At 61.2% G+C, this 57,671-nt stretch carries 45 protein-coding genes, 1 pseudogene and 1 riboswitch (2 of these 47 running past the window's edge); of the genes and pseudogenes, 36 read left to right on the top strand and 10 right to left on the bottom strand.

The window, feature by feature from the left end; genetic code table 11:
* Window positions 1–564, top strand: partial view of a HipA domain-containing protein gene (locus G1C94_RS01880; protein ID WP_172144101.1) — the 3' portion only. It extends 372 nt beyond the left edge of the window; only the last 564 of its 936 coding nucleotides appear in the window; its start codon lies beyond the left edge, outside the window; the stop codon is at window positions 562–564.
* A 136-nt stretch (window positions 565–700) separates the two neighbouring features.
* Here G1C94_RS01880 and G1C94_RS01875 read toward each other — a convergent pair whose 3' ends face one another.
* Both G1C94_RS01875 and G1C94_RS01870 read right to left on the bottom strand, forming a co-directional pair.
* Complete coding sequence (locus tag G1C94_RS01875) at window positions 701–3,091, bottom strand: energy-coupling factor transporter ATPase (protein ID WP_172144100.1); 2,391 nt, start codon at window positions 3,089–3,091, stop codon at window positions 701–703.
* The gene (locus tag G1C94_RS01870) at window positions 3,088–3,687 is read right to left on the bottom strand and encodes an ECF transporter S component (protein WP_253902267.1); all 600 of its coding nucleotides are present in this window, start codon (window positions 3,685–3,687) and stop codon (window positions 3,088–3,090) included. Before G1C94_RS01870 ends, G1C94_RS01875 begins: the two co-directional genes overlap by 4 nt.
* A 5-nt stretch (window positions 3,688–3,692) precedes the next feature.
* Window positions 3,693–3,846, bottom strand: a riboswitch (FMN riboswitch).
* 217 nt (window positions 3,847–4,063) lie between these two features.
* Here G1C94_RS01870 and ppgK point away from each other — a divergent pair.
* Window positions 4,064–4,831 carry a polyphosphate--glucose phosphotransferase gene (gene ppgK, locus G1C94_RS01865; protein WP_172144209.1) on the top strand — a complete coding sequence of 256 codons (768 nt, stop codon included), beginning with the start codon at window positions 4,064–4,066 and terminating at the stop codon, window positions 4,829–4,831.
* 125 nt (window positions 4,832–4,956) lie between these two features.
* The gene (locus G1C94_RS01860) at window positions 4,957–6,114 is read left to right on the top strand and encodes a pyridoxal phosphate-dependent aminotransferase (protein ID WP_172144098.1); all 1,158 of its coding nucleotides are present in this window, start codon (window positions 4,957–4,959) and stop codon (window positions 6,112–6,114) included.
* 72 nt (window positions 6,115–6,186) lie between these two features.
* On the opposite strand, the gene G1C94_RS01855 is transcribed toward G1C94_RS01860, so the two are convergent.
* Complete coding sequence (locus G1C94_RS01855) at window positions 6,187–7,851, bottom strand: aryl-sulfate sulfotransferase (RefSeq protein WP_172144097.1); 1,665 nt, start codon at window positions 7,849–7,851, stop codon at window positions 6,187–6,189.
* Between the two features lie 142 nt (window positions 7,852–7,993).
* Window positions 7,994–10,144, bottom strand: coding sequence for a hypothetical protein (locus G1C94_RS01850; RefSeq protein ID WP_335341196.1), 2,151 nt, complete (start codon window positions 10,142–10,144; stop codon window positions 7,994–7,996).
* Window positions 10,145–10,482: 338 nt separating this feature from the next.
* Between G1C94_RS01850 and G1C94_RS01845 the strand changes: the two genes are divergently transcribed.
* From G1C94_RS01845 to G1C94_RS01785, 13 genes are all read left to right on the top strand, one after another.
* Window positions 10,483–13,659, top strand: a complete 3,177-nt coding sequence (locus G1C94_RS01845; protein ID WP_172144096.1) for a tetratricopeptide repeat protein — start codon at window positions 10,483–10,485, stop codon at window positions 13,657–13,659.
* 57 nt (window positions 13,660–13,716) lie between these two features.
* Window positions 13,717–16,398, top strand: a complete 2,682-nt coding sequence (gene ligA / locus G1C94_RS01840) for an NAD-dependent DNA ligase LigA (protein WP_172144095.1) — start codon at window positions 13,717–13,719, stop codon at window positions 16,396–16,398.
* A 262-nt stretch (window positions 16,399–16,660) separates the two neighbouring features.
* Window positions 16,661–17,755, top strand: a complete 1,095-nt coding sequence (gene argC / locus G1C94_RS01835; RefSeq protein WP_172144094.1) for an N-acetyl-gamma-glutamyl-phosphate reductase — start codon at window positions 16,661–16,663, stop codon at window positions 17,753–17,755.
* Window positions 17,752–18,921 carry a bifunctional glutamate N-acetyltransferase/amino-acid acetyltransferase ArgJ gene (argJ, locus tag G1C94_RS01830; protein WP_172144093.1) on the top strand — a complete coding sequence of 390 codons (1,170 nt, stop codon included), beginning with the start codon at window positions 17,752–17,754 and terminating at the stop codon, window positions 18,919–18,921. The genes argC and argJ overlap by 4 nt, the downstream gene beginning before the upstream one ends.
* A gap of 309 nt (window positions 18,922–19,230) precedes the next feature.
* The gene (gene argB, locus G1C94_RS01825; RefSeq protein WP_172144091.1) at window positions 19,231–20,184 is read left to right on the top strand and encodes an acetylglutamate kinase; all 954 of its coding nucleotides are present in this window, start codon (window positions 19,231–19,233) and stop codon (window positions 20,182–20,184) included.
* On the top strand, window positions 20,174–21,457 hold the full coding sequence (locus G1C94_RS01820; RefSeq protein ID WP_172144089.1) for an acetylornithine transaminase: 1,284 nt from the start codon (window positions 20,174–20,176) through the stop codon (window positions 21,455–21,457). The genes argB and G1C94_RS01820 overlap by 11 nt, the downstream gene beginning before the upstream one ends.
* Before the next feature lie 42 nt (window positions 21,458–21,499).
* The gene (argF, locus tag G1C94_RS01815; RefSeq protein WP_172144087.1) at window positions 21,500–22,468 is read left to right on the top strand and encodes an ornithine carbamoyltransferase; all 969 of its coding nucleotides are present in this window, start codon (window positions 21,500–21,502) and stop codon (window positions 22,466–22,468) included.
* Entirely contained in the window at window positions 22,465–22,968 is a 504-nt protein-coding gene (gene argR, locus G1C94_RS01810) for an arginine repressor (RefSeq protein WP_172144085.1), read from the top strand. Before argF ends, argR begins: the two co-directional genes overlap by 4 nt.
* A gap of 272 nt (window positions 22,969–23,240) precedes the next feature.
* Entirely contained in the window at window positions 23,241–23,615 is a 375-nt protein-coding gene (locus G1C94_RS01805) for a hypothetical protein (protein WP_172144083.1), read from the top strand.
* 333 nt (window positions 23,616–23,948) lie between these two features.
* Window positions 23,949–25,187: an argininosuccinate synthase gene (locus tag G1C94_RS01800; protein ID WP_172144082.1), complete on the top strand. Its 1,239-nt coding sequence runs from the start codon at window positions 23,949–23,951 to the stop codon at window positions 25,185–25,187.
* Window positions 25,188–25,358: 171 nt separating this feature from the next.
* A complete protein-coding gene (gene argH, locus G1C94_RS01795) occupies window positions 25,359–26,831 on the top strand; it encodes an argininosuccinate lyase (protein ID WP_172144080.1) in 1,473 nt (490 codons plus the stop codon).
* A gap of 110 nt (window positions 26,832–26,941) precedes the next feature.
* Window positions 26,942–27,433, top strand: coding sequence for an HD domain-containing protein (locus G1C94_RS01790; protein WP_172144187.1), 492 nt, complete (start codon window positions 26,942–26,944; stop codon window positions 27,431–27,433).
* Between the two features lie 6 nt (window positions 27,434–27,439).
* Window positions 27,440–28,216 carry a putative ABC transporter permease gene (locus G1C94_RS01785; protein ID WP_172144078.1) on the top strand — a complete coding sequence of 259 codons (777 nt, stop codon included), beginning with the start codon at window positions 27,440–27,442 and terminating at the stop codon, window positions 28,214–28,216.
* Between the two features lie 46 nt (window positions 28,217–28,262).
* On the opposite strand, the gene G1C94_RS01780 is transcribed toward G1C94_RS01785, so the two are convergent.
* Window positions 28,263–30,083: a DUF975 family protein gene (locus tag G1C94_RS01780; RefSeq protein WP_172144076.1), complete on the bottom strand. Its 1,821-nt coding sequence runs from the start codon at window positions 30,081–30,083 to the stop codon at window positions 28,263–28,265.
* A 154-nt stretch (window positions 30,084–30,237) separates the two neighbouring features.
* Here G1C94_RS01780 and tyrS point away from each other — a divergent pair, with 154 nt between their 5' ends.
* From tyrS to G1C94_RS01755, 5 genes and pseudogenes are all read left to right on the top strand, one after another.
* Window positions 30,238–31,560, top strand: coding sequence for a tyrosine--tRNA ligase (tyrS, locus tag G1C94_RS01775; RefSeq protein WP_172144074.1), 1,323 nt, complete (start codon window positions 30,238–30,240; stop codon window positions 31,558–31,560).
* A gap of 185 nt (window positions 31,561–31,745) precedes the next feature.
* A pseudogene (locus G1C94_RS01770) lies at window positions 31,746–32,750 on the top strand (hypothetical protein); the annotation flags it as partial.
* Between the two features lie 24 nt (window positions 32,751–32,774).
* Window positions 32,775–33,818 (top strand): HAD-IIA family hydrolase, encoded by a 1,044-nt coding sequence (locus tag G1C94_RS01765; protein ID WP_172144072.1) that lies wholly within the window; start codon window positions 32,775–32,777, stop codon window positions 33,816–33,818.
* A gap of 36 nt (window positions 33,819–33,854) precedes the next feature.
* The gene (locus G1C94_RS01760) at window positions 33,855–33,992 is read left to right on the top strand and encodes a hypothetical protein (protein ID WP_172144070.1); all 138 of its coding nucleotides are present in this window, start codon (window positions 33,855–33,857) and stop codon (window positions 33,990–33,992) included.
* Window positions 33,993–34,006: 14 nt separating this feature from the next.
* Window positions 34,007–34,753: a TlyA family RNA methyltransferase gene (locus G1C94_RS01755; protein ID WP_172144186.1), complete on the top strand. Its 747-nt coding sequence runs from the start codon at window positions 34,007–34,009 to the stop codon at window positions 34,751–34,753.
* A gap of 11 nt (window positions 34,754–34,764) precedes the next feature.
* Here the strand turns inward: G1C94_RS01755 and G1C94_RS01750 are convergent, their stop codons facing one another.
* Both G1C94_RS01750 and G1C94_RS01745 read right to left on the bottom strand, forming a co-directional pair.
* Window positions 34,765–35,424, bottom strand: coding sequence for a potassium channel family protein (locus tag G1C94_RS01750; protein ID WP_172144068.1), 660 nt, complete (start codon window positions 35,422–35,424; stop codon window positions 34,765–34,767).
* A 65-nt stretch (window positions 35,425–35,489) separates the two neighbouring features.
* Complete coding sequence (locus G1C94_RS01745) at window positions 35,490–36,962, bottom strand: TrkH family potassium uptake protein (protein WP_172144067.1); 1,473 nt, start codon at window positions 36,960–36,962, stop codon at window positions 35,490–35,492.
* Window positions 36,963–37,182: 220 nt separating this feature from the next.
* On the opposite strand from G1C94_RS01745, the gene G1C94_RS01740 reads away from it, so the two are divergent.
* The 6 genes from G1C94_RS01740 to G1C94_RS01715 all read left to right on the top strand — a co-directional run bounded on the left by G1C94_RS01740 (window position 37,183) and on the right by G1C94_RS01715 (window position 44,545).
* Window positions 37,183–38,052: a PIG-L family deacetylase gene (locus G1C94_RS01740; RefSeq protein WP_335341199.1), complete on the top strand. Its 870-nt coding sequence runs from the start codon at window positions 37,183–37,185 to the stop codon at window positions 38,050–38,052.
* A gap of 669 nt (window positions 38,053–38,721) precedes the next feature.
* On the top strand, window positions 38,722–39,969 hold the full coding sequence (locus G1C94_RS01735; protein WP_172144065.1) for an HAD-IIIC family phosphatase: 1,248 nt from the start codon (window positions 38,722–38,724) through the stop codon (window positions 39,967–39,969).
* 183 nt (window positions 39,970–40,152) lie between these two features.
* Window positions 40,153–41,052 (top strand): NAD kinase, encoded by a 900-nt coding sequence (locus tag G1C94_RS01730; RefSeq protein WP_172144064.1) that lies wholly within the window; start codon window positions 40,153–40,155, stop codon window positions 41,050–41,052.
* On the top strand, window positions 41,052–42,725 hold the full coding sequence (gene recN, locus G1C94_RS01725; RefSeq protein ID WP_172144063.1) for a DNA repair protein RecN: 1,674 nt from the start codon (window positions 41,052–41,054) through the stop codon (window positions 42,723–42,725). Before G1C94_RS01730 ends, recN begins: the two co-directional genes overlap by 1 nt.
* A 6-nt stretch (window positions 42,726–42,731) precedes the next feature.
* A complete protein-coding gene (locus G1C94_RS01720; protein ID WP_172144062.1) occupies window positions 42,732–43,454 on the top strand; it encodes an HAD family hydrolase in 723 nt (240 codons plus the stop codon).
* Window positions 43,455–43,573: 119 nt separating this feature from the next.
* Window positions 43,574–44,545 (top strand): CBS domain-containing protein, encoded by a 972-nt coding sequence (locus tag G1C94_RS01715; protein ID WP_172144061.1) that lies wholly within the window; start codon window positions 43,574–43,576, stop codon window positions 44,543–44,545.
* Here the strand turns inward: G1C94_RS01715 and G1C94_RS01710 are convergent.
* Window positions 44,542–45,741: an MFS transporter gene (locus G1C94_RS01710; RefSeq protein ID WP_253902266.1), complete on the bottom strand. Its 1,200-nt coding sequence runs from the start codon at window positions 45,739–45,741 to the stop codon at window positions 44,542–44,544. The genes G1C94_RS01715 and G1C94_RS01710 overlap by 4 nt on opposite strands.
* A gap of 148 nt (window positions 45,742–45,889) precedes the next feature.
* Here G1C94_RS01710 and hisD point away from each other — a divergent pair, with 148 nt between their 5' ends.
* From hisD to G1C94_RS01670, 8 genes are all read left to right on the top strand, one after another.
* On the top strand, window positions 45,890–47,287 hold the full coding sequence (gene hisD, locus G1C94_RS01705) for a histidinol dehydrogenase (protein ID WP_172144059.1): 1,398 nt from the start codon (window positions 45,890–45,892) through the stop codon (window positions 47,285–47,287).
* Window positions 47,284–48,444 (top strand): histidinol-phosphate transaminase, encoded by a 1,161-nt coding sequence (locus G1C94_RS01700; RefSeq protein ID WP_172144057.1) that lies wholly within the window; start codon window positions 47,284–47,286, stop codon window positions 48,442–48,444. Before hisD ends, G1C94_RS01700 begins: the two co-directional genes overlap by 4 nt.
* A gap of 9 nt (window positions 48,445–48,453) precedes the next feature.
* Complete coding sequence (hisB, locus tag G1C94_RS01695; protein ID WP_172144055.1) at window positions 48,454–49,053, top strand: imidazoleglycerol-phosphate dehydratase HisB; 600 nt, start codon at window positions 48,454–48,456, stop codon at window positions 49,051–49,053.
* Window positions 49,053–49,772 carry a hypothetical protein gene (locus tag G1C94_RS01690; protein ID WP_172144053.1) on the top strand — a complete coding sequence of 240 codons (720 nt, stop codon included), beginning with the start codon at window positions 49,053–49,055 and terminating at the stop codon, window positions 49,770–49,772. Before hisB ends, G1C94_RS01690 begins: the two co-directional genes overlap by 1 nt.
* A gap of 35 nt (window positions 49,773–49,807) precedes the next feature.
* Window positions 49,808–50,452 carry an imidazole glycerol phosphate synthase subunit HisH gene (gene hisH, locus G1C94_RS01685; protein ID WP_172144051.1) on the top strand — a complete coding sequence of 215 codons (645 nt, stop codon included), beginning with the start codon at window positions 49,808–49,810 and terminating at the stop codon, window positions 50,450–50,452.
* Window positions 50,453–50,520: 68 nt separating this feature from the next.
* Window positions 50,521–51,246, top strand: coding sequence for a bifunctional 1-(5-phosphoribosyl)-5-((5-phosphoribosylamino)methylideneamino)imidazole-4-carboxamide isomerase/phosphoribosylanthranilate isomerase PriA (priA, locus tag G1C94_RS01680; RefSeq protein WP_172144050.1), 726 nt, complete (start codon window positions 50,521–50,523; stop codon window positions 51,244–51,246).
* A gap of 62 nt (window positions 51,247–51,308) precedes the next feature.
* A complete protein-coding gene (gene glnA, locus G1C94_RS01675) occupies window positions 51,309–52,646 on the top strand; it encodes a type I glutamate--ammonia ligase (protein ID WP_172144048.1) in 1,338 nt (445 codons plus the stop codon).
* Between the two features lie 23 nt (window positions 52,647–52,669).
* Window positions 52,670–53,557, top strand: a complete 888-nt coding sequence (locus G1C94_RS01670; protein WP_253902265.1) for a hemagglutinin — start codon at window positions 52,670–52,672, stop codon at window positions 53,555–53,557.
* A 14-nt stretch (window positions 53,558–53,571) separates the two neighbouring features.
* Here G1C94_RS01670 and serA read toward each other — a convergent pair whose 3' ends face one another.
* Both serA and G1C94_RS01660 read right to left on the bottom strand, forming a co-directional pair.
* The gene (gene serA / locus G1C94_RS01665) at window positions 53,572–54,771 is read right to left on the bottom strand and encodes a phosphoglycerate dehydrogenase (protein WP_172144045.1); all 1,200 of its coding nucleotides are present in this window, start codon (window positions 54,769–54,771) and stop codon (window positions 53,572–53,574) included.
* Between the two features lie 11 nt (window positions 54,772–54,782).
* Complete coding sequence (locus G1C94_RS01660; protein ID WP_172144043.1) at window positions 54,783–57,062, bottom strand: HelD family protein; 2,280 nt, start codon at window positions 57,060–57,062, stop codon at window positions 54,783–54,785.
* A gap of 306 nt (window positions 57,063–57,368) precedes the next feature.
* On the opposite strand from G1C94_RS01660, the gene mraZ reads away from it, so the two are divergent.
* Window positions 57,369–57,671, top strand: partial view of a division/cell wall cluster transcriptional repressor MraZ gene (mraZ, locus tag G1C94_RS01655; RefSeq protein ID WP_417852142.1) — the 5' portion only. The gene runs 150 nt beyond the window's last position; the window shows 303 of its 453 coding nt (coding positions 1–303); its start codon is at window positions 57,369–57,371; its stop codon lies beyond the right edge, outside the window.

Raw genomic sequence — 57,671 nt, 5'->3', positions numbered from 1 at the left:
GGAGTCGTGCTTGCCGATGTGCGCGCGGCGATCCATCGCATCCCCGAACTCGCCGGCATCACCGGTGTGGAGGATCGCTTCTGGGATATGTTCGTGACGGATGCCTTCATTCGCAACATAGATCGCAACAATTCGAATTGGGGAGTGCTTTCCGATGGGCAAGGACATTACGAGCTTGCGCCTGTGTATGCTAATGGCAATTCGTTCAATAACAAGCGCACGGAATCCAGTATCGGAAAACGTCTGCTCGATGACGATCTGATCAGGCAGGACGCCTTTGACGTGCGCTCCTGTTATGTGACGGATTCAGGCAAGCCCATTGCGCCATTGAAATACATTGCGTCAGGTCATGATATCGAATGCAACAAAGCGCTGGAGCGTTTTATGGGACGCTATGAGCCGTCCGGGTTCGTTGAACTCATCGACTCGATTCCCGAACAGTCCCTCGGCCTGACGGTGCTTCCCACAGGGTTTCGCGATTACCACAAGCAAGTCATGTCCTATCGATACGAGCAGGTATTCTTGCCGGCTTGGAAGGAGATATCGTCCAGCGAAGGCTTATGATCTTTCCGTTTCGATCGAGCCGTTTATCGTATGCGGAGCAAGGCTCCTTTTCGCAGAGTTTTGATTTATAACCTATTTCGGTGCTTCCCGCGCTCGCGGAGATGGGTACGAGGCGGCACATCGAGTGTCTGATTTGTTACGGGAGGAGGCCGAGGAGGAGGATGGCGGCGATGGCCGCTAGGGTGAAGAGGGCGAATAGGCAGTCGTTGAAGCCTAGCCGGAGCAGGTGCCAGTGGGTGCGGGTCAGGCCTTGTTCGTAGCAGCGGGCGTCGAGGGCGAGGCTCAGGTTGTCGGCGTGACGCAGGGCGCCGGCGAATACCGGCACGATGATCGCGCCCATTGCGCGTATGCGCTGAAACGCGGAACCTGTCTCAATGGAGCCGCCGCGAGCCGATTGCGCATCGAAGATGGAGCGCACCTCGCCGACCAGCGTGGGGATGAAACGCAGGGCGAGACTTAAGACCAGCGCGGTTTCCTGCGTGTGCAATCCCAATCGCCGCAAGGGGGAGAGCAGCGAGGCGAGCGCGTCTGTAATGGCCGTGGGTGTGGTGGTTTCCAAAAACACCGCACCCAGAATGATCACCATTGCGAAACGGCAGATATATAAGCCCGCTGTCGCCAGTCCCTCATCGGTGACGGAGAACGAGCCGAAAGTGAACAGCGCTGTGCCGGTGCGCACAAAGAAAACGTTCAGCAAGCCCATCAGCACGAATAGAACGAGAAAACCATGAATGGAACGCAGCAAGCGGCCGGGCTTGATGCGTGAGGCGATAACTATGGCCAGCACGGCCAACGCCCCCACTGCAAGCTGCGTGGCGTTGCCGATGGCGAACGCACACAGCATCAGCGCCAACAGGGCGGGCAGTTTCACGCGCGGGTCGAGGCGGGCGATGGGGGATTCCTCGACTCGCTTCGCTCGCTCGGAATGACAGCGTGATGGCTGGTCTTGCTCGGAATGACGAGAAGTATTGTCTTGCTTGAGACGGCGGTGTGAGGACTTATCTTGTTCGGATTCCCCTCCAAGCTCGATGACGCGGTCGGCGAGTTGGCGCGCCTCGTCCGAATCGTGCGTGATTAGCAATACGGCCACACCACTGTCGTGCAGTGAGTCGATCAGCTCGCGCACGTAAGCGCGTGCCCGCGCATCCAACCCGGCGGTCGGCTCGTCCATTACCAACAGACGTGGGCGACAGGCGATAACCCCGGCGATGGCTGCAAGCCGCTGCTGGCCGACCGACAACGCGAACGGCGAGCGTTCGGCCAAGTGCTCGATATGCAACAAACGCAACGCCTGCCCGACTCGTTCGGTCGCTTGCTTGTCGCCAAGCCCCTGATTGCGCGGGCCATAGGCCACATCTTCGGCCACAGTTTGCGCGAACAGTTGGCGTTCCGGGTGCTGCATGACATAGCCGACTGCCCCGCGCAAGGCCTTGAGTTGGCGGCGGTTGGCGTATCTCATGTGTCGGCCGTCTCGACGGGCCACAGCGATGCCGGCCACGGTGATATCGCCCGAGGAGGGCTTGCCCAACGCGCATACCAGCTTCGCCAGCGTGGATTTGCCCGAGCCGTTCGCGCCCATCAGCGCCACGGTTTCGCCGGCGTTGATATGCAGCGACACGTCCGCGAGCACAGGGGAGACGGCATCGGGGTAGGCGAACGTCACGTGGTCGAGCGAGACGAGGGGAGTGGTCGGCTCCTGCAATGCCATCTTGGGTGCGGGTGGGGTTTGTTCCTTCGCTTTGGACATGGACGGGCTGTGTTCCGTCGCTCCGGGCGCAGGTGACTGTTGTTCCGTCATCCTGTGTGAAGGCCTGATCGCAGCCGCAGATTTTCCCGGCGATACATCGGCAATCCGTCCGTCCTCCAACTGCAGCACCCGGTCGGCGTGAAGCGTTTCCTCCGTGCGGTGAGTGACGTGCACGATGGTGGTGCCGGATGCGTGCAACGTGTCCAACACCGCCATCACTTCGGCGCGCGAAGCGGCGTCGAGCATGGCGGTCGGCTCGTCCAACACCAGCAGGCGCGGATGCATGGCGAGCATGCCGGCAATGGCGGCGCGTTGCTGCTGCCCACCGCTGAAACGCGTCGGGTCTGCCATGCGCAAATCCGTCAGGTCAACACACTGCAAGGCGCTGTCGATGCGCCGCCCGATTTCGTCCCGCTCAACCGCCAGATTTTCCGGGCCGAATGCCACGTCATCTTCCAGAACAGTAGTCACGATTTGATCTTCGGGATTTTGGAACACCGCGCCGATGCCGCGCCGCGCGGTGCGATAGGACTCGGCGTGCGGCCCATCGTCCCCAAACACAGCACAGCCCAGCAATCGCACCGAACCCGAATCAGGTGCGGCCAATCCCGCAACCAGCCGCGCGAGCGTCGATTTGCCCGCGCCGTTGGGTCCGATCAGACACACACATTCACCGGAGCGGATGTCCAAATCCACTCCATCCAGCACCCAAGTGGCACCGTTGTCATAGCTGAATCGCACATCGTCGAGGTGGACGGTGCCCCCGATAACGTTGTTCATCGGTCAAGCAGTGTGGTGATGGGCTTGTAGATCAGGAACGTCACCACCGCGTGAATGGCGAATTTCAGCAGATTGAACGGCAGCAGAACCGGCAGAATCATGGCCGCCACCTGCGCGGTGCTCATATGGGCGTATATCGGCGTGATGAGCAAATTGCCAACGATGGCAATGATCAGTGCCAACACCATGCCAACCGCCATGCCCCACGCGGCACCCGCCCGTGTGCGCATGCGCCGGTAGATGAGCGCGGCGGGCACACTCAGCGCCACCGCCACCGCCATCGACATCAGCGCGCCCCACGGATTGGTGAACACATGCGGCAGAAAACCAAGCACCGAAACAATGCCGGCGGCGGACGGCCCGAACGCGAACCCCGCAATCAGGCAGACAATGCCCGAGGGATCGTATTTGAGCCAAGGCGCGGCGGGGAATATCGGCAGTTCGATGAAGCTCAAGACCATCGCCAGCGCGACGAACAGCGCGTAGATGGCGATGCGTCTGGTTGACCAGCGCCCCGAATCGGCCACGCCAGTGGAATGCGATCCGTTGGCATGGTTGCGTGTTGGACGCGGTTGATTATCAGAAGATACGCTCATGCGAGCCCTCGTTTCTTTCATCCGGCCTGTCACCGTTGGCTTCGGAATCTCACCGAATCGGCCGCTTGCGCGGCTCGCGGGCTTGCCGACGGCCCGTTGTGGATCGGATGGGCTTCGGATCACCGCCAGTAAGGAATTGCACCTTCCCTGAAACTGATAGGGCAATCTATACGCTAACCGCGAGACGACGAAAAAGTATTGAGCTATTTGCGTATTATTGGGCGTGTTCGCCGGGGGTGAACCCCGCGCCACGCCGATGCCGTTAACTGGTGCATACGTTTGCATAGAATGTGGGGTATTGAGCGCCCCGTGGCGCGCGGGCTAGTATTGCAAGTACCGGTTCGAGAACATCACCTTCTATCGAAGAGAGGCAATGATGATTGAAACTGCACAGGCGTTCGGTGTCGATATCGGTGGGTCCGGCATCAAAGCCGCACCCGTCAATTTGGAAAAAGGCGAGTTTGCCGAGCCGCGTCTGAAGATTCTCACTCCGGAAGTGTCCACCCCCGAAGCTGTGGCTGGCATCGTCAAGCAGCAGCTCGAACATTTTGAAGTTCCCGAGTCCGCGCCTGTCGGAGTGGCGTTCCCCGCTCCCATCAAGCCGGGTCAACCGCTCGATTTCATGGCCAACCTCGATCAGTCCTGGGTGGGCACCGACGTCACCGCCGTGTTCTCCGAGGCTTGTGGTCGCCCGGTTACCGTGGTCAACGACGCCGATGCCGCCGGTCTGGCCGAGCAGCAGTTCGGTGCGGCCAAGGGGCATGATGGCCTGGTCGTCGCCACCACGTTGGGCACCGGCATCGGCACCGCCCTGATCATGGACGGCGTGCTGGTTCCGAACACCGAGCTCGGCCACATCATTCTCGACGCCAAGCATTTGGACGCCGAGAAATACGCCGCTTCCTCCATCAAAGACAAGGAAGACATCAGCTACAAGAAGTGGGCCAAGCGCCTGACCAAGTATTACGGCTTGCTGGAGAAGTACTTCAATCCGGATCTGTTCGTGATTGGCGGTGGCGTGAGCCGCAAATCCGACAAGTTCATTCCGTTCATCGAAGTCAAGACCAAGGTTGTGCCCGCCATGTTGCGCAACGAGGCTGGCATCATCGGCGCTGCCTATTACGCCAGCGTCAAACAGCGCTGAACTTGCGCATCTACTTTTTCGGAGGTTCTGGCTCCTAGGGATAGCCGGAACCTCCGTTTTTATTGTGGCGCTTGATGGTGTTACCGCGATATGCCCTGTGGCATGTCCTGAGTAGGCTGGTGGGCATGAGTGTTCGTTTTTCGTCGCGGGTGAACGTCAGTGCGCCCAATCCGATTGCCCAAGCCGAGGCGCTGACCAAGCGCGAAGGCGTCGCGCTGGCCAAGCTCAACGACTCCAATCCCACCAACCACGGCTTGGCGCCGAAAGACATGCCGGGCCGCTATGAAGCCGATCCGCGCGGGCCGCGCGCCGCACGCGAAGCCCTGGCCAAGTTCCTCGGCGGCGTGAACCCGGAAAGTCTCTATCTGCTCTCGTCCACGTCCCAAGCCTATTCGTGGCTGATGAAACTGTTGTGCGACCCGGGCGACGTCGTGCTCGCCCCCAAGCCCGGCTATCCGCTGATTGCCTCGATCGCCGGCCTCGAATGCGTGCAAACGTTCGACTATCAGTTGCGCTATGACGGTTCCTGGTATATCGAGCCGGTCGACATCGAGATGCTGCTCGACACGCCCCAAGGCCAACGAGTGCGCGCGCTGGTGCTCATCAACCCGAACAACCCCACCGGTTCCTATGTGAAACAGGCCGAGCGCGAAGCGTTGGTCGCCTTGTGCCGCAAGCGCGGCATCGCCATCATCGCCGATGAGGTGTTCTACGATTACGACCTTGAACCGTTTGCCGGCAACAGGCGTCTGGCCGGCGAGACAGGGGTGCTCACGTTTGCACTCGACGGTTTCTCCAAGATGCTGGCCGCCCCGCACGCCAAAGTGGGCTGGATCCGCGTGTCCGGCCCGCCGCAAGAGGTGGCTGAAGCCCAGCGCAGACTGGACGTGATCGCCGACGACTACCTGCCAATGAGCGACCTGATCGCCGAGCGCATCCCCGCGCTGTTGGCCGCGGCTGGCGGGCAAACCGCACGCGTGCGCGAACGCGTGCGCGCCAATCTCGCCACGCTGCACGCGCTGCTTGCCGCCGACGAACAAGGAGTGGTCGACGTCCTGCGCGCCGAGGGCGGCTGGAACGTGCTGGTGCGCGTGCCCGCCGTAATCGACGAAAACGAGCTGGTGCTGCGGCTCATTGCCGAGCACCGGCTCACCGGCCAGCCGGGTTATTTTTTCGACATGCCAGCAAACGGCTATCTGGCCGTATCCCTGCTGCCGGAGCCTGAAGAATTCCGGCGTGGCATCACCGCCCTGCTTTCCGCCGTCAACGCGCTGTTGGAATAGCGCAATCCGCGGGTGTTCGCGCCTTGTTTGCCTGTCGGCATGCGCGGCGCACCTGCCGTTCGAGCCGGCGGTTCAGGCGAAATAGAAGCCTTGGAAGTCGTACAGGTACACGCGATAGATGTATGAGGATGCCAGCTTCATGCTGTATTGCGCCTGCAAGTTGCCCGCGTTGTCGTATATGCCGAAGAGACCCTGCATGCCCGAGTCCACAAGATTGAGGTTGTCGCCGATCTCCTGCACGGAGCTGACGTAGGGCGAATACGGCACGTCGAAGGAATTCACCTCGCTGTAGGTGCCTGCGCGCTCGTCCACCAGATACTTGCGCAAGTGGGAACGCGAGTTTTCGTCCTTGGGATTCTGCGAGGTGCTGATGCCGCTGACGGTTGTCCAGTCATAGTCGGGACGGGTCATGGCGTAACCGAACCCATTGTCGAACAAGGTGAGGTAGTACTGCCCCTCGCCCAAGGAATCGTCAGTGCTGAAGGTGATGGAGTGTTGGCCGCCGGTGTCGGAAAAATCGCCCAGCTTGGTCAGGAAGGAGGATTGGTAGGAGGTATTGTTCCACACGCTCGATTCGCCGATCATGTATTGCAGCTCGGGATTCGTCTCGATATTCGCGATTTTGATGATCGTGGAGGTTTCTCGCGCCGACAGCAGGGCCGAACCGTCATCAAGCAGCTGGATGGTGTTGCAATGGATCCAGTCCCAGCGGCTCTTGGCACCGGAATCCGATTCGTCTATGCCCGAATGGTCGGTGAGTGCTTTGTAATCGGCGAACATCGTCCCCAGATCGAGCAGTTGGGTGACCTTGCCGGACTCGGTGTCGAGTTTGATCACCTGATCCTGCACGGCATGGTCGGAACGAGTCAGGTCGGTGGCGAGCAGCACGATGTCGCCCTGCGCGTCGAGCGCATAATCGTGGTGGAGGATGAACTGATCGCCCAGATCGAGTATCTTTTCGAGCTTGCCGAGACGGTTCATACCCACCATCGTGTGCGTGGAGGCCGAGAACCACATCAGGTCGTCATGGAAGAGCAGACGGTGCGATCGGTAGAATTTCACCGGCACTTCGCCGCGCACCACGCCGTTGACATCGTAGTAGTACATGAAATCCTGATCGTCGGAATCATTGCCGAGAATCGCATACAGCCCATTGCCCACGGTCTGCGTGGCTGGCGACGAAGGCTCCATGGGCTGTTCGAGACGCACCTCTTCCTCGCCGAGCAGTGAGGGGCCTTGGTGGTTGATTGTCTTGGAAGCCACGGTCGCGCCGTTTTCGTCACGCAGCGTAAAAGTGATGGTGTTGTCAGCCTTCGGAATGAGCCCGAGCACCACAAACTCGTGGGTGGTCGAAAAGTCCTCGCCTTGGTTGGCCGTGGCCGAGAAATCGGGGTAGCCCTCGGCGTGCACCGTGTAGGAAACGCTGGTGGCCGTTTCGGTGGTGAAATATACGTACAGGCTGGTGGTGTTGGTTCCGTACGGATTGTCCGTCACGAACGGCTCGTCGAGTGTGGCTTCGGCTGCTTCGCGCTTGGAAGAAAGCGTTTCGTCGGCCATCTGCTGGTAATCCGTGGTGTAGATGTTCTCAATGGCCGCGTTCAGCCGTTCGATGCGACGCTGTTTGACTGCGGCGTTGATGTTGCGCTCGCCAATGGGATATAGGACGATGATGATGGCTACGGCGGTGATCAGCGCGACGGCTCTGACGATGGTGGTTTTGATGGCACGGGGTTTCATGCTGCGCTTTCCGATAGTGACGTGGTGTGTCCTCTACAAGTGTGGCACTCCCGTTCCTGTGGTTCTTGGGATTCGGGCGCGTGTCCCTTATGGTTTGCTTGGATTTTTCTTAGAGTCTGTTGGAATTAGACGGTATTCGACGCTACGGAACGAACCAAGACAGGACGTCATGGAACAGCCCCGGATTATTGCCGATCAGATTGTCCTGACGCCCCACGGTGAACAGCGACAGCACGGCGATAAGCGCCGACCATAGCAACACCAGCGCAATGACGGCACGAAGCAGACGGCGTGGCAGCGAAATGGTGTCGTCACCGACCAGCTCGTCGCCGCGAGATGGTTCCGAGAGCACCCGCAGCAGGCCAGGCAGGGCGGCGAGGGAAAGCAACCAACCGAAATCGGCCATATAGCGCCAGCCAAGACCGGCGCTCATCGCGTCGAACACCACTATGACCATCGCCAGAGCCAAGGCGGACAACAGCGTCGGGCCGCACCCGCCGCCGCGCGAACCGCGCTTCAGGAACGGCAGCGCAAACGCCAGCAACAGCAAGGGGCACAGGGTGATGAGGCCGCCGACCATCGGCTCCGCAAACACCCATTCGGGCATGGGCGTGGGCGAAAGCGCCACCCAGGGAAAGCGCGCGATGAAATGCAACGGCAGGAACAGGTAGTAGCCGATGACGGGCAGTGCATCGACAAGCGGCGTGTGGAAGTGGGTCATGTCGGTGACGGTGAGCTGGTAGGCGTTGCCGAAGTCGAATGGCGAGCCGAACCGCGCCGCATTGTAAGCCATCAGCGGCACCACGGGCACCAGCGCGGCCCCCAGCACGACGGCCGGTGCCTGCACGGCCTTGCGCCACGGAGCGCGCCCGCTCAGCACGCCGGTCGCCGCCGCGCGAATCTGCGGCCAGAACAGCGCAATGCCCAGCAGCGCGGCGAGGCAGAAAGTGGGGCGGCACCCGAAGTTCGCCGCAATGCACAAAGCCCCCAGCCCAAGGTGGGGCAACGACAGCCCCGGCGCGCCGGGCACATGCCATATCCCGGCGGCACGCAACGGACGTCGCGGGGTCTGGGCCCCCAGCCACAGCCACAATCCCAGCGAGGTCAGAGCCATCGAGGCCGCGAACGGCACGGAATAGAAATTCCGGCGAAACAGCAGATAGACGGCATCCGATCCCAATATCGTTGCACAGACGGCGATTGACGTCGCGGCCAGGGAAGTGCCGGGGGCGATGCGTTCGATAAGGCGGATTACAAGCAATGCCAGGAATATGAGCGCAAACAGCATCAGTGTCGGCACAGCCGCGCTGGTGGGCAGCATGCGGCCGGTGAGCAACTGGTATGGCATATAGAGCAACACGGCCGGCAGCACGCCGAAATACGAATACCAATGGCCGTCCTTGTAGGCGTAATCCCAATAGATCGGGCTCACCCCCTCGGCCAGCAGACGGCTGCGGGTTGCCGGGTCATAGGGGTTCGCGGCGTGCGCCAGCTCTTGCGGCACGTCGAGATCCAGCCATGTGTGGCCGTGCAGCAGGGCATTGGCGATATGCCCGTACTGGTCGAAATCATAGGTGTATCCGCCCTGTTCATGGAACACCAGAGCGGTGCTGCCGCCCAGTTGCCGGATGCAGAATATGGCCGTCGCCAGTGCGCATGGCGCGACCAGGGCGGCGAACGCCAGCCGTTGGGCGCGGCTGGAGGGATCCAGTCGGATGCGCCACAGCTTCGAGCCGGGGCGCCAGCAGGCCACGGCGGCCAATATCGCAAGCATGATCGCCACTCGCAGAGGGCTCACGGAGAACGGCACGTGCACGTTCGCCCGCACGGCGCGAATCGGAACAATCGACCCTTTCGGCTCCTCGATGCTCACACGCAGGGTTCCCGCGCCATGTGCGCGGAAGAACAGGGAGCGCTCTGATTGCGAGCTGAACGAGGTGGCTGCGGTGCTCGCCCCGTTCACCGAAGCGCGGATATGCACGGTGCTCAGTGCATCATCGGAAGCGTTCGCGGATGAGACGAGGTCGATGCGCGCGTAATCGGACGAGCCGTCCGCCTTGACCTCAAGCCATGCGGCGGTCGGGTCGGTGATGCGCAGCATCCCGTCGTCGGTGCGTTCAAGGCCTGCGCCCAGCGTGTTCTCATACGCCGCCGAATCCGTGCTCGCCCCGCGCGTGCGCCAATACGGCAGATTGAACGCCACGCATTCGACGAGCAGAATGGCCAGCAGCGCCGCCAATGCGGTGAATATCGCGCGGCGGTGGCTGGAGAGAAGGGATGGCAGATGGGGCACTCCATCATTCTATAGGCAACCTATGGGCAACCCATGAGCAACCTGCACCCTATAGGCGGTCCGCCCGCCGACGACCTTTCGGGAAAAGAAACCCGTGGGGGCAAACCCCTGGAAGTGAACTTAAGGGAGGTAAACCCATATAGGAGACAAAACCATAGCGAACTGGCAGCAGACCCGCGGCAGATTGCCGAAAAACCCATAGGAGGTAAAACCCACGAGCCAAACCCGGTAGGATACAAAACCCATAAGCAAACCCACCAGCAACCATCGGGTAACTTACCGTCAGCACACAGGCAGTTCTCGTGCTCATGTCTGGTTGCGTTGGAAGAATGGAAAACATGGCAGCACGCAAGTTCCACTCCGATTCCATGGCGAGTGCCCTTGAGCGCGCGCGGCGGTGGACGTCGCGACTGTCTCGCCAATTGAAGACGATCATCCGTCGCGTCGATCCATTCGCAGTCACTTTTGAACAGCAGCATGTCGAAAGCACCGGTTCCGACGAACTGGCCATACTGCTCGCCCAACTCATCGAGAACAGCGTGAGATTGGGGCCGTTGATCAAGCGGCGTCTGCTGAATTTTCACGACGTTCCCGAGCATCTGACCTTGGGATGGGCGCAGTTGCCTGCATTCCAAGGCAACGCTTTCGCCCTGGGCGTGTTCACCGACCGCGACCATTTCTCGCAGATCGCCGTGGCCGACGGCAGGGGGCGCGTGTTTTTCAGCACCGAGGCGAGGGCGGATCTGCACAATAGCCAGCCGCGTTTCATGCTGATCAAGGAACGCTCGAATTACGGTGACGTTGTTGGGCGTGAAGCCAACGGGCGCATGACATGGCTCGCCTCCTGGTCGCGTTCCAAGAGTGGGTATCGGCTTGATCAGATGCGTCACAAGCTGCCCCAATCGATGCGCGAAGGTCTGGAATATCGTGACGCCATGGCCATCTCCTTCTTTGCCGCTTATGTGTTGCCTCAGATGCAGGGCACCCTGATTGGTTTCGGTTCGGGCAATATCTTTCGCCGGCTCAACCGCGAGGCGCCGATAGGGGCGATTCGCCGCTCGGTGAGCGACATGCATGATGCCCGCGCGCACGGCATGCGCGTGTCCGGTTTGGAGGATCATTTCGCCGAGCTGATGCGTGAGGCCGGAGCGCTTGACGAAGTGCCCGGCCTGGAGGCCATGCATGGCGCGGAGCCATTGCATTTGTTCACTTCCAGCTACTCGGGGCGATATTTCTTCAGTTGGGATTCGTCGTTGGAATTGGCGCCTGTATTGCGCGCGCTCGCCATCGAAGGCAATCTGAACCGTTTCGCCATGGTGAGCGCCTGGCTGGAACGCAACGCGAGACTGGGTCTTGAACCCACCGAGGAAACGGTGTCGCGCGCCCAAGCCTCCGCCATCGATTTGCATATGCTCGACAACCCGGCCCTGCTCGCTTTGGGAGTCGACGAGGCGCCGGATCCCGGGAGCAGTTCGATGTGGGCGTTGTTTGATGCCGCGCATCGCACCGCGCACGATCTCGGCCCGAACGATTCCGAGTGGGGGTATCGGCAGGCCATGTCGCTGCTGGTGCGCCGCTTGCGTCTGCCATATCGCTTCGATGTTTCGGTGCGTTCCAATCTTGCCGACAGAAGGGTGGCCGTCGGATTCACGGCGGCGGGCGTGTCGATGATGCCGGCGAGCCGGTACGACGAACAGTCGAGTTCGTGGATCGAGCTGGATGATCGTGAACGCGCGGTGATGAGCGCCGCCTACAATCTGCGGGTTGGACTGATGCTGGCCATGCTGAGCTTCGGTGCCTCCGATCAGGTGAACGAGGTGTCGTTGCGCGTCGACTCCTTGGGGTTGGAGGAGGCCATCGCCGAACAGGATTCCGCCATCCAACAAATGATGAGTGAGGCGCTTGGCGCGTTTGAACGCATGCAATCCGGCGATATGGGCTCGGGGCGTGGCGAACCCAAAGACGGTGATTTTCACGGCGACCCCATGCGTACTTCGTCGTCTTCGGTGGCCGATTTGGAGGATGAGGACGGCTCCGACGACGCCATGCAACGGCGTTTCGAGGATTTGGTCAAGGACATCGACATCGATGAGACGGTGTTCTGCGCCCCCGGTGATGTGCCGGATGATGCCGACGAAAACGGGGACGACAATGACGATGCCTCCGACGACCCGATGAACGTCCTGAGGCGCAATCCCACAGTGCGGTGTCTGGCCACCGTTCGCTTCACGCGCGAGGAGTTCTTGGCCAGAATGGCACAGGACGGGCTTGAGCACCCGCAAGACACCTACCGCATGTTCGAGGCGACCATGGATGTGGACGGGGACGGTGCGTTGGAGCCGATCACCGCCGACTTCGACCTGCGCGATGGCATGTTCGCTCCGGTTGGGTCCCAGCGGGAGCCTGAAATGGCCGACCATAAGTTCAGCCCACAGGCGGCGCAGGTGCTAGGGACGGCGAATGCGCTGGGTCTGTCCATTCAACGAGCCGACCTGATCGAGCGCGCGGACGGCGATTTCCACCGTCTGGCCACCGACGAATCGCTGCCGCGCGTCACCAAGGCCCGCCACGCCATGCAAATCGTCGATATCATCGCCGACCCGGAGCTCAGCGAGCAGGCACCCACCATCACCAGTGCCCTGATTGACGGGCACGACACTCCTGCGGTGTCGTTGAAACTGTCCTACGATCTGGACAAAGAGCGCGCGAGGGTGCGCGACCTGCTGTTCTCCGGGCAGGCCGATCAGGCCATCCAGTCGGGCGAGGAGATTCTGCAACGGCTCGATGCGCTGTTTGCGCGCAATGATGGGGTGCCGCGCTACTTCAACTCCTATGCCGAACGTGTGGTATATAACCGCCTGTTCGCCACGCCGGGGGAGCGCACGGTGCTCATTCCCGACAATCTGTTTTATGCGCACATGGAAATGGCCGACGTGCTCTCGCAACTTAAAGGGGCCGAGGCGTCGCTGGGGCATCTTAACGCGGCGGTCGCCTATGCACCGGCCTATCCGTTGCCCCATCTCAAGCTCGCCGTGCAGCTTGCCCGCAACGAGGATTGGGATTCGGCGCGCGCGGCATGCCTGAACGCCTTGCTGGTGGCACTTGACCGTGACGATGCCGCGTTCGCCTATTATCGCCTCGCTTATGCCGAGTGGATGCAGGATCGTTTCGATACCGCCGCCGCGGCCTATATCATGAGCGACTACATTGCCCCCGGCCAGATTGGGGCGCTGCAAGGCGAGTTGCAGGAGTTGTTCTCCCGTGCCGAATCGCAGTGCATATCGGTGCCGGCGACCGTCGCGGAGGCCGCGCCTCTGTTGCATCGCAAGGGTCTGCCTGTTTGGCCACATACCGAGGCGGCCGGCATTGTGCGTGACGCGGCGCGCCTGACGGTGGACGAGGGGCTATTCGTGCCGGCCCGCACTTTGTCGGTGGCCGCCGCGCGCATGAACGACGATGACGCCAACGGCATCGACGTGGTTCAGGCCCAGTTCATTCGTTCCTTGAGCGAGTAGGGCTATAAGGCATCGTATAAGGCGTATAAGGTATATAGGGCATTAGAATCGGCAACTATGAGCACAACCGAACAGCTGGCTTGGGATTTTGACAATATGACGGCGGGGGGCGAGGCCGTTTGCAATGAAGGGGTCGCCCGCTTTGCGCCAGGTTGCGCGCAATGGGTGGCCGCATTGCAAGCCACCGACGACGACGCCTTGCGTCTGAATCGTCTTGATGTCACTTCGATGGACGGGCAGGTGGCGGCCAGACTGTGGGCGAAGGTCGCCGCGTGGGTCGAGGCCGACCAGATTGCCTATTACATCGACGACGCGCCGGTGAGTTCCGACGCCGCGTATGACGCGCGCATGCGCTGTCTTGAGCGTCTTGAGGCGACGTTCCCCACGCTGGACAATCCGCAATCGCCCACGCATCGCGTCGGCGGCACGTTCTCCAACGATTTCACGTCGGTGCGCCATCCTTCGCGCATGATGAGCCTTGACGATGTGTTCTCCGTGGAGGAATTGCGCGACTGGTATGATTCCATGCTTCGCGATCTCGATTGGCCGCAAGGCAAATCGTTGCCGATGAGCTGCGAGGTTAAAATCGACGGCCTCGCCCTGAACCTCATCTACCGTCACGGCGTGTTGGAACAGGGGCTGACGCGTGGCGACGGCGTCACCGGCGAGGACATCACCCTGAACGTGCGCACCATCGGCTCGATTCCGGCCAATCTTGGCGGACCGGCCGAAGATATCCCCGATTTTGTGGAAGTACGCGGCGAAGTGTTCATGCGTTGGGATGACTTCCAAACGCTGAATACCGAGCATGAAAATGCCGGCCAATCGCCTTTTGCGAATCCGCGCAACGCGGCCGCCGGGTCCTTACGGCAAAAAGACCCACGCATCACCGCCACCAGACGACTGAGCTTCTACGCGCATGGCTTGGGGCGCTTGCAGTGGGGGCCGGGCCACCGGGGGCACGACGAGGTCAATGATCAATCCGAAGCCTACGCGCTGTATGCCAAGTGGGGCATCCCCGTCTCCCCGCACAACCGCACGGTGAATTCCCTTGACGAAGTGCTGGAGATGATCGACTATTACGGCGAGCATCGCGGCGACATCGAGCACGCCTTGGATGGCATCGTCATCAAAGTGGATGACTTGGCGCTGCAACGTTCGCTGGGTGCCACTTCGCGCGCGCCACGCTGGGCCATCGCCTACAAATACCCGCCCGAAGAGGTGAACACCGAGCTGCTGGACATCACCGTGCAAGTGGGACGCACCGGGCGCGTCACGCCTGTTGCGATTTTGAAGCCCGTGCATGTGGCCGGTTCGACGGTGGCTCGCACCACGTTGCACAATCTTTCCGAGGTCAAACGCAAGGGCATTCTCATCGGCGATATCGTGGTGGTGCGCAAGGCGGGCGATGTGATTCCCGAACTCGTCGGGCCGGTGTTGGAGCGGCGCGAAGGGCGTGAGGAAAGTCTACGCGAGTTCGTCATGCCCGAGCATTGCCCGAGTTGCGGTGCCAAACTGGCTCCGGATAAGCAAGGGGACAAGGACATTCGCTGCCCGAACGTCGAAAGCTGCCCCGCGCAGCTGACCGAGCGCGTGATTTCAATGTCCATGCGCAAGGCCTTCGACATCGAGCATTTGGGGATCCAGTCGGCCATCGCGCTGACCAACCCCGAAGAGAATCGCCCCGATTCAGTCGACACTTACGCGCCGAATATCCAGGAGTTTCTTGTCGCTCCCGGCGAAGAACCCCCGGTCTACGAGCCGGCCCCGGGGCTGAGTTTGCCGCCGGTGCAACAGCCGGTGCTGACATCCGAAGCGGGGCTCTTCGATTTGAAAATCGAAGATCTCAAAGACATACACGTGTGGCGCGAGACAGCAATCATCGAGATTCGTGAAATAGCGGACGAGAACGGCAAGACGCGCAAGGTGCGCAAGAACCTTGGCGGTTCCGGCCTGTGGCACCGGGTTCCCGCGTTTTGGACCGCGCCCTTGGTGGCGCTCAAGGCCGGCAAGGTGCGCAAAAGCGATGAACGCTATCCCGGTTATCACTTGCCCGATGGCGCGGTTGTCGTGCGTGAGGATACGAAGGTGTCGCGCACCGGAGCGCGCGAGGTGGTGCCGATCGTCATCAAGCCCACCGAAAACACGCGCAAGATGCTCAAGGAGATCGACAAGGCCAAGCATGTCGATCTGTGGCGCGTGCTCGTCGCCTTGTCGATTCGCCGGCTCGGCCCGCCCACCGCGCGGCTGATTGCCTCATCTTTTGGTTCGTTGCAGGCCATTTCCCAAGCGAGTGTGGAGGATTTGACCAAGATTGACGGCGTGGGGCCGGAAATCGCCGAATCGGTGGTGAGCTGGTTTGCCGCCGCCCGCAATCCCGACGATTGGCGCGGGCAGATTTTGGCGGCTTGGCAGGCCGCCGGTGTCGGGGTCGGCCAGATGCGCAAAAGCGATGTGCCACAGACTTTGGCTGGCAAAACCGTGGTCGTCACCGGTTCGCTGGAGGCCTTCTCGCGCGATTCCGCCAAGGAGGCGATTGTGGAACGCGGCGGCAAGGCTGCCAGTTCGGTGAGCAAGAAGACCGATTACGTGGTGGTCGGTGCCAATGCCGGTTCCAAAGCCGCCAAAGCCGAGGCGCTCGGCATTCCAATGCTCGACGAAGCCCAGTTCCAAGCCCTTCTTGATGGCGGACAGCCCAGTGAGCTATCCGCCTCGCCCTCAACGGACGAACTCATCTGACCGTAACAAGTCTCTCCCGTGTCTTTCGTGATATTCCGCCGACATAACAGTTCGTCCTTGGCCCATCCCGGTTGCAGCGTCTCTTACCATCGTTCTCAGTGTGCATGCCGCCCACTCATGCACAACAGCCTCGTGAGCTGTTTGATGGGTCTGGGCGAATATGGAGGCGAGTTCGCCTTACGCCACTGAATGCATAATTATGCAGTAGTCTGTATACCGTTGTATGCTCAGTCGTATCGAATAAACGATAAAGGACGTGAATATGGCGAAATATACGGTTGCTGTGGCGGGAGCCACGGGGTATGCGGGCGGTGAGGCGTTGCGCATTCTCGCGAGGCACCCCGATTTCGAAGTGACCTGCGTGGCCGGGCATTCCTCGGTGGGCGAATCGATGGCGAAGCATATGCCTCATATTCCCCAATTGGCCGATTTGGTTGTGGAAGACACCACGCCCGAAGTGCTCAACGGGCACGATGTGATTATTCTCGCGTTGCCGCACGGGGCGTCGGGCAAGCTCGCCTCGCAGCTTGACGACAACGCAATCGTTGTTGATTTGGGCGCCGACCACCGCCTCGAAGAGCAAAGTGCGTGGGATGAGTTCTATGGCGGCGACTTCTATGCTCACTGGACGTATGGCATGCCCGAACTCATCGTGGGCACCAATCCGGACGGCACTTACGCACGTCAGCGCACGGCCCTGCCTGGCACCAAGCGCATCGCCGGCCCCGGCTGCAACGTCACCGCCACCACGCTGGCCATCCAACCGGGCATCGCGCAAGGGCTTGTCGAGCCGAAAAGCATCGTGGCCGATCTCGTCGTTGGATATTCTGGCGCGGGCAAGAATCTGAAACGCACCAACCTGCTTGCCGCCGAAGCGTTGCAATCCGCGCTGCCGTATGGCGTGGGCGGTACGCATCGGCATATCCCCGAGATTCTGCAGAACTTCGCCCATGCGGCCGGCAAAAACGCGGCCGCGGCCAGCGAGTTCACGTTGAGTTTCACGCCGGTGCTGGCCCCGATGTCGCGAGGCATCCTCGCCACCGTCAGCGCTGCCATGAGCGACAAAGCGCGCCAAATGAGCGACGACGAGATTCGCGCCGCATGGGTCAAGGCCTATGAAGGCCAGGATTTCATTGTGCTGCTGCCCGAAGGCGCACTGCCCGCCACCGGCAACGTCATCGGCTCGAATGCCGCGCACCTGCAGGTGGTCACCGACCGTAAGGCCGGGCGCATCATCGCCTTCGCCGCCATCGACAACCTCAACCGTGGCACCGCCGGGCAAGCGGTGCAGTCACTGAACATCGCCCTGGGGCTGCCCGAGGATCAGGGCCTGAGCAAGATCGGAGTCGCACCGTGAGCGTCACATTCGCACAAGGATTTTCCGCAGCCGGCATTGAAGCCGGCATCTCGGCGGCGGGCAAAAAAGACCTCGCCCTCGTGGTCAACAACGGCCCGCTCGACGCGGCGGCCGGCGTATTCACCCCGAACCGTTTCTGCGCCGCTCCCGTTGTCTGGTCGCGTGCCGCGGTGTCGGACGGGCATATTAAGTCCGTGATTTTGAACTCCGGAGGCGCAAACGCCTGCACAGGCGAAGCCGGCTACGCCCAGTCCAAGGCCACCGCCGAAACCGTTGCCGGGCTGCTCGGCTGTGATGCCGACGACGTGGCCGTGTGCTCCACCGGCCTGATTGGGGAGCTCCTGCCGCTCGACCGTGTGCTCGACGGCGCGAAGGCCGCGCACGCCGCGCTTGCCAGCACCGAGCAAGCCGGAGCCGACGCCTCGCAAGCCATCATGACCACCGACACCAAGCCGAAAACCGTGGAGCTGACCGGTTCGACCGGTTTCAAGATCGGCGGCATGGTCAAGGGCTCGGGCATGATCGCCCCGCAGCTGGCCACCATGCTGTGCGTTATCACCACCGACGCCGTTGTTTCCGCCGGCCAGTTGCAAGCCGCGCTCGCCGTTGCCACCGAGCATTCGTTCAACCGCATCGACGTGGACGGCTGCATGTCCACCAACGACACCGTGCTGCTGCTCGCCTCCGGTGCCTCGGGCGTCGAACCCGACTCGGATGAGTTCAACAAGCTCGTCAGTCAAGCCTGTGCATCCCTCGCTCGTCAGATCATCGGTGACGGCGAGGGCGCAAGCCACGACATCAAAATCACCGTCACCGGTGCCACCACCGAAGAGGCCGCGCTCGCCTGTGGCCGTGCCGTGGCGGCGTCCAACCTGCTCAAATGCGCCATCAGCGGCAATGATCCGAACTGGGGGCGCATCGTCTCCTCGCTCGGCACCGTGCCGCCTGATGTCGCGCCATACGATGTCGAAAAGGTGACCGTCGACGTCAACGGCGTGCGCATCTGCGAACACGCAGGGGCAGGGCGCGATCGCAGCGAAGTCGACATGACGCCGCGCGAAGTGTGCATCGACATCGATCTGAACGCCGGCGAGGCCGAAGCCACCGTGTGGACCGACGACCTCACCCACGAATACGTCCACATCAACGCCGACTACGAAAGCTAGTGTGTTACGGGTGTCGGGCTGGGTGGTTGGCAGACCCGTTGTTCGACACCCTCCGGGCCGGTAGGCCAAGTCTTACGTCTCACAACAGGTCTGCCAACCACCCAGCCCTCATGTCCGCGTAACATGGCACTGGAGCGAGGGCTGGATTGGCGGCTGTCTTGTTATGAGACATAAAGCTTGGCCTACCGGCCTGGAGGGTGTCGAATAACAAGACAGCCGCCAATCCAGCCCGGACGTGACCCGAGACAGGCTTATAACGATATAGGAACAGACTTCGCTTACGGATAGCAGGAAAGGGAATATGGGAATATGAGCGAACTGAAAGGGCCCGGATTCCACTTCGACGTGCACACGGATCTGCGCGCCGACCAGAAGGCGGAAGTGCTTATCGAGGCACTGCCGTGGCTGGAGGAGTTCGCCGGCCAGCGCATCGTCGTCAAATACGGCGGCAACGCCATGATCGACGAGCATCTCAAGTCATGCTTCGCTGAGGATATGGTGTTTCTGCGCCAAGTGGGGCTGCACCCCATTGTCGTGCACGGCGGCGGCCCGCAGATTTCCCAGATGCTCAAGGCGCTGGGCATCAAGTCGGAGTTCAAGGGCGGCCTGCGCGTCACCACGCCCGAGGCGATGGACGTGGTGCGCATGGTGCTCACCGGCAAAGTGTCGCGTGAACTGGTGGGGCTGATCAATGCGCACGGCCCGTTCGCCGTGGGGCTCTCCGGCGAGGACGGCGGCCTGTTCTCCGCCATGCAGCGCCGCCCCGTCATCGACGGCAAGCCCGCCGACATCGGCCTGGTGGGCGACGTGGTGAGCGTGGACGCCTCCGCCGTGGAGGATTTGGTGAGCGCCGGGCGTATTCCCGTGGTTTCGTCCGTAGCGCCGAACGAGGAAGATGCCACCGAAGTGCTCAACGTGAATGCCGATTCCGCCGCCGCCGCCCTCGCCGCCGCCGTGGGTGCGCATAAGCTGGTGATTCTGACCGACGTGGACGGCCTGTATGCCGACTGGCCCGACCGCGGTTCCCTGATCGGCCGCATCGGCGTGGAGCCATTGCGCGACATGTTGCCCGACCTAGAATCCGGCATGAGGCCCAAGATGGAGGCGTGCGTGCGCGCCATCGACGGCGGTGTGCCCCAAGCGCACATCATCGACGGGCGCAAGCCGCATTCGATTTTGAACGAGATATTCACGTCCGCCGGCATCGGCACCATGGTGGTGGCCGATGAGGGCGTCGAGATGAGGAGTTCCTATGGCAAGTGAGAGCGCAGATCAGACACTGGAAACGCTTGGTTCCAAAGATGCCAAATGGCTGGGGGAGTATTCACGTGTGCACATGAACGTGTTCGGCACGCCGTTGCGCGTGATGGATCACGGCGAAGGCACGTATGTTTGGGACGTGGATGGCAACCGCTACCTCGATTTCCTCGGCGGCATCGCCGTCAACTCGCTCGGCTATGCGCACCCCGCGTGGGTGAAGGCCGTGAGCGAACAGGCCGCGAAAGTCGCCCATGTGAGCAACTATTTCGCCTCCGAGCCGCAAATCGAGTTGGCCGCCAAGCTCCTTGAACTTGCCGGTGCGCCCGAGGGCTCGCGCGTGTATTTCTCCAATTCCGGAGCTGAGGGCAATGAAGCGGCGCTGAAGCTCGCCAAGCTGCATGGGCGCACGCTGGCGGCCGACGGTTCGTCGCGTATTATCGCGCTGGTCGACGGATTCCATGGGCGCACGCTTGGCGCGCTGGCCGCCACGTATAAGCCCGCCATTCGTGAGCCGTTCGAGCCGCTGATGCCGAATGTCGAGTTCGTCGAAGCGGGTGACGCCGAGGCGCTGAAGGCCGCGTTTGAGGCGAGCGGAAAGGGCGATAAGGCCCCTGTCGCCGCCGTGATTATGGAGCTTATTCAGGGCGAAGCCGGCGTGCGGCCGGTCGGCGCGCAGTTCGTCAAGCAGGCGCGTCAGCTGTGCGACGAGAACCGCGCGTTGCTGATTTTCGATGAGGTGCAGACGGGCATCGGTCGCACTGGTGCATGGTTTGCCTTCCAGCGCGAAGACCTGTCTGACGGCGTCACGCCGGATATGGTCACGTTCGCCAAGGGGGTTGCCGGAGGTTTCCCGATGGGCGGCATGATTGCTTTCGGCGGCAAGCTCGCCGCGCTGTTCGCCCCGGGTTCGCACGGCTCCACGTTCGCTGGCAACCCGCTCGGCGCGGCGGCTGGATTGGCCACGCTGAGCGTCATCGAACACGAGCATCTGCTCGCCAACGCCGAAGCGCGCGGCACCCAGTTGCGTGAGGGGCTGATGGCTTGCGGCAATCCGCTGTACGTGTCGGTGCGAGGCCGCGGTCTGCTCGATGCGGTGGAACTGGGCCATCCGTGCGCCCACGCGGTGATGAACTGGTGTCTTGAGCGCGGGCTGATCGTCAATGCGGTGCGCGCCGATGCGTTGCGTTTCGCCCCACCGCTGATCGTCAGCGCCGAGGACGTGGACGAGGCGCTCGCCATCCTGAAGAACGTGCCCGCCGATCTGCCGGACGACTGATAAAGAAGAGACGTAAGTAGTAGATAAGAAGGAATACGAATTATGGCAACACCCGAATTGCGCCACATGCTGCGCGACGATGACCTGAACCACGAGGAGCAAAGCCAGGTGCTCGAACTGGCCATCCAGTTCCACAAGAACCGCTTCTATCGTCAGCCCTTCGCCGGTCCGCAAGCCGTGGCCGTGCTGTTTGACAAGCCGAGCACCCGTACCCGCTCCAGCTTCTCCATCGGTGTCGCCGAGCTTGGCGGCTACCCGCTGGTAATCGACAAGTCCGGCTCTCAGCTGGGGCGCGGCGAGCCGGTGGCCGACACCGCCCGCGTGCTCGACCGTATGGCCTACGGCGTGGTGTGGCGCACCTTCGGCCAAGAGCGCGTCGAGGAAATGGCGAAATATTCAAGCCATCCGGTGGTCAACGCCCTGACCGACCAGTTCCACCCCTGCCAGGTGCTCGCTGACTTCCAGACCATCGCCGAACATCGTGGCGGCGTCGATAACCTGAAGAACCAGACCATCGCCTATCTGGGCGACGCGGCTAACAATATGGCGAACTCCTATCTGCTCGCCGGTGCGATCGCGGGCATGAACGTGCGCGTGGCCGGGCCTTACGGCTATCTGCCCGACGAGCAAATCGTGGCCGACGCCGAACGCTTGGCGGCCGAAAACGGCGGCTCCATCCTGGTCACTACCGACCCGAAGGAAGCCGTGAAGGGCGCCGATTGCGTGTTCACTGACACGTGGGTGTCGATGGGCGAGGAAGCAGAATACGCCGTGCGTTCCAAGCCGTTCTGGCCGTATCAGGTGAACGCCGCGCTGATGGCGCTCGCCAAGCCGGACGCGCTGTTCCAGCACTGCCTGCCGGCCTATCGCGGCAAGGAGGTCACCGCCGAAGTGATCGACGGGCCGCAGTCCGTGGTGTGGGACGAGGCGGAGAATCGTTTGCACGCGCAGAAAGCGCTGCTCACGTGGCTGACGGGCAAGGCGCGTGGCGACGAAAGCCTGTTGTCATGAGCGAGGCGTCGCCGTTGCAGCGCCCGGCTTCCAGAGCCGCGCGTCTGAGCGCCATCGAACAGGCGCTTTCGGCTCACGTCGTCACATCGCAAAGCCAGCTCGCGCAATTGCTTGAAGACGAGGGCATCGCCGTCACCCAAGCCACGCTGAGCCGCGACCTCGACGAGATGCATGCGTTCAAGAAGCGCCTGCCGGACGGCACGATGGCCTACGCCGTGCAGGTCGATTCGGACGATCGTCGCCCGCTCGATTCCAAAGCCGAGCAGCAGATGTCCCGCGCGGTGAGCGGATTGATCACCTCGGTGGCCACCGCGCGCAATCTCATCGTCGTGCACACGCCCTCGGGGGCCGCGCAATACGTGGCCTCCGTCATCGACAAGCAGCCCGTCGACGGCGTGCTGGGCACCATCGCCGGCGACGACACCGTAATGGTCATCTGCGCCGACGACCCCACCGCCACCGCCCGCGCCACCTGGCTCCTCACTCTCGCCTCCAAGTAGCCGCATGCCTTGACTCTCGAAGTTTCCCGTTGAAGTGGTATTCTCGATGAACTGCACATACGATGAGGAATGGCGGGAAATTGTCAAACGCAAATCTGGCATGGGGTGATGAGAGTATTCGCCATAAGGGAATGTTGCGCCCGACTTATCTGATATGTGCTTGCGTTGTCGCTGATACGGCAGGAATGCGCAGTCTGCTCGAAAGTTTGAAACCGTCAGGTGCGCGCAAACTGCACTGGCGGCAGATGACGAGTAGGGATAAGAGAAAAGCCATGGCTGCACTTGAAAGCCTGGAATCGTTGTCGTTTATTATTGCTGCCGAACAGATGAGCACAATCAATGATGAGCGCGCTCGTCGCAAATGCTTGGAGCGTTTATTGCAGCTTCTTGAACAGCATGGCGTTGATAGGCTTGTTCTTGAAAGTCGAACCGCCTCGCAGGATGCGCGGGACAGGCACTTGGTATCCTATCTGTACACCAGCCATGTGCTCAGGAGCATTCGTCTTGACCATGTTCGTGGTGATTGCGAACCATGCCTGTGGTTGCCTGATCAGATACTTGGTGCATACGGTGATACGAAGTCTGGTGAGATGGATTTTGCGACTTTTCTTAATGAGAAGGTATTGGATGAGATTATTTGTTGCTGAATAGCGCGGAAGCCGGGCCCTATCATGTCACAGGGTCACCGACTTCCACTTCCAAGCCCACCCGCAGGCGACTGGCTTCATCGTCATGATAACCCATATGGGTTAACAATTCAAAGGGACGTTGGTTTTTGTGAGGAAAGAATCTGTCCTTGGCTTGGCAGCGGCGGACACGACTGTGGAAAAATGTACGCTGAGTGACGGTCGGTGTATGTTTTTCAGAAGCGAGTTGTGGGGGAAGGATGCTGCGTGTTGAGCGACGGGGATGACACGCCGTGCATAAATATACGGTGGTCTGTATATACTTGCATCAGCTCAACGTAAGAAAGGCAACTCATGGCAGATAAGAATCGTCTCGTACTGGCTTATTCGGGCGGCCTCGACACCTCCGTGGCCATTTCGTACCTCAAGGAGCGCACCGGCAAGGATGTTGTTGCCGTGTCCCTCGACGTCGGTCAGGGCGGCGAGAGCCTGGAAACCATCAAGGAGCGCGCGCTCGCGTGCGGCGCTGTTGAAGCCTATGTGGTGGACGCGCGTGACGAATTCGCCAACGAATACTGCATGAAGGCGCTCAAGGCCAACGCCATGTATGAAGGCGTGTATCCGCTGGTTTCCGCCATTTCCCGCCCGCTGATCTCCAAGCACCTGGTGCGCGCCGCCCACCAGTTCGGTGCCGACACCATCTCCCACGGCTGCACCGGCAAGGGCAACGATCAGGTGCGCTTCGAGGTGTCCATTGCCTCCATCGACCCCAAGCTGAAGGCCATCAGCCCGATTCGAGACCTGTCCCTGACACGCGACGTCGAAATCGCGTTCGCCAAGGAGCATCAGCTGCCCATCGTTCAGACCGAGAAAAGCCCGTACTCCATCGACCAGAACGTGTGGGGCCGCGCCATCGAAACCGGCTTCCTGGAAGACCCGTGGAACGCGCCCACCAAGGACTGTTACGCCTACACCGACGACCCGGCGTTCCCGCCCGTCGAGGACGAGGTCGTCATCGAGTTCAAGCAGGGCATCCCCGTCAAGATCGACGGCCATGATGTCACCCCGCTGCAGGCCATCGAGGAGATGAACCGTCGCGCCGGTGCACAGGGCATTGGCCGCATCGACCTGATTGAGGATCGCTTGGTCGGCATCAAGTCGCGCGAACTGTATGAGTGCCCGGGCGCGGTGGCGCTGATCACCGCCCATCAGGAGCTGGAGAACTGCTGCCTTGAGCGCGAACAGCACCGCATCAAGCGCGACATCGACAAGCGCTGGGGCGAACTGGTTTACGACGCACAGTGGTTCAGCCCGGCCACCCAGTCGCTCAACGCCTTCATCGAAGATACGCAGAAGTACGTCAACGGCGAGATTCGCATGACCATGCACGGCGGCCGCGCGGTGGTCACCGGGCGTCGCTCCGACAGCTCGCTGTACGACTACAACCTCGCCACCTACGATTCCGGCGACAGCTTCGACCAGAAGTCCTCCAACGGTTTCATCGACATCTACGGCTTGCCGTCCCGCGTGGCCGCCGCCCGCGACGTCAAATTCGGCCAAGGCATTGAGGTGCCCCAGAATACCGTCGAATAGGTTGTCATACTGGCCGGGTCAGGTAGCCGGCTGTTTCGTTGTTCGACACCCTCCAGGCCGGTAGGCCAAGTCTTACGTCTCACAACGAAACAGCCGGCTGCCTGACCCTCGTGATATTGCTATAACTCGACGGTATTTTAGGTGATAGGGAGCGCAGTAAGGTAGTGACTTATGAGTGAAAAGAATGAGCATCTGGCGCTGTGGGGCGGGCGCTTTACCTCCGGCCCTTCGCCCGAACTGGCGAAACTGTCCAAGTCCACGCAATTCGACTGGCGACTGGCCGACGACGACATTGCAGGGTCGCGCGCCCACGCCCGTGCCTTGGGGCGTGCGGGGCTGTTGAGCGACGACGAGCTGAACCGCATGGAAGCCGCGCTTGACGAGTTGCAGCGCCATGTGGACGACGGCTCCTTCGCCCCGATTGAGGACGACGAAGACGAGGCCACCGCGCTGGAACGCGGCCTTCTCGACATCGCCGGCGACGAACTGGGCGGCAAGCTCAGAGCCGGGCGTTCGCGCAACGACCAGATCGCCTGCCTGATTCGCATGTGGCTGCGCCGCCACGCCCGCGTGATCGCCGCACAACTGGTAAGCCTCATCAACGCGCTGATCGCGCAAAGCGAGAAGGCCGGCAAAACGGTGATGCCGGGCCGCACGCACATGCAGCACGCCCAGCCGGTGCTGCATGCACATCAGCTCATGGCTCACGTGTGGCCGTTGCTGCGCGACATTCAGCGCCTGATGGATTGGGATAAACGCATCAACGCCTCGCCGTACGGTTCCGGCGCGTTGGCCGGCAACACGCTCGGCCTCGACCCCGAAGCCGTGGCCCGCGAACTCGGCTTCGCACGGGTGAGTGACAACTCCATCGACGGCACCGCCGCGCGCGACCTCGTCGCCGAATTCGCCTTCATCGCCGCCATGACAGGCGTGGATATCTCCCGCCTGTCCGAGGAAATCATCATCTGGAACACCCAGGAGTTCGCGTTCGTCAAGCTCGACGACGGCTATTCCACCGGCTCGTCGATTATGCCGCAGAAGAAGAACCCGGATATCGCCGAACTCGCCCGCGGCAAGTCGGGCCGCCTGATCGGTGACTTGACAGGCCTGATGTCTACGCTTAAAGGCCTTCCCACCGCCTATGCGCGCGATTTGCAGGAAGACAAGGAGGCCGTGTTCGATCAGGTCGACACCCTCGAAGTACTCCTGCCCGCGTTCACCGGCATGGTCACCACCATGCGTTTCGACGCCGAGCGTCTCGCCGCCGAAGCCCCCACCGGCTTCGCCCTCGCCACCGACATCGCCGAATGGCTGGTCAAGCACGGCGTGCCATTCCGCCACGCCCATGAGCTTTCCGGCGCGTGCGTGAAAATCGCGGAAACCCGCGGCCAGGAGCTGTGGGACTTGACTGACGACGATTTCATCGCAACGTTCGCGGCCTTCCTGCCCGCCGCCGAAGCCCCCAAGGTGCGCGAGGTGCTCTCCAGCGAAGGCTCGGTCGCCTCCCGCAACGGCAAGGGTGGCACCGCCTATGGCCGCGTGCGCGAGCAGATCGCGGATGCCAAGCGCCAAATCGAGGAGTTCAAGGTGTTCGCCGATTCCATGTCGGACGGCCCCGCCTATCGCGCGCCGGGAACGTTCTGATACTTCCCAAATCAAATCATCCGTGCGAACGGGCATGGCATTAACATGCCCGTCCTACAATCGGACGCGGCAATATCGTCAAGATAACAAAGGAAACCGAAGCCGTGAGATTGCTCACCCGCGTTGAGATTCAGCGTCTCGTCGCCGAACACGGTCGTGAAGTGCTCGAACATGAGCATATGCAAATCGAGCGCGGCTGCTATCAGCACGGCAACGTCACCACCTACGCACATTCGATTCGCGTGGCCTGCTTGGCCGTATGGATGGCTGACCGCGCGCGTCTGTGGCGTCGCGTCGACCTGAAGTCGCTGATTCGCGCTGCGCTATTGCACGACTATTTTCTGTACGACTGGCATGATTGGGACGACGGCACCCATCGCTGGCATGGCTTCACCCACGGCGGTGCCGCGCTCGCCAACGCGCATAGCGATTTTGAACTCAACGAAATCGAGCGCGACAGCATCGCCCGGCACATGTTCCCGCTCACACCGATGCCACCGCGCTATATCGAAGGCTATCTGGTCACTCTGGCAGACAAATTGAGCGCCACCAAAGAAACGCTCAGCCTCGACCGCTTCAACAAGCCCTCCCGCCCGAGGTGATCGCGCATGCTGATGGGGTTGGTCAAGCTGTTCCTGTGGTTTCTGTTCTACAGTTTCTGCGGCTGGGTGTATGAGTCGATTCTCGTTTCGATTCAGGAGCGCAGACTGGTCAACCGCGGTTTCCTCAACGGCCCGCTGTGCCCGATCTACGGCACGGGTGCGGTGCTCGCCACGCTTATTCTCGGTCAGGTTCGCAACCCGGTGGTCGTGTTCCTGGTGTCCGCGATGGGGGCGACGATTCTCGAATATGTCACCTCGTGGGCGATGGAGCGATTGTTCCACGCGCGCTGGTGGGATTACTCCGATTTCAAGTTCAACCTCAACGGCCGCGTCTGCCTGCTGGGGGCGGTGGTGTTCGGCATCGGCGGCGTGGTTATTGTTTTCGGCATACAGCCTTGGGTGGCCGACGTCACCGACATGATTCCCGGTCAGGCGCTTTGCGCGGCTGCACTGGTGTGTTTTGTGCTCGGCATTGTCGATTTGGCCGTCACTGTCGCCGGTATGAGCGATTTCGCCTCCACTCTCGATGCGCTGACGCAAACCCTGCGCGATATCGCCGCCCGCGCCGGAGAGACCTGGCAGTGGGGGAGCGGTGCCGTTTCCGCGAAGATGCGCGAATGGTCGACCGGCTCGCAAGAAACGCTCAAACATATGCGTCAGGCCGTTTCAGGCACCATCAATGCGCAGCAACGACGTATGCTCGAATCCTTCCCGAAGCTCAAGGTCCCCGGCAAGGATGATGTTCTCAACTCCTTGCGCGAGCTGATGCGCCCCAAGCGCTGAGTAAGCCATTAAGCCATATAGCCATATAAGGCCATATGAGCCATGGCTATTTGGTTTGCGAAGTCGTCTCGTCCTTGTAATCCGTAATGCCGTGACCCGCGTTCGGATGCTGGCCGGAATAGATCTGGTCGCCCACATACACCACCACCAGCGCAATGGCCACCACGGCCAGAATCTTGCGATTGGCACGGTTGAGCAACTGATCGAGCGCCGGTGCCAGCAGATACACGATGGCCAACCCTCCAAGACCGAAGGTCAGCAACCCCTCGGCGCAGATACGCCCGTTGAGGTTGAGGAAATAGCCGGTGTAATCCCACCAACGCTGCCCGTGGGTCATCTCCAGATACCACGAAATGTAATATTCCAGCGCGCCGCACAGCACCACCGCCGCGACGAACTCCAACAGCGGCTTGTCGCGCAGCTTCTTCAGCACCACGAGGATGATGATGCCGCCCATGCCATAAATCGGCAGCCACGGGCCGTGCAAGGTGCCGCGATTGACGAAGTGCCCCTCCGTGATGAACGCCAGCGCCACTTCCCACAGCCAGCCGATGAAGCAGAAGATGAAGAACATCATCGTCAGGTTCAGCACCGAATAGCTGCGCATGGCGTCCAGCAGCGAGCCGGAGTTGGGCTTGCGTTTGCGCTGGTTCGGGTGCTGCCGCTGGTTCGGCGCGAGTCTGTTGGGATAGGTTTTGCCGTCGAGAACGGCGCGGGCGGCGCGTAATGCCGTCATGTTCGCCTTATAGGTTTCCCAATCGGTGACCTGCTGGGAGTGAGTCAGACGAATGCCCAGCCACTCGCACAGGAACCCGGCGAAACCGGTGGGCTTGCTCACGGTGGTGCCGGAAGCATCCACTTCGCTGATGTGTTCAGCCACATCGGCGTATGTCGACGCGAGCAGTTCGGGGGAGGGGGTGGTGAACAGATACTCGTCGTTCAGCTGCTGCGCGCCCTCGATGTTCTGCTGTTTGGCGAGCGCGCGCAGATAGGTGTAATACTCGGCCCAGAACGCCGCCTGATAGCCGTTGGAATAGAAGATGCCGCTCATGCCCAACGTGAGCCATGCCAGCAGATTCCAGCCGAGGAAGCTTAACAACGCCACGAAGGCCTCCCACTTGTGGCCTTTCATCATGCGCCGGGACAGGGTGATTGCGTCGCACGCCTTCATCGAGGGGTTTTCTGCGATGATGTATGGCACGAGCCGGTATGAGAAGCTTTTGATGATGCCGCCGACGATGGTGAGCCACCATAGGGTGAGAAACACGTTCTCGACGAACATCGTCCACGCGATGCGCGGCCATTGGCGCGTCCGGATGGGGAACATCATGTGGCGCATCGGCACCTGCTCATACACGCGCGCTTCGAGCACCATCCTGCGCGAGACGACCAGGTAGGTTTCGCGGATGAACAGCCACACGAACAAGTAGACGGCCAAGCTGAGCAGCACCGCAACCGCCACCGACGCGCCGCGCGAGTGCACGATGGAATGCACGGCCTCGGCCACCGACCTCAAAATGCTGCCGTTGGAAACGGTGTTGACCACACCGGCGAACACGCCGCGCGAACGGCCCAGCATGGGGTTGGTCTCCTGCGCGGCTCCGGGGGCTTGCGAGGAAGTGGTATCGCCGAAGAGCACATCCATCACCACGTTCGCCCAATCCATGCTCGTCACGGACGTTGTGGACGCAGAATCATCAGCATCCGCCGTTGCGATGGAGCTCGGTGACGTGGAGTAGTTCACCGCCCACATGGCGGAGGTGTATTCCGCGCCAAGGAACGCGGCGAACAGGCACAATACCACCAACAGCCAGTAATGGCGTTCCGCTGTGGTTTTGGCGAGTTCTTTCAGGACTTTGCGGTTCATGATTCCCCTATCGTCGCTTCTCGGCTCCCATTGTAGTGGCCGCCCGTATCTTCGCGCCTTAGGGGGCGTTAGTCTGTCGCCGCGTCCTGCGAGACTGGAACGCGCGCTATGTGCGCGGTTGTGTCAACAATTCGATAGGGGAGAATAACCAGATATGGCTCACGTCATGGATTTCAGACAGGCGGGTTTTGACAGTCTGCTTGAGGAACTTGAATGGCGCGGGTTGGTGTCCCAGTCCACTGACCGGGAGCAACTCGCGAGTGCGTTGGACGGCGAGCCGATCACGTATTATTGCGGCTTCGATCCGACCGCCGCCTCCCTGCATATCGGCAATCTCGTGCAGCTGATCAACATGCGCCACTTGCAGTTGGCGGGGCATCGGCCCATTGCATTGGTCGGCGGCGCGACCGGCCTGATCGGTGACCCGCGGCAGTCGGGTGAGCGCACGTTGAACCCCAAGGACGTGGTGGCCGGTTGGGCCGAGCGTCTGAAAGCGCAGATTGGCGGCATTCTTGAGACATCCGGCCCCAACGCCGTGCGTTTCGTGTCCAATTACGACTGGACGGCGCAGATGTCGGTGATCGACTTCCTGCGCGATGTGGGCAAGAACTTCCGGCTGGGCACCATGCTCGCCAAAGACACCGTGGCCAGGCGCCTGAACTCCGAGGAAGGCATCTCGTTCACCGAGTTCAGCTATCAGGTCTTGCAGGGCAACGATTTCCTGCACTTGTTCGATGAGTACGGCTGCACGCTTGAGCTTGGCGGCTCCGACCAGTGGGGCAATCTCACCTCCGGTCTCGACCTGATCCACAAGGTGCGCGGGGTGGACGTCAACGTGTTCACCAGCCCGATCATCACCGACGCGCAAGGCAAGAAGTTCGGCAAGTCCGAGGGCAACGCCGTCTGGCTCGATGCCACGATGCTCAGCCCCTACAAGTTCTATCAGTTCTGGATCAACCGTCCCGACGCCGAGATGGAGAGTCTGCTGAAGGCGTTCACGTTCCTGCCCAAGAGTGAGATCGAGCGACTGATTGAGCAGAGCCAAGCCGATCCGGGTGCGCGCGAGGCGCAGAAGACGCTGGCTTGGGAGGTCACCAGTTTCGTGCATGGCGAGGCGGCCACCCAAGCGGCCATCGACGCCTCCGCCGCGCTGTTCGGGCGCGGTGGCGATCTTGGCGCCATCGACGCCGATACGCTCGAATCGGTGCTTGAGGGTTTCAAGGTGGCCGATGGGCAGGGCGGGTATATGTTCCCGCAAGGGGGGCCTGGCGATCGCGTGATTGATGCTGCTGTTCAGGCTGGGCTGTTCAAGTCCGGATCCGAGGCGCGGCGCGCCATCAAGTCCGGTGGTGTGTATCTCAACAACGCGCGCGTGGAGGACGACGAAGCGGTTTTGGGCCAAGGGGATTTTCTCGCCGGTCGCTTCGCGCTTATTCGGCGCGGCAAGAAGGCGCTGGGCGTGGTGGAACATCAGTAGCCGGCGCGGGTGGTTGGGCACGCGCGGTTGCGTATTTCAAACCGGTGCAAGTGAAGACGTAAGGAACACACATGGCAGAAGGCAAGGAACACAAGTCGTTCGGCGGGCGCAAGCCCGGTGGCTCAAGCCACTCCGGCTCGCGTGGAGGCAAAGGCTTCAAGCCGCGCGGCAAAGGCGGTCAGCAGCGTGGCGGTTTCCATAAGAATGAGCGTCGCGCAGACAACTCCCGTTACCGTGACGATCGGCACAATGCCCATAGCGCCTCCAACGGCGAGCGCCGCCAGTTCACGGACGACGAGAAACGCGAATACCGCGAACACAAGCGCACCGAATACATGGACAAGCCGCGCCGCAATTCCGACGGCACGATGAGCTTCCCCTCGCAAAATCCCTATACCAACCGCCGCCCAGACGAGCCCAAGATGCCCAAAGGCCTCGAATGGTCGATGCTGTCGAAAGATGAGAAAGAACGACTGCGCGGCCTGGCCAAGGAGCACGCGGAAAACGTCGGCTTGCATATTCTGGCCGCTTATACGCTGATCGATGACAGCCCCGAAGCGGCGCTCGAACATGCCAAATGGGTTGCCAAGCAGGCCTCGCGCATCGATTTCGCGCGCGAGACGCTCGCGTTCGTGGCCTATCGCATGGGGGATTACAAGCTCGCCCTGCGTGAGTTCCGCACCGCCTATCGCATGAACGGATATGCGGATTATCTGCCGTTCATCGCCGACTGCGAGCGTGGCGTGGGCAATCCGAACAAGGCCATCGAAGTGGCGCTGGGAGACGACGCCAAACGCCTCGGCGGCGAGGCCAAAGCCGAGATGTTCTTGGTATATGCCGGTGCGCTCGCCGACTTGGAGCAGTGGAGCAAGGCCATCAAGGTGGCGCACACGCTGGGGCATTCCAAGGGCTTGGCCGGAGGCTATCGTATGCGCGCGTTGCAGGCCGAACAGCTCTTCCTCGAGGAGGCCGGGCGCGGTGACGAGGCCGACAAACTCCAGCGCACCATCGAAAAGCTGGAAGATCAGTACGCCGATTTCGACGAGGACATGGACGACGCGGTGATCGACCACGATCTGGCCGAGCTCGCCGACGACGAGGAACTGCTTGAACAGTTGGGCATCGACCCGGATGCCGCGCAGTATGCGCCCGAGGAAGGCGACGACGCGGCTGGGCCGGGCAGTGACGAACCTTTGCAAGACGCCGAGTGACGCATGAACGAACATCTTTCAGGTTCCTCGCGCCCGCTGGCCGAGCGCTATCAGCTCGCCTTGCTCGATCTTGACGGCGTGGTCTACCGCGGCAAAGCGCCGGTCGAACACGCCGCCGATTCCGTCCACAAGGCCGAGCGGTCGGGCATGATGATCGAATACACGACGAACAATTCGTCGCGCTTCCAGCAGGTGGTGGCCGACCAGCTTCAGGGTTTTGGATTGCAAGTCGAGCCGTGGCAGGTCATTACCTCGTCGGTGGTGGCGGCGCGCATGGTCGCCAAAGCACTGCCGGCTGGCTCGAAGGTGCTGGTATTGGGTGCCGAGCATTTGCGCCAGGAGGTTGCGCGTGCGGGGCTGGCGGTCAGTGACGACCCGTGCGACGGGCCCGTGGCCGTCATTCAGGGCTGGTACCCAGACATGACGTGGAAGATGCTGGAAAACGTTTCGCATGCCGTCGAGGCGCAGGCCCGGTATTTCGTCACCAACCGAGACTTGACCATTCCCCGCGAGTTCGGCCCGGCGCCTGGATGCGGCTCGATGATTCAGGCCGTGATCAATGCCACCGGTGTCGAACCGGTCGCCTCGGCGGGCAAGCCGGAACCGTATATGTACGATGAGGCGCGCGAACTCAACGCGCGTGACGGGCGCAACGCGGTGCCCAAGGAGGAATCCCTTGCCGTGGGCGACAGACTCGACACCGACATCGAGGCCGGCAACCGCGGCGGCTACGATTCCCTGGCCGTGCTGACCGGCGTGACGAACCCGCGCGAACTCATGCTCGCCCCCGCCCACTTGCGTCCCACTTATGTGGCGCAGGATTTGCGCGGGCTGAACGAGCCGATGCCCGCACCCGTCGACTGCGGCGGCAACCGGTGGACATGCGCCGACGGCGAAGCCGCGTTCGACAAGGCGGCCAACAGCATACAAGTCAATGACGAGACGTCGATGAACGCTCTGCGCGCCGCCATTTGCTTGTCTTGGCAGTTGGCCGATTCGGGCGTCGACATGTCGGCCGTCGCCTTGCCGGATATGCGGGTGTCATAGAAAGACAGTTTTAATAGTTTTTAAGGAGCTTAACCAATGGATGACCGCACGCCGCTTGCCGAGCGTTTCACTCAGCTTTCCACCCTTGGCGAGCAGAGCGACGAGCAGCGCATCGAAACCTTCCAAAGCGTGCTCGACGCGCTGCAGCGTGAACTGAACGAGATAAGCGAGTGACGCAGCCTGTCGATATGCCCGACCGGCTTGATCTGCTGCTGGTCGCGGCGGGACTCGTGGACAGCCGTTCCAAGGCGCAACGGCTGATCAAAGCGGGCAAGGTGCTGGTGGACGGCCGGCCCGTCACCAAACCGTCGTATGCGGTCGGCGGTTTGCAGCAGGCTCGCATCAGTGTGGACAAGGGCGATGATTACGTTTCGCGCGGTGCCTACAAGCTGGTCGGGGCCTTCGAGTGCTTCGCCGCGCACGGTTTGCCTGAGCCGCTGGACATGGATTGCCTCGATATCGGTGCCTCCACGGGCGGCTTCTGCGACGTGCTGTTGCGCGGGGGAGCGAGGCGCGTCATCGCGCTCGACGTGGGGCACGGCCAGCTCGACCCGCGTATCGCCGCATCCCCTCGCATCATCGAAATGAGCGGCGTCAATATCCGCGACGTGGTCGCTGAAGATTTGCCGTTCCGCCCGCAGATGGTCGTCTCCGACGTGTCTTTTATCTCACTGACCTACGTGATTCCGGTGATCGCCCGCATCGCCGCGCCCGGCGCACACGTGGTGCTGCTCGTCAAACCCCAATTCGAAGTCGGCCGATCCGGCCTCGACCGCCATGGCGTGGTCGCCGATCCCGCTTTACGTGAGCAAGCCCTCGAAACCGTCAAGCAATGCGCCCAAACCAGCGGCCTGACTCCCGTCGTCACAGCCCCGTCCCCGATCGAAGGCACCCACGGCAACAGCGAGTACCTCCTCTACGCGCGGCAGTCCTAGTGTTCTTATGTTTAGCCGGCGAGGAACTTGTCGATTTGGGTTTGCTTGCCGGCGATGATGAGTTCGTCGTTGCGGCGCATCACCAAGTCGTTCTCGCCGTACTGGAACTCGCGACCGGGCGATTTGACGCCCACCACGATGATGCCGTAGCGGTCATGCACCTGCGCTTCGGCGATGGTCTTGCCCGCCACATGCAACGGCGTATGCACCTTGACGACGGTGTGCATGCCTTCGATTTCGATGTAATCCAGATAGTTGCCGGACACAAGATGGCCGATGCGCTTGCCGGCGTCGTTCTCCGCGTTGATCACATGGCGTGCGCCAATGCGACGCAGGATGCGCGCGTGCTGCGCCGACACCGATTTCGCCCACAGGTCGGTCAAGCCGGCGTCAAGCAGATTGCCGGCGGTGATGACGGACGCCTCGATGCTGTCGCCGATGGCCACCACAGCCGCGTCGAACTGGGCCGCGTCGATCTGCTCAATCGCCATCGCATCGGTCATATCCGCCTGCAACACGGGAATATGCGCGGACCAGCGCGCCACAATCTCCGGATCATTGTCGACGGCGAGCACGTCCTGGCCCATATCGTTCAATGTGGCGGCCACCGAGCTGCCGAAGCGGCCCAGCCCGACTACCAGCACGCTTTTGCTGCCATTCGTATGTGCCATGAAATGCTCCTTGATTGTGTTGTCGTGATTCATCGTAGACCGATGCGTGCCGAAGACCGGCAAGATTAGCCGACGATCACGCTTTCCTGCGGATAACGAATCGGCTCCGGTGCCATTGGGCGGCTGATCGCGTAGGCAATGGTCATGGGACCCAAACGCCCCACAATCATCGCCGCCGCCAGAATGAACATCGAAGCCGGATTGCCTGCGCTGACCACGCCAGCCGAATAGCCACCGAGACTGAACGCCGAGCAGGTCTCGAATATCGCGTCGCCGAACCCGCAGTCCGTGACGAACATCAGCGCCATGGAACCCACCGCAACCAGCGAGAAACACGACATGGTCACGCTGATGGCGGTCATCTGAATGCGCCGGGGAATGCGCCGGTGGAAGGCCGTCACGTCGCGGTGTCCGGTGAACGCGGCCCGGCAGATCAGAATGATCACCGCGAACGTGGTGACGCGAATGCCGCCGGCCGTGGAGGACGAACCCGCGCCGATGAACATCAACGCGCTCATGAATACCTTGCTGACATCACTGACGCCGGGAACCCAGGAAATATCGAAACCGGCCGAACGCGGCATCACCGCGGCCACCGCGCTTCGTCTGAGCTTCATGGACAGGTCGTTCGAGGGGAACAGGTCGGGATTGTGCCATTCGACCAGCAGGAACCACAGCAGCGACACCCCCACGAGAATGGCCGTGGTGACGAGTGTGAGCTTGGTGTGCAACGTCCATCGTTTCGGGCTGAGTTTGTGCCGCGCGCACTGCACGACGTTGAGCACCACCGGAAAACCCAGCGTGCCGATGAACGCGCTGATCAGAATCGGCAAGCCCACGCCCACGTTGGTCACGTGCAAGCCGGAGGTGTCCGGGGTGAAGCCGGTGTTGTTATAGGCGGACACAGCGTAGAACATCGCCTGCCACAAGGTGCGCCCGGGGTCGCCATCGTTGACGCGCAGCAGTTCGGGCAGCAACAGCGTGAAGGTGATGGCCTCGGTGATGGCCGTCGTGGTGAGCACCACGGCGATCACGCCCCTGATTTCGGAGAATTTGGATGTGCCCAGCTCGTTGGCGGTGAGCATCATCTGCGATACCTTCAATCGGCGGCTCACACCCAACGCGATCATGGAAGCGAAAGTCATGACCCCCAGCCCGCCGAGCTGGATGGAAATCAGAATGATCACTTGGGCGAACATCGACCAATAGGCGCTCGTGTTCACCACTTGAATGCCGCAGGTCGACAAGGCGGACACGGCGGTGAAGAACGCCACGGGAAAGCTGGTCGAATGCCCGCTGCGCGTGGCGAACGGCATCATCAGCAGCGCGGTGACAACGACGATCAACACCCCGAAATACACGATGGACAGGCGTCCGGGATGCTTGAGCAGACGGTCGGTCACGCTGATGCGGCGAATCCGGCCGGATGCGCGATTCTCGTCGTCGGAAACGTCGTTATACCACCACGACAAAGCATTCTTCGGGCGTCGCAACAGCGCATTCTTCGGGCGTCGCAACAGCTTGGGCAGTCGCGCCATAATCCCTCCTTGCTGTGATATGCCGCAAGCCATTGTATGCCCTGTTCGCCCTTGACGGCGCGGCGTCGTTGTCTATTTGCAAGTGCAACACCCTTGTTGGGTTTGTAAGTCTGGCAGTTCGTTGACGAACGCCTCGGCTGCACGTTGTCTAATTACAGGTGCAACACCCGTTAGATTGGAAATTGCTGTAAATCCAGTCTGAAAGGATGTTGCGCTTGTAATTAGACAACGGGGTTGGCCTATAACCCCCTTTGCTATACTCTTCGAAGAAGGTGAAAGGGGCAAGAGCCATGCGTCGATTGGCAGATATCCTCCACGTTTTGACAGAAAAATTGGGGGGGGGTGCAGTTCAAAGCTTATTAGTGGAGGTGGGGTTGTCCTATTTTTCTCTCCGCACCAGGATGACGAGCTGCTTGCCTTGGGCGCGTACGCCCAGCATGTCATCTCAAAAGGCGCTGATGCCCACGTCGTACTCTGCTCTGACGGAACAAAGTCGTGCGTGAGACAAATCCTTGGGGACGCTCATAGTTGCGACAAGCACGATGGCTTGCATGATTATCGCCTTGACGAAGCCGCATTTAGTGACGCAAGGGACAGGGAATATCTTGCCAGTTGTCAGGCGATCGGGTATCGGCCTTCGAGGATTCACTTTGCCCCAAGGCGTGCTGTAGATGGCTCACTTTCCAGGGAAGAGGCCTCTGCTATCATTCAGCGGTACCTCGATGTATTTCCCGGAGCCGAGGTATGTACTATCAGTCCGCTTGTTGGCGAATCACAGCATCGTGACCATCGTCATTTGGGCGAAGCCGCGGTTGAGCTTTGGCGCAAGGGCCGCATACGGCGCTTGAATCTTTTCGTAGAGCCGTATTGCCTGGAGGCTTTTCGTTCGGAAAACCCCGATGTCGAGCTGTCGCATGTTGCAGCCGACGGTTTTAAGAAGGCCGGTCTTACGAGTGCCGTCTCGCAATACTGCTTCTGGGATCCTGGCGTTGGGCGTTATGCCATCGGATACCATTCCGTAACGGGGGAGTTCGATGCCTTTATGAAGGAGCCGGCTTCTTACTGGCATACCGCCGATGGGAGAATGTAACGGTGTATCAGTACGAGTTCTACAACCGTTCCCTTCGTGAAGGTGACTCTAGGCCGCAGGGCACTATGCCGTCTTCCTTTGTGAAGCTCGATGACATCATGTGGATTCGTTCCAGCTATTGGGCTGAGCATTGCCTGGAGTGCGGAGCCCCTGTGCTATGAGACCTGTGAGCTGTTTGCCCGGCGTGACGACGGCAGATGCCGCCGCTTTGCATTCGGAATATACGACAACCCTCATTTTCCTGATGCCCCTTTTGCATCTGAGATAGCATTCCGTAAGTGGGGGAAGCTCGAGAGCATTGTGTATCCCGGCTCTATGACGCCAAAAGAAGCAATTGAATTTAATTCCCTTTGGAAAGACCGATGTGCCAAAAGACGTCGGCTTATGAGGTTGGGTGCTTTGGGGCGTTGCATCTACCCCATCGAGGAGCGTCAACGATTTGATTCCGACAAATACGGTCAAGCCGATGCCGTCAATCGTGAAAACGTCAGAGATACGCCATTTCTCTTGCTGTAGCTTTACTCAACTGAAGCTGAACCGTTTACCCTCTTCTTCGATATCACCGACGGCGATGCGCTGGCTTTCCGTGAGGGTATTCGCATCGAGCCCGGCTATAACCAGCATGTGGTCGACGCGTCACGTGTGTTTCCCGGTAAAGACAAACTGCGCATGAAGATTTACCCGGAGAACAATCGTGAGGCTCGTATTGTCCTTCTGTTTTGCGAGCTTGTGCAGTTTGCGGATGGAGTTGTTCCGGTTGAGTATCCGGCTGTGAACACCTCTGCGAGTGCTGCTTCTATCGCGTCGGGCAACTCCTCCCAAGCCATACCTGCAAAGAAGGTCAAGTGTGTTGCTTGGGATCTTGACAATACAGTATGGGACGGGACGTTTGTAGAAAGCGACCCCGAGCTACTCGCCGTGCGCCCGGGCGTGTTTGAGACCATGAAGGCTCTTGATGAGCGCGGCATCATTCAGATTGTGGTGAGCAAGAACACCGAGGATGAGGTGAGATCCACCCTCGACCGTCTCGGCATTTCAGATTGGTTTGTCGCGCTGTTTGTGAACTGGAAACCGAAGAGCGAGAACCTGAAGGCCGCCGCAGAGTTGCTCAATATCAACATAGATAGCTTCGCGTTGATTGACGATTCCTCGTTCGAACGCGAAGAGGTTGCATTTTCCCTTCCAATGGTTCGCGTGTACGACGAGAGTGTGGTGTCTTGTGGCGGCAAAGGCCAGACTGTAGCCGACGGGATGATCGGCGCCCCCATTCTTGCATTGCCGGAGTTTGATGTTCCGACAACCGCGGAAGGCAAGAGGCGTCGTCACATGTATAAAACTGAGATGGTCCGCAAGGAGGCGTCAAGCCAGAGCGGTGGCGACCAGCTTGATTTCCTGCGTTCCTGCAAGCTGCGTGCCCGTCTGTTTACGCCGAACGACGACGCCTCGATTAGTCGTTCGTATGAGTTGCTGCAGCGTACCAATCAGCTGAACCTTTCCGGCAACCGCTATGACAAGGAATCGTTCTTTGCCAAGATGCGGGAGGATCGAGCCACGCATCTTGCGATGACCTGCGCTGATCGGTTCGGTGACTACGGACAGGTTTTATATCTTGAGGCGTCTGTTAATTCGGATGACTCTTCTCTTCTTGTGATTGACGAGTTTGCGCTCTCATGCCGTGTTGCGCGCAAATGCGTTGAGGCGGCGCTTGCCATGCGACTGCTGGAGCTGTTTGAGCCGGAAGGCGTTAAGGCCATCGAACTGCGCGGAAAGCGAACAGACCGCAACGGCCTTTTGATTGACTCTTTCTGTGCCGCTGGCTTTAGAAACGAGAGCGACGAAGACACCCTTCTGCTGAGACTTTCGTCTGCTGATGAACTGGTTTCGCCCGATGTGGTTCAGGTGACTGGCGGGGAGTAGCTGAGATTATTTCGGCTCTTTGGTTTTATTTACGCTGGTTCCCCGCGTTCTGGTTCCCCGCGTTCTGAAGTGTTGTCGCGGACTGTCTTACGCTGCGACATTGAAGTATGTCTTTGACGGCGCGGCAACGGCTAGGATGGGAATAGTCAGCAGTGAATGAATCCAGCAAACGGAAGAGGCGATATGGCTTCACGCAATGCGGTGGTGGTGACGCATAGCCGGTTACGCCACAGCGGCACGGTGATTAGTGAGGCCGTGGAGCAGTTGCGTTCGGCGGGCTTCGAGGTCAGGGTCGTCGATAACGTTGATCCGCCCGCGTTCGGCGCGAGCACGCCGAGGATGGACGACGGCACTGAAATCGTCGTCGTGCTTGGGGGGGACGGCACCATTCTGCGCGCCGCCGAGCTGGTGCACTGCACGCAGGTGCCGATTCTCGGCGTGAACCTGGGGCATGTCGGCTTTCTGGCGGAGTTCGAGAGCTTCCAGATGAGCGAGGCGATTCGCCGTGTGGCCGACCATGATTATTCGATTGACGAGCGCATGATCGCACATGTCGATGTGTGGCTGCCCGGTGCGAGCGAACCGTTGGAGGACTGGGCGCTGAACGACATCACCGTGGAGCGCGCGGATCGCGGCAAGATGGTCGAGCTGTCCATCAGCGTTGACGGCGTGGAGATGAGCTCCTTCGGTGCGGACGGCGTTATCGTTTCCACTCCCACCGGCTCCACGGCCTACGCTTTTTCCGCGGGCGGGCCGGTCATTTGGCCGAACGTCCAGGCGCTGCAACTGGTGCCGTTGGCCGCGCACGCCCTGTTCGCCCGCCCGCTGGTGATTGGCGCGGATTCCTCATTCGCCATGACCATCCTCGACGATTCGATGTCGGACGGGTGGATCTGCTGCGACGGGCGTCGCCAACGCGCCCTGCCCAAGGGCACGCGCATCGAAGTGCGTGCTTCGCGCGACACCCTGCGCCTCGCGCGTCTGTCCGGCGTGCCGTTCACGGATCGTCTCGTCACGAAATTCGATCTGCCGGTCGTCGGCTGGCGCGAACAGGCATCGCGCGTTCAGGAAGGCGGGCGTTGATGCTTGAAGAGCTTTCCCTGCGCAATTTGGGGCCGATTCGCACCGCGCAAATCATGCTCGCTCGGGGTTTGACGGCCATCACCGGCGAAACCGGTGCCGGCAAATCCATGCTGCTGTCGGCCATCCGTCTGATTTCCGGTGGTGCGGTTGAATCGTCGAAGGTCGCTTCTGATGCCGATGAGGCTTGGGCGCAAGGCGTGTTCTCAGTGGATGACGACAACAGTCAGGCGGCTGACATTGCGCGGCAGGCCGGCGTCGAGCCGGAAGACGGCGAGCTGTTCCTTTCGCGTGTCGTGCCCGCGTCCGGGCGCTCGCGCGCCGTGCTGGGCGGCAAGACGGTGCCGCGTTCGGTGCTGTCGGAAGTGTCGGCCGAGTTGGTGACGGTTCACGGGCAGGCCGATCAGCTGCGTATCGCCTCGCCATCCCGCCAACGCGAGTTTCTGGACATGTTCGCCGGTGACGGCGAGGAGCTTTCGTCCTATCGTGCGGCGTGGGAGGCACTCACGGCGTTGGACGAACATTTGGAGCGTCTGCGCTCGCAGGAAACCTCCGTGCACGACCGTGCCGATTACCTGCGCGAATCGATCGAACGCATCAACCGCGTCAACCCGCAGCCCGGTGAGGACGAGGAACTGAAAGCGCGGCGCGATCGCATCGAGAACGCCGCGGATATTGCGCAGGGTGTGGGCGGTGCGCTGGCGGCGCTCGACGCTTCGCAAATAGGCGATGATGCCGTTTCGGCGGTCGACTTGGTCAACCGTGCCGTGCAGTCGTTGCGAGCCATTCATATTGGGGATGCGTTCGGCCAGCAAGCCGACAGATTGGAGTCCATCAACGCGGATCTGTCCGACGTGGTGTCCGCGCTCGCGTCCGAAATCGACGACGAGGCCAGCGTGGAGGATCTCGACCAGATCAACGCCCGCATCCATGAGCTGAACGAACTTACGCGCCGCTGGGGGCCAAGCATCGCAGATGTCATTGCCTGGCGGGACAAGGCCGTATTTGAAGTCGAGGATCTTGACGCTTCGCCCGAAAAGGTGGCCGAGCTTGAAGCCGAACGCGAACGGCTGTACGGTCAAGCGCTGGCCGCCGCCGAAACGTTGAGCGCCGTGCGTCGCGCCGCCGCCGAACGTCTGGGCGGGCAAGTCAGTGACGAATTGACGGCGCTCGCAATGTCCGGTGCCTCGCTTGAGGTGCGCGTCAGCGACCGTGACTCGCTTGGACCCCACGGCCGCGACGGCATCGAGTTTCTATTCACCCCGTTCCCCGGCTCGCCGCAGTTGCCGATGGGCAAAAGCGCGTCCGGTGGCGAGTTGAGCCGTCTGATGTTGGCGCTTGAACTGGTCGCCGCCGCCGAGCGTGGCAACAGTGACGGCATGACGTTCATCTTCGATGAAATCGATGCCGGTGTCGGCGGCAAAACCGCGGTGGAACTTGGGCGACGCCTGGCCAAACTTGCGCAAAGTTCGCAGGTGATCGTCGTCACGCATTTGGCGCAGGTCGCGTCCTGGGCATCCAGCCAGTTCGTCGTCACCAAGAGCGACGAGACGACGGTGAGCGAGGTGCGCGGCGAGGAGCGCGTCGGCGAAATCGCGCGCATGCTCGCCGGCAGCGAGTCGCAAACCTCCCTTGAGCATGCCCGCGAACTGCTCGCCGAATCCAAGCTGTCCTAGGCCATCATGACCACACCACAACGCACCACAGCCGCCATCTTCGATCTCGACGGTACCCTGCTTGATTCGATGGGCGTGTGGGATCAGGTCGATGTCGATTTCCTCACCAAACGCGGTTTCGACGTGCCGGAAGACTACCTGACCACGATAGCCGCCATGCAGTTCCGCCAGATAGCCGAATACACCATCGCCCGCTTCGGCCTTGACGACACCCCCGAGCAGCTGATGGACGAATGGAACAAAATGGCGCTCGTCGCCTACTGCACCACGGTCGAAGCCAAACCCGGCGCGCTGGAATACCTCAGGAGCTTGCGCGCCGCCGGCGTGGGGCTTGCCGTGGCCACATCCCTGCCGCCCATGCTGCGCGAGCCTGCGCTCGAACATGCCGGCATGCTCGATCTGTTCGACGTGACCGTATCCGTGGACGACGTCGGTGACGTGGGCAAAGACCGCCCGGACGTGTATCTGCTGGCCGCCCGCAAGCTGGGCGTGAGGCCGCAGGACTGCACGGTGTTCGAGGATCTGCTCGTTGGCATGCGCTCCGCCAAGTCGGTCGGCATGCGCGTATGGGCCATGCACGACGCTTCCTCCCAAGCCGACTGGCCGGCCATCTGCGCCCTCGCCGACGGCACCCTCTTCGACTTTCACGACGCCCCGCAACAGCTTTGTCCAAACCCCAGCGAACAATACGGAATCTGCAAGCGGCCCCGACGTGCGAATCCAACGTAAGCAACGCCGATTCGCCTGCCAGGAAGTCGCCATCTCGAACCGATCGTTATGCGCCCCCTCGTCGTCCGCTACAGCGGGCAGACAAGTGGGCCGGACAACATAACGAAAGGAACCTCATCATGCCTCGTAACGGCAAGGAAGGCATTCTCTTCAGCTTCATCATGTCGGCCATCATGATCTACGTGATGGCGGCGCTCAACTACGGCGTGCGCACCGGCGACGTCGGTGCCGCCGCATGGAGCTACGCATTCTTCAGCTGGCCGCTGGCCTACGTGATCGGGATGATCTGCGATCTGTGCATCTGCACGCCAAGTTCGCGGGCCATCATGAATCGCTGCTGCACGCAAACCGACCGTGCTGTGTGGAAGGGCATCACCGTCAAATTCCTCATGGTCGTGCTCATGACCATATTCATGACCATCTTCGGTGCGATTATGGCTTTCGGTTTCTCGACGGATGCCGTTACCGGCTTCTTCTCGATGTTCCCCTACAACTTCACCATCGCGCTGCCAATCCAGATGCTTATCGTCGCACCGCTTTCCGGCCTAATCGTGCACGCCGTCGGCGATAAAGCCGGCTGGAACAGGGCCGCACAGCAACGCACCCCGAAACTTAATGTCGAGACCGTCGCCGATGTCATGCAGAAGGATGCCTATACCGTCGCCGACACGGCGAGTGTTCGTGACGCCGTCCGTGTGATGCTCGACTGCAATATCAGTGGTTTGCCGATTGTCAACGAAACGGGTGCCGTGGTTGGCTTCGTGTCCGACAGCGATGTGCTGCGCCGCTTCGCACAGGACAATCTGCCGGTCTCCGACATCTCCACGCTGATCACCGGCATGGCCCGCGGCGAATTTCCGGAACTCTCCCACGCGCAACTGCTTGAACAGAACGTGATGAGCATCGCCGCCAGTAAGGTCACGACCGTTCGTGCCGACGCCAGCATCGCCGAAGTCTGCCAAGTGTTCGGCTACCAGCAATACAAAAAGGTGCCGGTTGTCGATGACGGCAGACTCGTCGGCGTTATCAACCGCGGCCATCTCACGCGCCGCTCCTTCGAAGCCTGTCTGGAGAATCGACAAAGCGCCTAGTTGATGCCTGATGCCGCTTGGTGTCCGCCGTCAATTGTTTTCGCGAATGCCAGATAGATGATCCACGCGAGTGGCATCGTCAACATGAACGCCGGATAGAGCCAGCTGATCGGCATGCGCCCGTAGAAGATGCCCGCCAGCATCGGGCCCAATGCCATACCTAGGTCGAGTCCCATGTAGTACGTGCTGTTGGCGATGCCGCTGCGCTCGCGACCCGCGATCACCACGGCCTGTGCTTGGGTGACCGAGCTCATCAGACCATAGCTGGCGGCCATGAAGATGCCCGCGAACAGCAGGAACCAGTTGTTCGACATGAACGTGAGCGTGGCCAGTGTGGCAATCATCGACAGCGAACACACCACCATCCAGAAACGGAAGCCCTTGCGGTCGAACAGATTGCGCATCGTGAGCCTCATCACCAGCAGCGCGATGGCATAGAAGGTGAAGAACAGATCGGAGGAGATTGCAAGATGCCGCGACTGCACATAGTTCACGATGAAGGCTTGGTTGACGAAATAGGGGATGGCGAACATCATGAACGATAACGACAGCGGCACGACGCGCGGCTCGACGATGGTGCGAATCGAAAAGCGTCCGGTCGTGGCGCGGGGCTTGGCGACGGGCTGACCGCCGTTCCTCACCAGCATCACGGCGGCGATCATAATGACGGGCAATATCAGGGAACCCAAAAACGCGAGATGATAGCCGATGATGTCCTTGAGACGAATGCCGATGGCCGGGCCGACCGCCATGGCCAGAGCATTCACCGTGCCATACAACCCCATGCCCGCGCCCATATGGTGAAGCGGCAGCAGCAGCGACATCCACGTTGCCAAGCACACCGAGCAACAGGCGAACCCAAGGCCGTTGACCACGCGCGCGGCAATCAGCATGGCGGGGGAGTTGGCGAAGCAATACAGCAATCCCGCAAGGAAATACAGCAGCGTGCCCACCGCGGCCAGCGCGCGTTTGCTGGTTTTGTCCGACAGATTACCGGCGATGGGACGGCAGAACAGCGAGACGAGGCTCATCACGCCCGCGACCACACCCATCATCGCGCCGGGTGCGCCCAGCGACTCCGCATAGCCTGCGACGAGCGGATTGGCGAGCATATTGGTGACCATGAAGCAGAACGTGGCTATCATCACCAGCGCCATATCGCGGGTGATGAAGTGGCTTGCGCCCTGTTTCGCCATGCTGCCTCCCAACGATGTAAGCTTCGGCCAGTTTAGGTTGAATGGCCGTCATTCATGTCGCGTTTGCCGCTGAAAGGTGTCTCACGATTTGGGTGCCAGTGGGCTATCGTAGTGATTCCGTCACGAAGAGCACATAGACTTAAGGGTTATGAGCGAGAATATTATGCGAATCATTGATTTGAGGGGGGAAAAGCTCTCTCGAGCCGAGCTGCTGGCGGCCATGCCGCGCGCCGAGATGGGAACCTCGGAGGCCGGCGATTTGGTGCGTCCCATTCTTGAGGACGTCAAGGCCAGGGGAGCGGCGGCATTGCGCGACTTCGGCGAGAAGTTCGACGGCGTGCGCCCGGTGAACCTGCGCGTGCCGGCCGAGGCCATGAGCGCCGCGCTGAGTACGCTCGACCCTGAGGTGCGCGCGGCCATCGAGGAATCCGTGCGCCGTGCCCGCGCAGTGGCGGCCAATCAGGTGCCGAAGGACTTTTATACCGATTTGGCCGCCGGTGCGCGCGTGGCCGAGCGCTGGGTGCCGATTCAGCGCGTGGGATTGTATGTGCCGGGCGGCAAGGCGGTATATCCGTCGTCCGTGATTATGAATGCGGTGCCGGCACAGGCTGCGGGCGTCGAATCGCTGGCCATTGCCACGCCTCCCAGCAAGGGTGACCCTGATGGCTTGCCGAACAAGACCATTCTGGCCACTTGTGCCATTCTCGGTGTCGATGAAGTGTATGCGGTGGGCGGCGCTCAGGCCATTGCCATGTTCGCCTATGGTGCCAAGGGATCCGAACCGCAGGACGGCGAAGTGCTGTGCGACCCGGTTGACAAGATCACCGGCCCGGGCAATATTTTCGTGGCCACGGCCAAGTCGCTCGTTTCCGCATTCGTGGGTATCGACGCGGTGGCCGGCCCCACGGAAATCGGCATTATCGCCGATGAAACCGCGAACCCCAGCTTGGTGGCCGCGGATCTGATCGGCCAGGCCGAACACGACGAGCTGGCCGGCTCCGTGCTGTTCACCGATTCGACCGAACTGGCGGACAAGGTGCAGGAAAGCCTGAATTACCGTGTGCCCCGCACCGAGCACGCCGAGCGCGTGCGCACCAGTCTGTCCGGCAAGCAGTCGGCCATTGTGTTGACGGACGGGCTTGACCAATCCATCGACGCCGCCAACGCCTATGCCGCCGAGCACTTGGAGATCCAGACCGCCGATGCTAAAGCCGTCGTGCCGCGCATCAAGAACGCGGGCGCCATTTTCCGCGGGGCCTACTCCCCGGTGCCGCTGGGCGATTACATGTCCGGCTCGAACCACGTGCTGCCCACCGGCGGCACTGCACGTTTCGCCGCTGGCCTTGGCGTGCACACCTTCATGAAGCCCGTCGAAGTCATCGAATACGACGAGGAAGGCTTGAAGGCCATCGCCGCACGCATCAACGCCTTCGCCGTCTCCGAAGACCTGCCGGCGCACGGCGAGTGCGTGTTGAGCCGTTTCATCGATGATCCGTACAACAAAGAGACCATCGTCGAACAGGAAGAGAAGGCCGGCCTTCGATGAGTGCGATTCCACAGAATCTGCCCCTGCGCAACGACCTGATCGGCGAGGAGCCGTATGGTGCGCCGCAGCTTGACGTGCCCGTATGCCTGAACGTCAACGAGAACCCATACCAGCCGGATCCGGCCGTGTGTGAGGCCATCGCCAGGCGTGTGCGCGACATCGCCCCGACGCTCAACCGTTATCCCGACCGCGAGCACATCGAACTGCGCCAGGCGTTCAGCGATTATCTGGCGCGCGAATCGAACACCCGCTTGGACGTGGATGAGCTGTGGGGCGCGAACGGCTCCAACGAGATCATGTTGCAGCTGTTCCAGGCGTTCGGCGGCCCGGGGCGCACCGCCCTCGGCGCCGACCCCACGTATTCGATGTACCCGGAATACGCGCGCGACACCTTCACCGGCTGGCAACTCGCCCACCGCAAGGCGGACTTCACGCTGGACATCGAAGCGCTGATCGAACAGATTCATGCCGTCGGGCCTTCGATGGTGCTGCTCACCAGCCCGAACAACCCCACTGGCACGCCGTTGCCGATGGACGAGATCGAGCGCGTGCTCGAAGTGTGCGAAACCGCCGAAGTCGCGGGCGCGAACGCGGGGGTGCACCCCATCGTCGTCATCGACGAGGCGTATGTGGAGTTCCGTAAATCCGGCACCGAAAGTGCCGTCAGCCTCATCAAGGCGCACCCGAATCTGGCGGTGTCGCGCACCATGAGCAAGGCCTTCGCCTTCGCCGGTGCGCGCGTGGGTTATCTTGCCGCGAGCAAAGGCATCATCGACTGCGTGCGCATCGTTCGCATGCCCTATCACCTGAGCGCCGTCACCCAGGCCGCCGCGCTGGCCGCGTTCGAGCACACCGACGAGCAGCTGAGCCGCGTCGAGCACCTGCGCGAAACCCGCGAAGCCACCGCCGCGTGGCTTGAAACCCAGACCTACAAAGGCGAGCCGCTTGATGTGGCCGAGTCCGGCTCGAACTTCCTGCTGTTCGGCGGTCATTTCGACAAGCGCGACGAGATATTCGACGAACTGTTGAAGCGCGGCGTGCTTATCCGCGTGGTCGGCCCCGCCGGCTGGTTGCGCGTGTGCATGGGCACTGATGAGGAGATGGCGCGCTTCCGCGAGGCATTGACCCAAGTGTTACGTATAGTGGAAGCGGCGTAAAGGAGCATCATGGCAAGAACAGCACACATCGTTCGTCAGACCAGCGAATCGCGCATCGACCTTGAGCTGAACCTCGATGGCACCGGCAAGACCGACATCGACACGTCCGTGCCGTTCTATAACCACATGATGACGGCGCTGGGCAAGCATTCGCTGATCGACCTGACGATTCGCGCGCACGGCGACACCGATATCGATGCGCACCACACCGTCGAAGACACCGCGATCGTGTTCGGCGAGGCCTTGAAGCAGGCGCTGGGCGACAAGCGCGGCATCCGCCGGTTCGCTGACGCCACCGTGCCGTTGGACGAGGCGCTGGCCAAGGCTGTGGTCGATGTCTCGGGGCGTCCCTATTGCGTGTGTTCCGGTGAGCCGGAAGGCTTTGAATATTGCATGATCGGCGGGCATTTCACGGGCTCGTTGGTGCGTCACGTGATGGAATCCATCGCCATGCACGCCGGCATCTGCCTGCACATGCAGGTGCTCGCCGGGCGTGACCCGCATCATATCGCCGAAGCCGAGTTCAAAGCGCTGGCCAGGGCATTGCGTTTCGCCGTCGAGCTCGACTCGCGCGTGGACGGCATTCCCAGTACCAAAGGTGCGCTGTGATGAGCGACGAATCTGAAGACAAAGGCAAGGACTTCGCTCGTCAGCATTTCTCCGACGAGGAGCTCGAGGCGGCCGTGGCCGGTTTCGAGAAGGAATTCGCTGGAGAATCGGGCGAGACCAGCGGCAGTGTGACGGATGCGCCGGATGCGCTGGGCGCGCCGGATATGGAAAATGTCGAGATTCCCGACGACGCCTCCGAAATCGACCCCTCCGTGGGCTTCGACGAGGCTTTGGCCGGCCTGCTGGGAGACAAGGCCAAAATGGCGGCCTTGGTCACCCGCGTGGCTTCCGCCGAGCTGTTGGCCGCGTTCTGCCAGCTGGCCGATATCTCCGCCGACTGCGTGGGCTCCAATCAGGGTGCCATTGCCGTGTTGCGCAACCTTGACGGCGATTCGCCCGAGGCCGCGGCCAAGGACATCACCACTGTGGTGTCCGGCATGTCCGTCATTCTCGGCGTCAACCGCGCCGACAAGCTGCAGATTATGCTGTACGCCGGCGGCAAGGCGGGCTCCGAACTTGCCCCGCCCGTCCTGTTCAATTCCACGCCGCGTTTCGTTGAAGACCTGATGCTCGGCATCACCACCGTGGCCCAGCTGAAAACACGCGGGTTCGAGGTCATCGATTCCGGCCGATACGATCGCGCGTCGGCCATGCGGGTGATTTCCAAGCACACCCGTTTCGGCAAAGGCGGCTCCACCCGCGGTTCGAGTATCAAATAACGTTCAGTAAATAACATGCAGTAAGGAAGACACAGATGACCACCGCTGTTGTATTCGACTATGGCTTCGGCAACGTGCGCTCCATGGTGCGTGCGCTCACGCGCCTCGGCGTCGATACCACGCTGACCTCCGATTATCGCCAGGCGCTTGAAGCGGACGGCCTGGTCGTTCCGGGCGTTGGTGCGTTCGCCGCCTGCATGGAGGGGCTGAAGAAGGTCGGTGGCGACAGGGTGGTGCTCGACCGCCTGCGCGCCGGCCGCCCGGTGCTTGGCGTGTGCGTCGGTGAACAGGTGATGTTTGAAATCGGCCGCGAACACGGTACCGAAACACCCGGCATCGGCCTGATCGGCGGCTGGGTGGATCCGTTGGACGCGGATGTGGTGCCGCACATGGGTTGGGATACCGTCGAAGCCGACCCCGGCATGACGTTGCTCAAAGGCGTCGAAAAGGAGCGCTTCTATTTCGTCCACTCCTATGCCGCGCATGAGGCGCGTGCTCTCGATCTCGCCGACCAGCAGGTCGAGTTGTCCGATGCGCAACATGTTGCATGGTGCAAGTATGACAACAGTCGTTTCGTCGCGGCCTATGAGCGCGGCGCATTGTTCGCCACACAGTTCCACCCGGAGAAATCCGGGGACGCAGGCGCCCAGCTGTTGGAAAACTGGATCGCCACGTTCTGAAATTGCGTTGAAACATTTCCAAATCATTCCAAACCATCCCAAATCAGTTTGTCAAGGAGAAAAAGAATATGTCCCTCACTCTGCTTCCCGCCGTCGATGTGCGCGACGGCAAGGCCGTGCGTTTGCGCCAGGGCGAATCCGGTTCCGAAACCGATTACGGCTCGCCGCTTGAGGCCGCCCGCACGTGGGTTGAGGCCGGAGCCGAGTGGATTCATCTGGTCGATCTCGACGCCGCCTTCGGCACGGGCGACAATCGCGCCCAGCTCAAGGAAATCGTGCGCGAGCTGGGCAGAGAAGTCAATATCGAAATGAGCGGCGGCGTGCGTGACGACGCTTCGCTTGACGCGGCCCTTGAAGCCGGCGCGGCTCGCGTGAACATCGGCACCGCCGCGTTGGAAAATCCCGAATGGACGCGCGAGGTCATTGCCCGGTGCGGCGACAAAGTGGCCGTCGGACTTGATGTGCGCGGGCACACGCTTGCGGCGCGCGGCTGGACACGCGAGGGCGGCGACCTGTTCGAGACGATGAAGATGCTCGACGATGCCGGTTGCTCGCGTTACGTGGTCACCGACGTGGCCAAGGACGGCATGATGTCCGGCCCGAACCTTGCGCTGCTCAAAGAGGTGGCCGAGCGTACGAACGCGAAAGTGACGGCTTCCGGCGGCATCGCCAAGCTCGACGATCTGAAAGCCATCAAGGAGCTGGCGCAATACGGCGTCGATTCGGCGATTTTGGGCAAGTCCCTCTATGCCCGCGCCTTCAGTCTCGAAGAAGCGCTCGTCGTCGCCAAATAATAAGCAATAGAGCGTGTGCAAAGTAACAAAGCCATAACACGCGGGTGTGAGGATAAGACCTTATGGATAAGCAGCAGGAGTTTGCCCTGCGCACGGTTGAAGAACGCGACGTGCGCTTTATTCGCCTATGGTTCACCGATGTGCTGGGAACGTTGAAGTCCGTGGCCATCGCGCCGGCCGAGCTTGAAGAGGCCTTCGAGGAAGGGCTCGGCTTCGACGGTTCGGCCATCGAGGGCATGACCCGCGTTTCCGAAGACGACATGATCGTCAAACCAGACCCCTCCACTTTCCAGATCCTGCCGTGGCGCGGCGGCCCGCAAGGCACCGCCCGCATGTTCTGCGACGTGCTCACTCCCGACGACGAGCCGAGCTTGGGCGACCCGCGCTATGTCCTGAAGCGCGCGCTGGCCAAGGCCAAGGAGAAGGGCTTCACCTTCTACGTGCACCCGGAGATCGAATTCTATCTGTTCGAACATCAGGACGATTGGTCCCAAGCCCCCACGCCCATCGACGCAGGCGGCTACTTCGACCACGTGCCGCGCAGCCCGGGCATGGACTTCCGTCGCGCCACGGTGAACATGCTTGAACAGATGGGCATTTCCGTGGAATACTCGCATCACGAGGGCGGCCCCGGCCAAAACGAAATCGATCTGCGATACGCGGATGCGCTCACCGCGGCCGATAACATCATGACGTTCCGCACGGTGGTCAAGGAGATTTCGCTCGAACGCGGCCTGCATGCGAGCTTCATGCCCAAGCCCTTGGCCGATGCTCCCGGCTCCGGCATGCACACCCACCTGAGTCTGTTCGAGGGTGACGCCAACGCCTTCTATGAAGCGGGTCAGGAATTTAACATGTCCCTGACGGCTCGCCAGTTCGCCGCCGGCATTCTCGCCCACGCGGCCGAAATCTGCGCCGTCACCGACCAATACGTCAACTCCTACAAGCGCCTGTGGGGCGGCAACGAAGCGCCGAGCTATATCTGCTGGGGCCACAACAACCGTTCCGCCCTGCTTCGCATTCCGCAATACAAACCCGGCAAGGGCAATTCGGCGCGCATGGAGTTCCGCGCGCTTGACCCGGTTGCCAACCCGTATCTCGCCTATTCCGTGCTGTTGGCGGCTGGCCTCGACGGCATCGACAAGCAGATGCAGCTGGGCGAGCCCACCAGCGATGACGTGTGGGAGCTGACGGACGCGGAGCGCCAGTCCATGGGCATCGAGCCGTTGCCTGCTTCCCTCGGCCAGGCGTTGAAGATCATGGAGAAATCCGACTTCGTGGCCGACGTGCTCGGCGAACATGCCTTCGAATATTTCCTGGCCAACAAGCGTCAGGAATGGGACGAATACAACCGTCAGGTCACGCCGTTCGAGTTGCGCAAGTATCTGCCCAAGCTGTAGTTTCATCCGTTACTATAAGGCGTATGGCTTCACAGCATTCCGCAGGTACTCGACGCAAGCATCGTAAGCATTCGCTTGTACGCATGTGGCGTCGTGGAGGATTGAAAACTCGCGTCACTATGGTGTTGGTTGCCGTGGTGTCCACTATCTGCGTGATTGCATTGGTGATGGGACTGATTCGTTTCAGCCAGTGGTACGCCGATGTGAAGCGAGCCGAAGCGCGTCAGCTGGAGCTTGCCCAACAGTACGATTTCGATCCGGGCGAGATTATCTCCGACTCGCAGTTTTTCAATGCGAACGCGATGAGCAAGGCCGAAGTGCAGTCGTTCCTCGAATCCAAAGGCGGTGCGCTGGCTTCGATGACGTTCGATACGCAAACCCAGTTGGCGGACGACCTGTGCGCGGTCTATGAGGGCGAACAGGGGGAGAGCGCCGCTTCAATCATCGACAAATCGGCGCGCGCGTGCAAGGTGAGCCAGAAAGTGCTGCTCACCGTGCTGCAGAAGGAACAGCACTTGGTCACCGCCACTTCGCCCACCGAATTCGAGCTCAAAGCCGCCATGGGCTTAAGCTGCCCGGATGATGCCGACTGCGACCCCACATACGCGGGCTTCTTCAAACAGGTGTTCGGCGCGGCGAAGCGATACCGCTATTACCTGAACCATGGCGGCGAATACGACTATCACGCCGGCCAGCTCGCCTCCATCCGCTATCATCCAAACGAGGCGTGCGGTGCGACCAACGTGTACATTCGCAACAAAGCGACGGCGCTGCTCTACATTTACACGCCCTATCAGCCGAACACGGCCGCGCTGGCGGCCGGCAGCGGCGAAGGCGACTCCTGCTCCAGCTACGGCAACCGCAATTTCGCCCTCATTTACAGCGGTTGGTTCGGCAACCCCCGCAGCTAGATTTCCCGGCTGCGTCAGCTGATGACGCGCATGCGAATGGTGCCTTCGATGGCGCGCAGGGCCTCCAGCGTGGCTTGGCTGGGGCGCTCGGCCACATCGGTGACCACGTAGCCCAGTTCCCCTTCGGTGCCGAGTGACTGCGCGGCGATATTGATGTTCTCCTCGCCCAGCACGCGGTTGACATGCGCGAGCACACCCGGCAGGTTCGCATGCAAGTGGGCGATGCGTGCCACGCCGCGATTCTCTCCCAAATTAATCTGCGGCATATTCACCGACAACGAGGTGGAACCCTTCGACCAGTAATCCTCAAGGCGCTGCGAAACGAAATGACCGATGGACTCCTGCGCCTCCAGGGTGGAACCGCCGATATGCGGGGTGAGGATCATGTTGTCCTCATCGGCCAGCGCCGTCTCGAATGGGTCGCCGGACTTCTTCGGCTCGACGGGGAACACATCCACCGCCGCGCCCGCGAGATGCCCGGACTGCAAGTGCTGTTTCAACGCGCCCAAGTCGGCGACGAAACCGCGCGACAGATTGAGGAAAATGGCACCTTGCTTCATGCGGGCGAACTGGTCCTCTCCGAAGAACCCGGTGTTGGACTTGCGGCCGTCCACATGCAATGTGACGATATCCGACTGTTCGAGCAGCTCGTCAAGTGTGTCGCAACGTTGTGCATTGCCAAGCGCAAGCTTCTCTTCGATGTCATAGAACACCACGCGCATGCCCATCGCCTCGGCCAGCACCGACAGCTGGGAGCCGATGTTGCCATAACCGATGATGCCCAGCGTCTTGCCGCGCACCTCGTGCGAGCCGGAGGCGGACTTATCCCACAGGCCATGCTTCATGTGATGCGTGTGCGCGGGAATGCGGCGCAACAGGCAGATGATGTCGCCGATCACCAGCTCCACCACGGAGCGGGTGTTGGAATATGGCGCATTGAACACAGCGATGCCGCGCTTGCCCGCGTAATCGAGATCGACCTGGTTGGTGCCGATGCAGAAGCAGCCAATGGCGCTTAACGATGGGCGCGCGTCGATCACCCGCGCGGTGACGTTGGTCTTCGAGCGCACGCCGAGCAGGTCAACCCCGTCTAGTGCGTCGATAAGCTCGTCTTCGTTTAAGGCGCCTTTCAGTGTGTTCACGGTGAAGCCGTGTTCGCGCAGCGATGCGGCCGCGTCCGGGTGAATGTTCTCCAATAACAGTGCTTGAGGCATGGTTCCTAACCTTAGATTTCGAGTTCGCGTTCGTCCAGTGATGTCCGAACAATGACCAGTTGTTGTGTGGGGCGGGTCATCGCCACATACAAATCCGCCGCGGATGTCAGGCGGCTGGGGGACTCCTGGTCGATGGCGGCCGGCTCGGTGACGATCACCGCATCATATTCCAAGCCTTTCACCGATTCGGTGTCGCAGACCACGATCTGGCTGTCCCACGAATCCTGTTCGTCCAACCGCCGCACTTCGCGTTCGCCGAGTTCGCGCGTCAACGCGGCGTGCACGGATTGGCGCACGGGTTCCAGCAATGCCCGCGGCGCGATCACCGCCACGCGCCCCGTGCCGTCTTGGGATATGAACCGCTTGGCAAGCTCCGCCGCTTCGGCACCCACGGCGTCGAACAGCGCGGGCCGGCTTCCCGCGACGAGGCGCCGCACCGAATCGGGCACGGCTCGCACCGCGTGCACGGTGGAGATATACAGCCCCTGCCTGGAGGCGAAATCACAGGCCAGGGAAGAGACTTCCTGCGGGTTGCGGTAGTCGATGGTCAGTTCGTTCAAATCCCAGTTTTCGGTGCCAAACAGCCGGTTCATCGTGTCGGGCCACGAGCGGGTGCCGCCCAGCGCGGAGGTTTGCGCCACGTCGCCCACGATGGTGAAGGAGCGCGACGGGCATCGACGCATCAGCATGCGCCAATCCATTGCGGTCAACTCCTGCGCCTCGTCCACCACAATGTGCCCATACGTCCATTCACGGTCGCTTCCGGCGCGCTCGGCGGTGGAAGCGCCGTCTTCGCCGTTGATGTTGTCCAGCAGCATCTGCGAGGTGACGATTCCCGTCCCAATGCCCGCTTGGGCAAGGGTGTCTTGGGCGAACTGCATGTCCGCCGCCTGCTTCGCTTCGTTGCGCCTGCGCTGTGCGGCCAATCTTGGATCTTCTCCAAGCAGTTCCAAGGCCTCGTCCAGCAGCGGCACGTCTGATCTGGTGAGCGGGGAACCTTTTTCGCGCACGAGTTCGCGCACCTCGTCTTGTGCCAGCCAAGGGGCGAAGCGTTGCAATCTGGCCGGTTTGGAGAACATGTCGTCGATAAGCCAGGTACCGGTCATCGGCAACCAGGCGAGATTCAACGCCACCCGCACCTTCTCGTTCATGCGCAACAAGGAGGTCGTGCGCGCGATTTCCTCCGGGTCGGGCGTGTAGTCGAGCTGCTCCTCATAGCGTATGCGCATGGCCGTCAGCATCGACTTGACGAACGTTTCGCGTGCCTTGTTATGCGGCTGGCGCGTGCGGCGCGCGTCGGCCAGGGCCTGCTCGACATCGACCGCGAGCATGGGCACCTGAATGCCGTTGATCTGCACCACCGGTAGATTGTCGGGCACGCGCTCGCGGGCGGACACCGCGTTATGGATGGCCTCGGCCATGCGCGCTTCGCCTTTGAGGCGGGCGGCTTTCGGGGTGTCGATGGCCGTGGCGGTGACGCCGGGAACAAGGTCTGCAATGGTGCGGCTGACCACACCGGTCTCACCCAGTGACGGCAGCACTTGGTCGATGTAATGCAGGAACGCCGCGCTCGGCCCCACCACCAGCACGCCGGAGCGCGACAGTGTGCGGCGATGCGTGTAGAGCAGATAGGCGGCGCGGTGGAGCGCCACGGCGGTTTTGCCGGTGCCGGGGCCTCCCTGCACCACCACGGCTCGGCCTATGTCGGAACGGATGATGTGATCCTGCTCGGCTTGGATGGTGGCGACGATGTCGGTCATTTTGCCGGTGCGACGTGAAGTCAGCGAGGCAAGCAGGGCGCCTTCTCCGGTCAATGTGCCGGTGTCGTGGGCGCGGCGCGCGGATTCGGCGGTGACATCGAGCACCTCGTCCTCCAGCGCCACCACTTCACGGAAGTTCAATGTGATATGACGGCGCATCACGATATCGCCATGGTGCGAAGGGGTTGCCTCATAGAAGGGTCGCGCGGCTTCGGCGCGCCAGTCCGTCAGCAACGGCTCGTGGCGTTCGTCCGACAATCCGATGCGCCCGATGTAGCGCCGGTTGCCGTCGGTGTCGTCAAGACGCCCGAACACCAGTCTGTCTTCGACGGCCCGCAATTGCACGAGCCTGTCTTCATACATGGTGGCGAAGGAGTCGCGCTCGGTGCGCTGCGTGGGCGAGCCGTGCGAACCTGCGGCGCGAACGGCATCCAGTCGGGCTTTCGCTTCGGAGCGCAAGGTGTCCAGACGGTTGTAGGCGCGACTGACCGCACGTTGCTCTTCCTCAAGTTGCGCGGCATAGCTCGACATATTTTCGGCTTCCCATTCCTGACGGTGCTTGAAACGTAAGGTTCCAATCTACTGCGTGCCCATGTCATTCGGGTTGCCGGTTCGGTTGTGGCAATAGCGGGGTGATGTGCGGCGGGTGGTGGTTGGTTGTTAAAAACATGGAAAAATCATTAGAAGTGGGGGAAAATGGTGAGAAGTGGGGTATAGTGGGGAACCGGTGTGTTCCAGTATAGCCGTCAAATAGCGCGAAAGGAGGCGGAAACAATGGCAGATGCACCCCTGTCAGATGCAACGTCCGCCCCTGTTGAGGGCGCTTCGCAAGGCGGCATGACAAGCCTGCCTCCGCTGTTGCTGGGCACCTATGCACCGAAAATCGATGCAAAGGGTCGCATGGCGCTTCCCGCCAAAATGCGCCCGCAACTGGGGGAGGGTCTCGTGATGGCCCGTGGCCAGGAGCGCTGTGTCTATCTGCTTCCCGCCACCGAGTTCCGCCGCATCGCCATGCAGATTCAGCGCACGTCAATGGGCAACAAGGCCGCCCGCGAATACCTGCGTGTGTTCCTTTCCGGCGCAGTCGATCAGGACCCCGACAAGCAGGGGCGTGTGCTGGTACCGCAGATGCTGCGCGAT

This window comes from Bifidobacterium panos, from assembly GCF_012932445.1.
GTDB classification, from domain to species: domain Bacteria; phylum Actinomycetota; class Actinomycetes; order Actinomycetales; family Bifidobacteriaceae; genus Bifidobacterium; species Bifidobacterium panos.
This window is presented reverse-complemented; position numbering and strand designations above follow the sequence as displayed.

Coding starts and splice junctions, on each gene's coding strand:
- G1C94_RS01875 (WP_172144100.1), bottom strand. CDS start 3,091: ATGAACAACGTTATCGGGGGCACCGTCCACCTCGACGATGTGCGATTC.
- G1C94_RS01870 (WP_253902267.1), bottom strand. CDS start 3,687: ATGAGCGTATCTTCTGATAATCAACCGCGTCCAACACGCAACCATGCC.
- ppgK (WP_172144209.1), top strand. CDS start 4,064: ATGATTGAAACTGCACAGGCGTTCGGTGTCGATATCGGTGGGTCCGGC.
- G1C94_RS01860 (WP_172144098.1), top strand. CDS start 4,957: ATGAGTGTTCGTTTTTCGTCGCGGGTGAACGTCAGTGCGCCCAATCCG.
- G1C94_RS01855 (WP_172144097.1), bottom strand. CDS start 7,851: ATGAAACCCCGTGCCATCAAAACCACCATCGTCAGAGCCGTCGCGCTG.
- G1C94_RS01845 (WP_172144096.1), top strand. CDS start 10,483: ATGGCAGCACGCAAGTTCCACTCCGATTCCATGGCGAGTGCCCTTGAG.
- ligA (WP_172144095.1), top strand. CDS start 13,717: ATGAGCACAACCGAACAGCTGGCTTGGGATTTTGACAATATGACGGCG.
- argC (WP_172144094.1), top strand. CDS start 16,661: ATGGCGAAATATACGGTTGCTGTGGCGGGAGCCACGGGGTATGCGGGC.
- argB (WP_172144091.1), top strand. CDS start 19,231: ATGAGCGAACTGAAAGGGCCCGGATTCCACTTCGACGTGCACACGGAT.
- G1C94_RS01820 (WP_172144089.1), top strand. CDS start 20,174: ATGGCAAGTGAGAGCGCAGATCAGACACTGGAAACGCTTGGTTCCAAA.
- argF (WP_172144087.1), top strand. CDS start 21,500: ATGGCAACACCCGAATTGCGCCACATGCTGCGCGACGATGACCTGAAC.
- argR (WP_172144085.1), top strand. CDS start 22,465: ATGAGCGAGGCGTCGCCGTTGCAGCGCCCGGCTTCCAGAGCCGCGCGT.
- G1C94_RS01805 (WP_172144083.1), top strand. CDS start 23,241: ATGGCTGCACTTGAAAGCCTGGAATCGTTGTCGTTTATTATTGCTGCC.
- G1C94_RS01800 (WP_172144082.1), top strand. CDS start 23,949: ATGGCAGATAAGAATCGTCTCGTACTGGCTTATTCGGGCGGCCTCGAC.
- argH (WP_172144080.1), top strand. CDS start 25,359: ATGAGTGAAAAGAATGAGCATCTGGCGCTGTGGGGCGGGCGCTTTACC.
- G1C94_RS01785 (WP_172144078.1), top strand. CDS start 27,440: ATGCTGATGGGGTTGGTCAAGCTGTTCCTGTGGTTTCTGTTCTACAGT.
- G1C94_RS01780 (WP_172144076.1), bottom strand. CDS start 30,083: ATGAACCGCAAAGTCCTGAAAGAACTCGCCAAAACCACAGCGGAACGC.
- tyrS (WP_172144074.1), top strand. CDS start 30,238: ATGGCTCACGTCATGGATTTCAGACAGGCGGGTTTTGACAGTCTGCTT.
- G1C94_RS01765 (WP_172144072.1), top strand. CDS start 32,775: ATGAACGAACATCTTTCAGGTTCCTCGCGCCCGCTGGCCGAGCGCTAT.
- G1C94_RS01760 (WP_172144070.1), top strand. CDS start 33,855: ATGGATGACCGCACGCCGCTTGCCGAGCGTTTCACTCAGCTTTCCACC.
- G1C94_RS01755 (WP_172144186.1), top strand. CDS start 34,007: ATGCCCGACCGGCTTGATCTGCTGCTGGTCGCGGCGGGACTCGTGGAC.
- G1C94_RS01750 (WP_172144068.1), bottom strand. CDS start 35,424: ATGGCACATACGAATGGCAGCAAAAGCGTGCTGGTAGTCGGGCTGGGC.
- G1C94_RS01745 (WP_172144067.1), bottom strand. CDS start 36,962: ATGGCGCGACTGCCCAAGCTGTTGCGACGCCCGAAGAATGCGCTGTTG.
- G1C94_RS01735 (WP_172144065.1), top strand. CDS start 38,722: ATGAAGATTTACCCGGAGAACAATCGTGAGGCTCGTATTGTCCTTCTG.
- G1C94_RS01730 (WP_172144064.1), top strand. CDS start 40,153: ATGGCTTCACGCAATGCGGTGGTGGTGACGCATAGCCGGTTACGCCAC.
- recN (WP_172144063.1), top strand. CDS start 41,052: ATGCTTGAAGAGCTTTCCCTGCGCAATTTGGGGCCGATTCGCACCGCG.
- G1C94_RS01720 (WP_172144062.1), top strand. CDS start 42,732: ATGACCACACCACAACGCACCACAGCCGCCATCTTCGATCTCGACGGT.
- G1C94_RS01715 (WP_172144061.1), top strand. CDS start 43,574: ATGCCTCGTAACGGCAAGGAAGGCATTCTCTTCAGCTTCATCATGTCG.
- G1C94_RS01710 (WP_253902266.1), bottom strand. CDS start 45,741: ATGGCGAAACAGGGCGCAAGCCACTTCATCACCCGCGATATGGCGCTG.
- hisD (WP_172144059.1), top strand. CDS start 45,890: ATGAGCGAGAATATTATGCGAATCATTGATTTGAGGGGGGAAAAGCTC.
- G1C94_RS01700 (WP_172144057.1), top strand. CDS start 47,284: ATGAGTGCGATTCCACAGAATCTGCCCCTGCGCAACGACCTGATCGGC.
- hisB (WP_172144055.1), top strand. CDS start 48,454: ATGGCAAGAACAGCACACATCGTTCGTCAGACCAGCGAATCGCGCATC.
- G1C94_RS01690 (WP_172144053.1), top strand. CDS start 49,053: ATGAGCGACGAATCTGAAGACAAAGGCAAGGACTTCGCTCGTCAGCAT.
- hisH (WP_172144051.1), top strand. CDS start 49,808: ATGACCACCGCTGTTGTATTCGACTATGGCTTCGGCAACGTGCGCTCC.
- priA (WP_172144050.1), top strand. CDS start 50,521: ATGTCCCTCACTCTGCTTCCCGCCGTCGATGTGCGCGACGGCAAGGCC.
- glnA (WP_172144048.1), top strand. CDS start 51,309: ATGGATAAGCAGCAGGAGTTTGCCCTGCGCACGGTTGAAGAACGCGAC.
- G1C94_RS01670 (WP_253902265.1), top strand. CDS start 52,670: ATGGCTTCACAGCATTCCGCAGGTACTCGACGCAAGCATCGTAAGCAT.
- serA (WP_172144045.1), bottom strand. CDS start 54,771: ATGCCTCAAGCACTGTTATTGGAGAACATTCACCCGGACGCGGCCGCA.
- G1C94_RS01660 (WP_172144043.1), bottom strand. CDS start 57,062: ATGTCGAGCTATGCCGCGCAACTTGAGGAAGAGCAACGTGCGGTCAGT.